This window comes from Methylocapsa sp. S129 (assembly GCF_009765995.1).
Classification (GTDB): Bacteria; Pseudomonadota; Alphaproteobacteria; order Rhizobiales; family Beijerinckiaceae; genus Roseiarcus.
Genome location: NZ_LMUI01000019.1, coordinates 130,982 through 187,619, shown reverse-complemented (window position 1 = coordinate 187,619; position 56,638 = coordinate 130,982). Strand labels below are relative to the sequence as shown.

Below are 56,638 nucleotides of genomic sequence, written 5' to 3'. Positions count from 1 at the left end.
TCGCGGACCTCCCCTTCGGATTTCCCAAGGTGTTGGTGTCGAGCGCACGTCCGCAGCTGCTTGCAAGTTTCGCGGAGACGACGGACATCGCACTGTTTCCAACGCTGGTCGATCTTTTCGGTGTCAACGATTTCACCGAGCGTGTGCTGCGAAATGCTGGTGCGGCGGTCGCGGCGATGGAATGGCGAAAGCCGCCCGACCATCGCCGGAAGGTGGTCGGCGTCACGGCGTTCGGGGTCACGACGGCGGCCGTCAGTCAATGCGTTGCCTTGCTTAAGGCCGCAGGCGTCGAACCCATCGCGTTTCCGGCGAATGGCGCCGGCGGCCGATTGATGGAGCGCCTGGTGCTGGCCGGCGAGATCGATGCGGTGCTTGATCTCACGATCACCGAACTCGCCGACGAGATTGCCGGCGGGAGCGCGTCAGCGGGTCCGGATCGGCTGACGGCGGCGGGCATGACAGGCGTCCCGCATCTGGTGGCTCCAGGGGCCGTCGACATGATCAACTTCGGACCGCGGACTCAAGTCCCACAGAAGTTCGAAGGACGACTATTCTATCAGCACACGCCCCACACAACTTTGGTGCGCACTGATGTCGACGAGAACCGGCGGATCGGGATGATGGCGGGCCGGCAACTTGCGATGGGGCGCGGCAAACTAACAGTGCTCTTTCCATCGGGCGGGTTCTCGGACTACGACCGGCCAGGACAGCCGTTCTTCGACCCGGCCGCGGACCAGGCCTTCCTCGACGGCTTGCGCGCAACACTGCCGAAGCGCGCCGACCTGCGCGTTGTCGACTGCCACATCAACGACCCACACTTCGCACGGGCGGCGGTCGATTGGATCCTTGCAACGCTGTCCATTTCCGAGAAAGCCGTCGATGGCCAAGAAGTTCTTTAAGCGGCACGAAATCCTCGCCCGCCTTCGCGCCCAGATCGCGGCTAGCGCTCCGATTCTCGCGGCAGGCAGTAGTTGCGGCCTCGTGGCAAAATGCGCAGCCATGGGAGGTGCCGATCTGCTCGTCGTGTATAGCACCGGGCGATCCCGATTGATGGGGCTGCCGACGAGTCGTATCGGCGATTCCAACGCCGCTACGATCGCGATCGCGGCCGAAATCCGAAACGTCGTCGCCGATGTCCCCATCATCGGAGGAATCGAGGCCTGGGACCCGACCCGCCTCGATCTCGACGACCTCCTCGAAGACTTTCAGACCGCGGGGTTCTCAGGAATCATCAACTATCCGACCATTTCGACCATGGGCAAAACCTGGCGCGAACGGCGCGGACGTGTCGGGCTCGGCTTCGAGCGCGAGGTGGAGCTTGTTCGCCGCGCCAACGCCGCCTCGATCTTCTCCATGGCCTATGTGGCGACGCCCGAGGACGCCCGGGCCATGGCGGAAGCCGGGGCCGACTGCATTGTGCCGCATGTCGGGGCGACGCGCGGCGGCCTGGTGGGTCACGACGCCGCGCAGACCGGCAAAGCCGACCTGGAGATGGTCAAGGCCATAGTCGCCGGCGCACGCGCCGTTGGAAGCGAAGCGATCTACCTCGCGCATGGAGGAGCGATCTCCGAGCCCGAGGATACTGAAAACGTCTACCGAGACACCGACTGCGTCGGCTTCGTGGCCGCATCGAGCATCGAGCGCATCCCGATCGAGCGTGCGGTGCTGGCCGCCGCCAAGGCCTTCAAGGCTGCTCGAATGGGCTGAGCGCGCGCGACCGAACCGCCCGATCGAAACATCGCAAACGTAAAGCTTGGAAAGAACCATGACCGACGTCTCGGCGCATCCCAAGAGCACACTTCAGCCGCGGCCGGAACAACTCGGCTCTGGCTCGGCCCCATGGGACTTCGAAACCGATCTCCTTGTGCTTGGAAGCGGGGCCGGCGGCCTCGCCGCGAGCCTCTATGGCGCCAAAGAGGGCCTCAGCGTGCTGCTGTGTGAAAAGTCGGCGACGTTGGGGGGAACCACGGCGCGCTCCGCCGGTATGGTCTGGATCCCTTGCAGCCAACAAGCGCAGAAGGCCGGAATTGAGGATTCGATCGATCGCGCCCGCCAATATCTGCGTCATGAACTTGGAAACCATTATCGGGCCGATCTTGTCGATGCTTTACTCACAAGCGGCGCGGAAGCGTTGGCGACGCTTGAAGACGGAACGGAGGTAAAATTCGATCTCGCGTCGGCGCCGGACTATCATCCTGATCAGGTCGGCGGACTCGACAAAGGGCGCGCGCTCAATATCCGACCCTTCGACGGACGTCGACTCGGCTCCGACTTGGGCCTCGTCTGCCCACCGCTCCCGCGTATGTTGGTGTTGGGCGGCATGATGATCTCGTCGAGCGAAATCCAAGCCTTCCTCAAGCCGTTTTCGTCGAAGGCTAATTTCAAGCACGTCCTCCGCCGCCTCGCGCGCTACGCCAAGGATCGGCTGCGCTTTCCGCGCGGAACCGAACTCGGCAACGGCAACGCACTTGTGGGCCGCTTGGTGTACAGTCTGAAGCAGACCAACGCGGACATCTGGATCGAAGCATCTCTGACCGAACTCATTCGCGAGGAGGGTTGTGTGCTCGGGGCCGTCATCAAACGGCATGGCAAGGCTGTTCGCGTGCGGGCCCGCAAAGGCGTCGTGCTCGCGACCGGCGGCTTCGCGCACAGCCCCGAACTGCGGCATCGCCTGTCAGCGAACTATCCGCACTCTCACTCGCTGGTCTACGAATCGAACACGGGGGACGGCCTCACGGCCGCCATGGCCATCGGGGCGGCGATCGATACTGATTTGGCGAGCCCGGGGCTTTGGGCGCCTGCGTCTATCTACACGCGCGCGGATGGCGCCGAGAAACTGAACCCGTATGGCTGGCTCGATCGTGGGCGACCCGGCCTTATCGCCGTCAATTCCCACGGCAAGAGGTTCGTGAACGAGTCGAACTCCTATCACGACATTATCGCGGCGATGTTCGACAGCGGCGGCGGCAGCGACAATCGCTTCTTTTTCATCTGCGATGGCGCGTTCATGCGCAAGCGCGGCCTCGGCATGCTGCTGCCCTACCCATGGACCCGAAACCTCACCCGCTACGTCAAGCGGGAATACATCTACGAGGGCAAGACCATCCAGGAGTTGGCGCTTCGGATTGGCATCGATCCAGAGGCTCTGGCTCAGACCGTGCGATTGCACAACGAAAACTCCAAAACAGGAGTCGATCCGGAATTCAACCGAGGGAAGAATTACTACAATCGCCTTCTCGGCGATGCCGCGGTGAAGCCGAATCCCAATCTTGGGCCGATCGAGAAGGCGCCGTTTTACGCACTCCGGATCATCCCATCTACGCTCGGTACGGCCTGCGGCCTGAAAACCGACCGTGACGCTCGGGTACTTGACGACATAGATAACCCCATTCCGGGCCTCTATGCCTGCGGCAGCGATCTGGCGTCGCCCATGCGAGGCTACTACCCCGGTCCCGGCATCGCCCTTGGCCCCGCCATCGTATTCGCATTCAGAGCGGTTAGGCATGTTGCCATACCCGTCCGAGCATAATGACTTGTTACTCAGAGGTAAACGGGCGATTTTTTCGCTGGAGTAATTCCGACGCGTGCCAAAGGCGAGGTCCTACCGGATGTGGAAGCTCATATTTGACTGATCTCTTATTGGTGCGTTGGAGATCCTGAAGAGCAATCTCGAGGCCTGATCCTCAAACTGAATCGATCGTTCCATGGTTAGCCCGTACGCCAATGCGAGATTTCCGTCCTCCCCGAAGCTCGCATGCGCGGGGGCCGCGGAGGGAGTCGCGCGCTACTCCCTCCGCGTCTCCAGACGTGGGGTTCGAAGTGAATTCATTTGAGAGGTAACACCCGCTGACATTGTGACACACCAGACTTTTGTCCTCGGTTTGCCCGCCATTGGCGCTTGATTCGCGCGCCGCATCTTCGCGAATGTCCGATCCGTCGCCATGAACCGCGCCAGCATCGGGGCGATCAGCTTTGCGGGTTCAGTGGGGGAGGGCGGCGGTTTGAAATCTTATGCGGGACGATTGTTGACGCCGGCCTCGGAGAGCGAGTCGGCGCAATGGGTGTCGGAAGCGCGCGGCAGGGGGCAAAAGCTTGATATCGTCGGTGGCGGCACGCGCCAGGGCCTCGGGCGTCCGGCGCGCGGCGACGCCGCGCTGAGCTCGGCGCAAATGTCGGGCGTGGTTTTCTACGAACCCGCCGAGATGGTCATCTGCGCCAAAGCCGGAACGAGCATCCGCGAAGTCGAGGCGCTGATCGCGCAACACGGCCAGACCCTGCCCTTCGAGCCGATGGACCATCGCGGCCTCTATGCGAGCACCGGCGAGCCGACGATCGGCGGCTTGGCGGCGGCGAATATTTCTGGCCCGCGCCGGATCAGCGCTGGCGCGGCGCGCGATGCGCTGATTGGCCTGCGTCTTATCAACGGACGCGGCGAAATCATCAAGAGCGGCGGCCGCGTCATGAAGAACGTCACCGGCCTCGATCTCGTCAAGCTTAATTGCGGCGCGCATGGAACGCTTGGATTCCTGATCGAGGCGACTTTCAAGCTACTGCCGAAACCCGAATGCGAATCCAGCATCGTAATCCGGCGGCTCGACGACAAGCGCGCGATCGAAGCCTTGTCAATCGCCTTGGGTTCGCCGTTCGGCGTGAGCGGCGCGGCGCATATTTCGGCCGGCATGGGCTGCGAATTTCCGAAAACGTTCCTGCGTATCGAGGGCTTTCGCGCCTCGGTCGACTATCGCATCGCCTCACTACTGGCGGTGCTCGCGCCGTTCGGCGCCAAACATGTGCTAGAAAACAAATATTCCGAGCGGATATGGCGCGCTATCGGCGATGCGGCCTTCCTCGCAGAGCCGCGCCAACAAGCCGTCTGGCGCGTCAGCCTCGCCCCCTCCAAAGCCGCCGAATTCGTCGCGAAGGTCGGGAACCGCGCACATGCGCGTTTCTACGATTGGGGCGGCGGTCTCGTCTGGCTGAGCAGCGAGGCTTCGCAGGGCTCCGCCGCCGCGATACGCGTCACGTTGGCGCCGTTTGGCGGACACGCGACGCTTGTTCGCGCGCCCGACGAACTGCGCGAGGCCGTCGATGTTTTCGAACCGCTGTCGGCGCCGCTAGCGCAGATCACCAGAGGTGTCAAAGCGAGTTTCGACCCCGACGGCGTGTTCAATACGGGTCGCATGCACCAGGGAATATGAGATTCTGTGCGAACGAATTTCTCCACCACTCTTCTCGCCGATCCGCATATGCAGGCGTCGGAGAAAGTCATACGCTCCTGCGTTCATTGTGGCTTCTGCACGGCGACGTGCCCGACCTATCTGTTGCTCGGCGACGAACTCGATAGTCCGCGCGGGCGCATCTACCTCATCAAGGACATGCTGGAGAACAACCGGGCGGCGTCGAAGGACGTTGTCAAACACGTCGATCGCTGTCTTTCGTGCCTCGCCTGCATGACGACCTGTCCGTCGGGCGTGCACTACATGCACTTAGTCGATCACGCCCGCGCCTATATCCAGGCGACCTACAGGCGCCCGCTCGGCGACAGGCTGTTGCGTATGCTGCTGGCGCGCGTGCTGCCCTCGCGCAATCTGTTTCGCGCCGCGCTCCTGTTTGCGAGGGTCGGCCGGCCGCTGGCTCCCGTCCTCGCACGCATCCCTAGGGTCGGCGCCAGGCTCACCGCGATGATGACGCTCGCGCCTGCGCAATTGCCCGCCCGCGTTTCGACCGAAGGACCGGGCGCCTTCAATGCGGCCAACGGCGTGGATAGACGCCAGCGCGTCGCTCTGCTCACCGGCTGCGCCCAGGCGGTGCTGGCGCCGCAAATCAACGCTGCCACGATCCGGCTGCTGAACCGCGCTGGCGTCGACATCGTGTTGCCGACCGGCGAAGGCTGCTGCGGCTCGCTGGTCCATCATATGGGGCTCGAGGAGCGTGCGCTCGTGCAAGCGCGCGCCAATATCGACGTCTGGATGCGCGAGATCGACGACGGCGGCCTGGAGGCAATCCTCGTGACGGCGTCGGGCTGCGGCACGACGATCAAGGACTATGGCTTCATGTTGCGCGACGATCCGCGCTATGCGGAGAAGGCGGCCCGCGTTTCCGCGCTGGCCAAAGACGTGACGGAATATCTTAACGGGCTCGATCTGCCCTTCGGCGATCCTAGCGGGCTCGTCGTAGCATATCACTCAGCCTGCTCGATGCAGCATGGTCAGAAAATCACGACCAAGCCGAAAGCGCTGTTGCGTCGCGCGGGCTTCGTCGTGCGCGACGTGCCCGAAGGCCATATCTGCTGTGGCTCCGCGGGCACATACAACATCCTGCAGCCGGAAATCGCTGGGCGCTTACGAGACCGGAAAGTCGCCAATATTGAACGTGTGAAGCCGGATTTAATCGCCACCGGCAATATTGGCTGTATCACACAAATTGCCGCTGGAACGTCGATCCCGATCGTTCACACTGCAGAGCTTCTTGATTGGGCTTGCGGCGGCCCCACCCCGCAAGGCACCCCGGAGCCGCGGCGCGCAAAAACCTCAAAGGTTTTGACTAGTACTGGGTCGCGAACCGGTCACGCCTACGACGCAGCGGGTCGTCGATGAACTGTATGAACTCTACAGTCGGCGGGCGTCGAAGTCCCACGGGGACCTAGGAGCCGAGCCTCACCCTGGAAGCGTGAAGCGTACCTCGCCTGCCGGCGGGCCAGATCGATGAAGGCGCGCAACCGGGCGGGAATGTTGCGGCGGCTCGGATAGTAGAGACAAAGACCCGGGAATTCTGGCGACCAGTCTTCGAGCACCGGCAACAAGAGGCCGGGTTCGATCGACGCCGCGGTCGCGATGTCAGAGAGATAGGCCAGACCCTCCCCAGCCAGGGCGGCCTGCAGCATTAGGTCGCCGTCGTCGAGGATCAACTGGCCCTGGACGTCTACCGCGACGGCTTCACCGCGTTTTTCAAATTCCCAGCGATAGATCGTCCCGTTCCCCGTGCGTCGGCGAATGCAGCGGTGCTGCGCCAGCTCAGCCGGAGTCTTTGGCCTCCTGCGCGCCGAAAAATAGGCGGGGGAGCCGACGACGATAGAGCGTATCGGACGGGTGATCGGTACGGCGATCATGTCGGGCGGGACAAACTCTTCGAGCCGCACGCCGACGTCGAAGCCGTGCCTCACGATGTCCACCATCGCCCCTTCGGTCACCATGTCCACCGCCACCCGCGGATAGTGGCGCATGTACTCGAACACCAGCGGCGCGAGGATCATCCGCCCTGCGCCGAGCGGCAGATTCAGACGCAAGACGCCTGCCGGTTCGGCGCGATATTCATCGATGTGTTCCATGGCAGTGCGGATCGCAGCCAAAGCCGGGGCGACTTCCGCGACGAACCGCTCGCCTTCGGCGGACAAGGCGACGCTGCGCGTGGTGCGGTTGAATAGGCGAACGCCCAGGCGCGCCTCCAGCGCCGCCACCGCGTGGCTGAGCGCCGAGGACGACATATCGAGTTCGCGCGCCGCAATCCGGAAGCCGCCGTGCCGGGCGACAGCCACCACGGCTTCGAGCTCAAGTTGGCTCGCCTCATTGCGCGATTTTTTACATCAGCTTGCGTCATTTTGATCGACTTATCAGATCAGTGCTGCCGTGTCACATCTGCCGCACCAACCCAATGGAGGCACGAATGTCCAGGACATGGCTCATAACCGGAAGTTCGCGCGGCCTCGGCCGCGCACTCGCCGAAGCGGGTGCTCGACGCCGGCGACAATCTCGTCGCCACAGCCCGAAACACCCACGGCCTTGAGGACCTGTCCGATCGGTACACCGCCCAGGTGATCCTGCGGCCACTCGATGTGACCGACTTTGGCGCGGCGCAAGCCGCGGTGGACGCCGCGGTCGAACGCTTCGGCCGGCTGGACGTGGTGGCGAATGTGGCCGGCTACGGGAACCTCGGCCCAATCGAAGACACCAGCATCGAGGACTTCCGCGCGCAGACCGACACCAATCTTTTCGGGCCGATTCACTTGTCGAAGGCCGCGATCCCGATCATGCGCGCCCAGGGCTCAGGCCACATCCTGAACTTCTCGTCTGTCGGAGGACGGATCGGGTCGACGGGCCGGGCCCCCTATTCGGCCGCGAAGTTTGGGGTCGAGGGGTTTTCGGAAGCGATGGTGACCGAGTTGGCGCCGCTGGGCGTCAAGGTGACCATCTTCGAGCCCGGCGGTTTTCGTACCGACTTCGCTGGCTCGTCCCAGACAATCCACATGATCCGCCCGTAATACGACGCCACCGTGGGCCAAGCGGCGCGGTTCCAGCGTGACTACGACGGCAAGCAACCCGGCGACCCAGCCAGGGCGGCCCAGGCGATCCTCAAGGTCGTCGGCATGGACGATCCGCCGCTCCGTCTACTGCTCGGCAGCGATGCGCTCAGGATCGTCGGGAGCGCCGACGCCCGAAAGGCCGAGGCCGACCGCAAATGGAGCGACCTCAGTGCTTCGACGGACTTCGCGGTCGCATCCTGAGGGAGTCGCCGCGACCATCACGCCACTAGATCGCAGAGCCGCAAGTGCACCTCCGCCGTTCGAGCGGTTGCGTCCAGACCCTAGGCGGCTCGAAGAATAGGTGGCCGCTCTCTGCCGGAAGTAGAGCCCTGGCTCTCGGTATCGAAAACCGCTCGCCGGGCCGCGCCCCGACCCAGCCAACCATCAAGGGCTCGATTTTCGGCAAGTGTGGAACCTTGCGCCGCAAGCGCCGTGCTGCTGATCGCTTGCTGCTGGCGGCGCAGATGATCTTCGAGAAGCTTATGCCGAGTGATGTAGCCGGCGTTCACGCCAGGAATGGAGTGGTTCATCAGGAGCTTGGCGTCGATCTCCGAAACACCTGCAGCCGTCGCGATGGTTCTGAAGGTTTGCCGAAGATCATTGCCCCACTTGGAGAGCTCACTTCGATCTTCTTTTGTTTCGGCGAGATGCCCTGATTCGCTGTCGGCTGGGAATACCCATTCTCTCGCCTGCAATGGGTACATTTCCCTGCCGAACCGAATGGCCCGCGCGAGACACAGAATCATCTCGCGCGACAACGGGATATCAAATGCGCGCTTGCTGCCGCCCTTAGGCTTGGCCACGTGCAATGTGCGCCTTCGGAAGTCTATGTGATCAGGCTTGATCCCCTGCAGAGCGGTCGGCCGCGAACCGGACAACAACATGAATAGATGAAATTCACGACGCACTGGGTTCTCCAGCAACGCCAACTCCGAGAACCATCCTTTCAGGTCACGCGCGCCCATTCCGGTGTCGCGGCGCTTCTCCTCGTTCCAATCGACCGCGTCCGCGGGATTGTCGGAGGGAAGCTTTTTGTTCGTCTTCCGCGCATGATTGTAAATCGCCCGCAAGGTGCGCATCGCCCCGTTCGCGAGATAGGGTCCGTTCTCCTTCGTGACATCGTCGTGCTTTTTCGCCACGCGAGCCGGATCGGCGCCAAGCTCGTGCAAAGGGGTGTCAAGCCATTCCGCGAAAATGCGCTCCACATGATCGCGATAGCCGGCGATGATCTTCTCGCTGCGGTTTTTCCGAACCAGATGGGCTTCCAAATACCGCTGCCACGCTTGCCTGAGCGTGACGTCTGCTGATGGCGCCTTGTTATCAGTGCCCCCACTTGAACCGCTGAGCCCGTTTTTCACTGGCTTCGGGTGCTGCCCTCGACTGATCTGAGCCAAATATTCCTTTGCGGTGGCGCGGGCGGTTCGCGTCGAGATTTCACTCGTGTCGCCAATCGAGACCCGGATCGACGACACCCGCTTGCCACCTTTTCTGAGGTCGCCTTGGATCGTGAACGTCCGCTTACGTTTTCCGACGACGACGAAGAAGCCCTTCAACTCGGTGTCGCGAGCCAAATACCAACCATCGTCTGGCGCGGATAACTGAGCGATCGTTTTATCCGTCAGCAGAATTCGGACGTCAGCCATATTTGAAGCCCAGGCGAGCTAAAACGGTTTTCAAACGGTTTTGTCGAACCGGGAGGTTTGAGGGTTTCGGCTCGACAGACCGCGACGCTACGCGATAAGCCGCTATGATCAAAAGAGCTTTTTGCCGACGTCGGGGTGTAGCGTGCAATTAGAAACGACAGCGAGGAGCCCGTTTCGAACTTTTAATCAGAGGGTCGTGGGTTCGAGTCCCACCGCGCTCACCAATGATATCCGGGCTTCAAGTGAAGCCTCATTGCTGGGAACGCCCGTCGGGCCGACACGCGCGGACTGTCAGCCGGGTCCACAAATGAATATCGCCGCGTGCTGAGCCGACCGCGCCGTCCGTTCAACGGAAACTAAGGCGAGACAGCAGCGTATAGACTACGGACAACGACCGGGGTCTGTTATGAAAAACCGCCTTCTCAAATCTTGCGCTTTGATCATCGCGCTGTCGGCGCCGCTCGGCGGATGCATGCCCGCCGGACCGTCGAACCCGTATCAGGCCCAATATCTGTCCGAGCGCCGGATATGCCCGCCGGGTCTGCATTCGCAGACGTCAGCCGTTTCGGCCAATGGATATTGGTGTGTGCTGAATCAATGATTTTTTCGGCCGGCGCGTAGCCGGGGCGGGGCGACAATAGCGCCGCCCCTTTGGCTGAGGCCTTGAGCCTCTGCCAAAAGGGCGGCGGCGCAGAATGTTCTTTCTGAAAATACAAATTTATGATAGTCTTATGGCCCTTTTTCCAAAAAGAACATCCCGAGGGAAACCGCCTTGAACGCGCCCGCTCTCTGCGCCCGAAAGCCCAATCGATTGAGTCAAGACGCCCGGCCAGCCCGCCCGCTTCGCCGTCAACCGCAAGGCGCGCAGGCGCCATTTTGCGTCCCGAAATTTCGATGTGGAAGGTCGAAGGGGGTCAAGTCATTGATATTGCTCATTGCGCGGAAGCTCGCGCCCTTCCGGGCGGGCGAGAATCAAGGACTTAGCGAGCGTTTTGACGGACCCTATCGGACCATTCGGGCGCTCCGGCTATTCCGGAGCGCTTCCATCTGCGGTTCCTGTCGCCCTCGCGTGCGGCGCGAGACGAAGCGCAAAGCGCATTTTCCGTCGGCCAAGCCGCGTCGGCGCGGGCCGCCAATCCATTCATCGAAATTATTCGCCGACTGAGAGAATTTGTAATCCATACCCGCGGGGTTTTTTCTAATTAACGGGCGCGGAACGCGGATTCACTCCTGACAGAGCGCCGCTTTAGCAAAGCCTAAACCCTTTGCCAGTCTATTCGGCCAAATTCGACCAAAGGTCCGCAGATGCTTTCCCGCCTTATCGCCGGACTCAAAAGAGCGTTGCCGTTCGCGCGTTTCAAAGAGGATGCGCGCGGCAATATTGCGACTGTCTTTGCGTTTTCCATTGTGGCGATCACGATCGCGGCCGGCGGCGCCGTGGATTTGGGGCGCGCCTATAATGCCCAACAGAAGCTCAACGCAGTCGCGACGCTCGCCTGTCAATACGCCAGCCGCAACGCCCTTCTTGCGACCGATGCCACGAGCTACACCGGCTCAAATACCTACGCATCGAAAGTCGCCAGCTTCATCACGACGAACCTGCAAAGCCAGAATTTCCAATACACCCAGACGACCGCGACGCCCTTCACATCGACGCAAAACGGGCCGGCGAATGTAAGTTTGACGGCGAATGTTCCGACAACATTCATGCAGATCGCCCAGATCACGCAAATGCCGGTCTCGGCGTCGGTGCATTGCTACGACACGCCCTCGAGCGTCACGGCGAGCGCCACTTCGGGCTCCTATCTCGTTCAGGAGACATTTGGAACCTCCGGATGCACCGGCGCTTGTTGGTGGTACTACCCGGCGCCCGGGTCCACAACCAACACGGGAAACGGAAAGACGCTCACGACTCCCAATTCGACCCCGACCTCGACGATCGGCTATACCGGCACGACGGGCACGCAATGGGTCGTCATGGGCTATTGCGTCGAGATTGACACCGTGGGCATTCTCTGGCCGACGGTGCCGGTCGGCACGCATAGCGCCGAACTCGACTGCGAAAACGGCTCTGGCACGGCTGGCAATTCGTCGATCTCGACTGAGCAATATCTGCCGGCCGGCAATTATGAAGTGCGCTGGTTTTACAATTCGCGCGTCAACTATCCCGACTATAATCCGGCTTATATTTGCGGCTCCGCGGCGAGCGATCTTTCCTGGGCGAATGATACGAACTCATCCGGCGGGCCGGTCCCCGGCGCCCTGAGAGACAATCAAATCAACGTCTATCTCGATCTCAATACAACCGGCGTGCCGCCCACGCATAAGACAATCGATGGAACCCAGTCGCTCGGCGGCTCCAATTTGGTCGACATGTGCGTCTATACAGCCAATCAGAATTGGATCGAGCGGAGCATCCGCATCGATATTACGACGGCCGGCTGGTATTGGCTGAGCTTCGCGGCGGATGGCCAAAACGATTCCTATGGCGGGTCGATCGCCGACCTTCGCCTCTGCGCCGGCACATGCGTGAATACGGTGCAGGACAATTTCCCGTCCGCATGGCTGACCTCGACGAACCTGTTCGAGGACACGTTCGAGAGCCCGACCTATTCCTATTCAACGACCGGTTCGAGCGCTTATGTCAACGCCAACGGCAATATGAACAATAGCGTCGGGACCAGCGGCGCGTCGAACGACGGCTGGCCGAATCTGGCGGCGAGCGGCTGGGCGGCGGCGCCTTACAACCAAATCGACTACGTCATGAAAAGCGCGGCTCAAGGCTCGCAGGCGGTTGAGGTCGACGGAACCAAGTCGGGTTCGATGACCACCTCCAATCGCCTGATCAGCCGCGGTTTCCTGCTCGACCCGGGATATTATCAGGTAAGCTACGATTACATCTCCGATGGGCAATTCTCGTCCTTGTCGGGCGTCTATTGCGGGGCGACGCCTTCGGCGGCCAATGTCGCGTCGCTGACAGGGACCGCCACCGCCAAATCGCGGCCGACCGGCGTTTCGGCCACCGAGAATCTCAACAGCAACATCGTCGGCCTCTTCATGTCGCATGCGTTGGAGGCGAGCACGCCGATCGGCGGAGGAGCGCTCAACTCCACGACCTCCTACACCAATCCGGACGGCACCACGTCGACGACTCCGACCGTCGCGCCCAACGGCATCAGCCTCACCAGCTATAATTCATCGCAGGTCAATCCGCTCCTCGACATCTGCGGTTATGCAACAACCTGGCAAGCCCGCACGGCCAGCATCCTGATCACCAAGCCGGCCTATTACTGGCTGACGGCCTCCGCGCTTGGCGCGCCGGCGGCGACTTATGGCGGGACCATCGACGATGTGAAGCTGACCGCGCTCGGCAGCCCCTATATGACTTCGCCGCCAGCGAGCTATGTGACGATCCCCGCGCCAAGCCCGACGCATGACACGCTGACCAGCTATACCGGCTTCTCGATCGTCGCGGACCCCATGACCCCTCCGGCAGCGGAACAGTGAGCTGCGCCGCGCGTCAGCGCCGGCCGGCGCAAAGAGGGCTTTCGCCGTTTCTGCACGACGGGCGGGGCGCCGCCGCCATCGAATTTGCGATCGTGTCCTCGCCCTTCATTTTGCTCCTGGTCGCGCTCCTGCAGATGTGCCTCTATTTCATGGCGCAATCCGCTCTCGACAGCGGCGTATTGCGCACAGCGGAAACGCTCCGCAACAATTTCACAACAGGCGCGACGCCGACGTTGCCGAACGCCGCTGCCCTGAAGGCTGCTGTCGTGGCGAGCGCCGGCGGACTCATCAATAATGACTCGACCTCCGCGGTCGAGATCAGGGAATTGATCTTGCTCGACAGCGCGGCTGTGCCCATCGTGGACGGCACGAACGATTATGGCTCGACCACGAGCGTTCTTGTGTTGCGGGCGCAGGCGAGCGTGCTAATTTTCGCGCCAGGATTCAGTTCGCTTGCGAAGGTCCAATCGGCCGCGCTCGTCCGTCGTCAAGGCACGTAAGCCATGCCACATGCGCCAAGCAAATTCTGGACGTCGAAGCGAGCGGCCGCAGCGTCGGAGTTTGCCCTTGTCCTGCCTATCATTCTCTTCATGTTCGCCGCGATCGTCGAATTCGGGCGCATTTTTCAAGTCTATGTCGCGACCAACCGTTTGGCGACGCAATTTGCGATCGCCTGGGCGGATTGCGCGACGGCCTGCCAGACGGAACTTAACGAATATTCATCCTCCTACACGATCGCCAATATCGCGCCGCAGCTCACCACGACCAGCCCACCGCTGACGCTGACCATGTTCGAAGTCACAATGTCAGGGACGACGCCGACCGTCGTCTATTCCTATCCCGCCAGCGCGACGATGACGGCGGCGCAGACAACCGTGGCGCAAGCCAATTTCTCTTCCGGCCAGACAGGCGTCATCGTCACCGCGTCCTACGCCCATACTTTGGATTTTTTCAATAGTTTGATGGCGCCAATTCTCGGGCCCTATCTGAATCCAACCTACACTGTCGCCCAACTGAAAAACTATACATGAAGGCCCTCGGGAGCGAGCAGACCCTGTCGCGATTCGGTCGTCGGCTGCCGCATGGATTTCCGACGAACTTTGCGCGGAAATCCCGACCGAGTTGCCGCGCGCGCGCGGTGCTGCTAATTTGTCATATTAGTTTCGCCATGGCCCACAGGATACGTTAGGGCTTTGGAAAGGAAGCGGGGGCAAAAGTGACCGTTGGAATGAAGTTGTCATGCGGTCGTCGCCCGCCGGGCTTCCGCTTATCCGATTGTTCTTGCGTTGACGCCGTCGCGTCGCCGTCCCGAGTTCGTATCCATGATTAACGTCTCCCGCCTGTTCGTGGACGCAATTTCAAGACGGCAGGTAGCGCAAATTGCGGTGCTGACGATCGCGGCAGGCGTCACGGGCTGCGCGCAACCGCCGCAAGTCAGGCACTCGTCCAATGGGCGAGAGTATTTCTCACAGGCAAAATACGGCCACGCCAGTCCGCGCGTGATTGGCGACGGACAAGCCGTTCCGCACGGCGGCGGCCAATATCTCGTCGGACACGCCTATACGATCGCCGGCCATACCTATTATCCCTCGGAAAATGAATCCTATACGGCCGTCGGCATGGCGTCTTGGTACGGCGACGCCTTCCAGGGACGTCGTACGGCCAATGGCGAAATCTACGACAAGGAATCCATTTCCGCGGCCCATCCGACCATGCCCTTGCCGAGCTACGCCAGGGTCACCAATCTGGGCAACGGCCATTCGATCATCGTGCGCGTCAACGATCGCGGTCCTTACCACGGCGGGCGCGTCATGGACGTTTCTTCGCGCGTCGCCGACGCGCTCGACTTCAAGGGCGCCGGCACGGCTCACGTCAAAGTCGAATATATCGGCCGCGCCGCGCTTGAAGGCTCCGACGATTCAAAGCTTTTGGCGACGCTGCGTCTTGACGGCGCCCCGGCGACGCTGGATGGCGCGCCGGACGGCAGCCCGGTGATGATGGCCAGCAACAGCAATCCGGTCGCGAGTCTGGCGAAAGCTCTGACCCCCGCTCCGGCGCGTCCACAACCTCCGGCGCCTCCGGCGCCCGAACCCGCGCCCGCCGCCCCGATGGAAGCTCTCGCGGAGCCGGCGAAACCGTTGCCGATCCACGCGCCGACCCCGCCCGCGCGCCCCTTCGATCTCGGCACGATCCCGGACGCGGCGGTCCCCGTGACGGCCGTCAGGTCATCGGAAATGACGCCGCCTCCTCGTCCCAAACTGCAGACGGCCGCGACCGACAACGCTCTCTATTTCGCCGACAGCGCCAGTGTGCGAATGTTCATGCGACACGGGGGGCCGTTCGATCGGCTTAAGGCGCAGGGCTTCGTTCCGTTGAGCAAACAGCCCTAAACACTCCGGGACGGCGCGCTATCTCGGCCGTTGATTTGCCGGCTTTGCAATGCAAATAGGAGGGAACCGCGCTGGCGATGTCGTCCGCGCAGCTCGAGGGGCGCCCTTGTTGAGTTTGCGCGCGACCATGGTTCCGGTTGTCGTGGCTATCGCCGCCGGATGGAGTCTCGTCCAGGCTCAGGCGCAGAGCTTTCAAACCAACGCGCCATTCGCCTTGCTCATGGATTATGAGAGCGGCGCGGTTCTGTTCGAAAAGAACGCCGACGAGCTGATGTCGCCGGCGTCAACGTCAAAGCTGATGACGGCCGAGATCGTGTTCCACGAAATCAAAGAAGGCCGCCTCAAACTTGACGATGAATTTGAAGTCTCGGAAAATGCGTGGCGGACGGGAGGAGCGCCCTCCCATGGTTCAGCGATGTTCTTGTCCGTCCATAGCAGGGCGCGGATCGAAGATCTCCTGCGCGGCCTGCTGATCGAATCCGGCAATGACGCGGCGATTACGCTGGCCGAGGGCGTCTCCGGCACCGAAGAGAATTTCGTCGCCCTCATGAACAAGCGCGCCGCCGCGCTCGGCATGACGCATTCCACATTCGCCAATGTCTGGGGCAAGGGCGATCCGCACGAACGGGTGACGCCGCGCGAAATGGCGCAATTGGCCGCTCATATCATTACGGACTATCCCGATTTTTATCACTATTTCGGCGAGCGCGAGTTCACCTGGAACAAGATCCGCCAGCTCAACCGCAATCCCTTGCTGACGATGGATCTGGGCGCGGACGGCCTGAAGACCGGCGATATCGCCGAGAGCGGTTTTGGCCTGGTTGGATCGGCCGTCCAAAACGGGCAACGATTGATCGTCGTCGTCAACGGCCTGAAGACGGCGGCCGAGCGGGCCGAGGAATCGCGCAAGCTCCTGGACTGGGGCTTTCGATCTTTCGACGCCAGGACGCTGTTCCAGCCGGGCGATGTTGTCGGCCAGGCTGAAGTATACGGCGGCGCGCAGGGGGAGGTGGCGTTGGTGGCCGAAAAGCCGGTCAAAGTTTTCGCCGCGCATGGATCGGGAGAGAGGCTTTCGGCGAAGATCGTCTATCAAGGCCCGCTCATCGCGCCGGTGGCGGAAGGCGTTGAGGTCGGCCAGCTCAAAATATGGCGCGGCCAGACGCAGGTGCTCGAAATTCCGATCAGAACCGGCGGATCGGTCGCGACGGGAACGCTGACGCAACGCGCGCTTGACGCTGGGCTTGAATTAGCCGGCGGATTCTTGCGCAAGACTTTTGCGAAGAACTGACGATGAGCGCGCCAGCCAAAGGCCGGTTTATCACGCTGGAAGGCGGGGAGGGGGCGGGGAAGTCGACCCAGGCTCAATTATTGGCGCAAAGGCTCGAACCCATGGGGATTTCCGTCGTCGTCACCCGTGAGCCCGGCGGGTCGCCGGGCGCCGAGGCGTTGCGCGATGTCATTCTGTCGGGAAAGGCCGCGCCGTTTGGCCCCGCCGGCGAGGCCATTCTGTTCAGCGCCGCGCGCATCGATCACATCGATCACACGATTGCGCCCGCCCTCCATCGCGGCGCCTGGGTGATCTCAGACCGTTTCGCCGATTCGACCAGGGCCTATCAGGGCGCGGCCGGCAAACTCGATCCGGCCTTGATCGCCAGCCTTGAACGCGTCGCCGTCGGCGATGTCAGACCCGACCTGACGCTCATCCTCGATCTGCCGACCGAAACAGGGCTCGCACGCGCGGCGGCCAGACGCGGCAAAAAGGAAATGGCGGACCGGTTCGAGCGCGAGGACGCCGCTTTCCATGAAACCCTGCGCCAGGCGTTTCTGGATATTGCGCGGAGCGAGCCGGAACGCTGCGCCGTCATCGACGCCGACAAGTCGCCGCAAGAAGTCGCAGAGGCGATCTGGGCCTGCGTGCGCGACCGGCTAGCGAGCGCCCTCCAGACGGAAAGCGCCCCCCCATGAGCCGAGCTCCCGAAAGCGCCACGCAGGAAAGCGACCTTTACGCCGGCGCGCCGCATCCGCGCTTTACGAAGACATTGGTCGGCCATGCTGTCGGCGAGAGCGAGCTGCTCAACGCCTATCGTTCGGAGAAGCTCGCCCATGCCTGGCTGATCGGCGGCCCGGAGGGCGTCGGCAAGGCGACGCTCGCCTGGCGCTTTGCGCGTTTCGTTCTCGCCCAGCCCGATCCGACCAGCGCGCAGGTGCGCGCCGCCCAGGACATGAGCGTCGATTTGGAAGCGCCGGCCGTGCGGCAAGTCCTGGCGCTGGCCCACCCCGACCTCGCCGCATTGCGCCGAAACTGGAATGCGCAATCGAAGAATTTCTATTCGGAAATTCGCGTCGAGGACGTGCGCAACGCCCTGCAATTGTTTCAGAAGTCGGCGGGCGCCGGCGGTTGGCGCATTTGCATCGTCGACAGCGCCGAGGACCTCAATCGCGCCGGCGCCAACGCGCTGCTCAAGATGATCGAGGAGCCGCCGCCGCGCTCCCTGTTCCTGATTGTCGCCCATAGGCCGGGCCAAGTTCTCGCCACGATCCGATCGCGCTGCCGGCGCCTCACTCTGGACGGCCTTGCGCCTTCCGACATCACGCAAATAATCGGGGGACTTGGCGAACCCTGGGCGGCGATCCCGCAAGCGGAAGCAAACCGCGCCGCGGCGCGCGCCAACGGGTCGGTGCGCGAGGCTCTCAAGCGCCTCGATCCGGCCGCCGGCGAGGTCGGCGCCCTGATCGAGGCGGCGATCGCGCGATTGCCGGACGCTGACTTTCGCGAAATCCATAAACTCGCGGACGCCGTCAGCGCGCGCGGCGCGGGCGACGCCTTCGACGGGTTGATGAACGCGCTCTATGATTGGCTCGCCGCGCGCGCAAAGAGCGGCGAACAGGGAGCGCGTCTTGCGTCAATTGCCGAGGTATGGGACAAGATTCGCGCCGCGACGCGTGAGACCGAGAGCTATAATCTCGACAAGAAATTGCATGTCCTGTCGGTTTTCGCCGAACTTTCCGCCGTCGCGCGCCGCCTGTAAAAGTCGAAGCTCCTAGAGCATTTTCGAGATACGGGAAACTCTAGGACCATCATTGATGACCCAGCGCCAACGTTTCTATATCACCACCGCGATTCCCTACGCCAACGGGGCGCCTCATATCGGCCATGCCTATGAGCGCATCGCGACGGACGCAATCGCCCGATTCATGCGGTTGGATGGACGCGACGTCCTGTTCGTCACCGGCATGGACGAACATGGCCTCAAAGTGCAGCAAACGGCGGCCCGCGAAGGCCTGACGCCGCAGGAATTCGTCGACAGCGTCGCCGCTGAGTTCGAGGCGATGGGCGAGGCGCTCAATGCGCGCGCCGACGACATCGTGCGCACGACGCAGGATCGTCACAGGCGCGCGAGCCAGGCGATCTGGGAGCGGATGAAGGCCAACGGCGACGTCTATCTGTCGAAATACGCAGGCTGGTATTCGGTGCGCGACGAAGCCTATGTCGACGAAAGCGAACTCATCGATGGACCCAACGGCGCCAAACTCGCGCCGAGCGGGGCGCCGGCGCAATGGGTGGAGGGGGAGGAGAATTATTTCTTCCGCCTCTCAGACTTTCGCGACAGACTGCTTGCGCATTACGAAGCGAACCCGGACTTCGTCACGCCGGAAAAATACCGCAACGAGATCGTCGCTTTTGTGAAGCGCGGCCTCAAAGACCTTTCGATCAGCCGCACTGCTTTCGATTGGGGCGTGCCGGTCCCCGGCGATCCCAAGCATGTGATGTATGTTTGGGTGGACGCGCTGACGAACTACATCACCGCGACCGGCTTTCCCGACGACGGCCCGCGCGCGAAATTCTGGCCGGCGGACGCGCATGTCATCGGCAAGGACATTTCTCGCTTTCATGCGATCTACTGGCCGGCGTTCCTGATGTCGGCGAAATTGCCGTTGCCCCGACAGGTCGTGGTGCATGGGTTTCTCTTCAACCGCGGCGAGAAAATGTCGAAGTCGACGGGCAATGTGATCAGCCCCGCGACCCTTGTCGCCGACTACGGCCTCGACCAATTGCGCTATTTCTTCCTGCGCGAAGTGCCGTTTGGGCAGGACGGCAATTATTCGCATGAGGCGATCGTTCAGCGCATCAACGCCGATCTCGCCAATGATCTTGGCAATCTCGCGCAACGCTCGCTGTCGATGATCGCCAAGAATTGCGCGAGCGCCGCGCCCGATTGGCGCGAAAGCGCGCCAACAAGCGACGACCTCGAATTACTCGCCGAGGCCGACGCCCTGCTGGCGACCGCCCGCGACCATATGAAGAGTTACGCGATCCACCAATATCTCGGCGCGATATTCGATGTCGTCGCCAAGGCGAACCGCTATTTCGCCAATAACGAACCCTGGAAGCTCGCCAAAACCGATCCCGCCCGGATGCGGATGGTGCTTTACGTGACGATCGAGACGTTGCGCATCGCGGCAATTCTGCTGCAGCCGGTGCTTCCGGGCGCGATGGGCAAGCTGCTCGATCTTCTGGCGGTTCCAATGGAGGCGCGCGATTTTGCGGCGCTCGTTGACGAGCGCGGAGCTGGGCGCCTGGAGGCGAGCCACCGGCTCAAATCGGGGGCGCCCCTGCCTGCGCCCGCCCCCATTTTTCCGCGCTACGTCGAACCCGGGGTCGAGGCGCCATGAGGCTCATCGACAGCCATTGCCATCTCGATTTTCCCGACTTCGCGGAGGAGATCGAGGCCGTCGTCGCGCGCGCCGGCGCGGCGGGCGTCGAGAGGCTCGTCACGATCTCGACGCGCGTCGCGCATGGCGCGCGGCTCGTCGCGCTCGCCGAGCGGTTCGCCCAGATCTATTTCACTATCGGCACCCACCCGCATCAGGCGAGCGAGGAGGCGGAAACCGACGCCGCCGCGATAAGGGCGTTCGCCGCTCATCCCAAATGCGTGGGGATCGGGGAGGCGGGGCTCGATTATCACTATGATTATGCGCCGCGCGATGTCGCGGCCAAGGTGTTCCGCGCGCAAATCGGCCTTGCTCGCGCGCTTGATTTGCCGCTCGTCATCCATGCGCGAGACGCCGACGACGATGTCGCCGCGATTCTTGCGGAGGAAATGGGGAAGGGCGCCTTCAAGGCGGTTTTGCATTGCTTCACGTCCTCGCGCGCCCTGGCGCAAACCGGGCTTGCGCTCGGCCTCTACGTGTCCTTCTCGGGCGTGCTGACTTTCAAGAATTCGCAGGATCTGCGCGACATCGCGCGCGATGTGCCCATCGATCGAGTACTAGTCGAAACCGACGCGCCATTTCTGGCGCCCGCTCCCTATCGGGGCAAACGCAACGAACCGTCTTTTGTGACCGAAACCGCGCGTATGCTGGCGCAGGTCAAAGGCGTTGACGAGGAGGCGATCGCCGCTGCAACGCGCGCCAATACGCTGCGGCTGTTTTCCAAAATGCCGCCGATGGATGAAGCCGCTTGAGCGTCGCGCTGACCATTTTGGGATGCGGCTCGTCCGGAGGCGTGCCGCGCGTCGCGCAAGGCTGGGGCGATTGCGATCCCAACAATCCGCGCAATCGACGACGGCGCTGTTCGGTCCTGCTGGAACGCAGCGGGGGCGCCGGAAGCAGCGGTAAGACGAGCGTGCTTGTCGATACATCGCCCGATCTGCGCGAGCAATTGCTGAGCGCCGCGGTAGAGCGTCTCGACGGCGTGCTCATGACCCATTCGCACGCCGATCATACGCATGGCATGGATGACCTGCGCCCGCTCGTGATCGCGATGCGCAAGCGGATCGACATCCATATGGACGAGGCGACGTCGCGCGCGGTCCTGCAGGCCTTCGACTATCTCTTCGAATCGCCGGCGGGGAGCCTTTATCCCCCGCTCGCCAATGAAAAGCGCCTCGTAAACGGGCAGGCGGTTCGGATCGAGGGGCAGGGCGGCCCGATCGAAGCGCTGCCCTTCCTGCTCGAACATGGGGAAATCCCCGCCCTAGGCCTCCGATTTGGCGCCCTCGCCTATACGCCGGACCTCAACGGCATTCCCGCGGCAAGTCTACCCTTCCTCGAAGGGCTCGATACGTGGATCATCGACGGCTTGCGCTATAAGCCGCATCCAACCCATCTGTCGGTCGACGAAGCGCTCGCCTGGATCGAAAAAATGCAGCCGCGCCGCGCCATCATCACCAATCTTCACACCGACCTCGACTATGAAGAACTCAAGCGGCGCTTGCCGGAGAAAGTCACGCCGGCCTATGACGGCATGCGGATCGACGTGCCGGATATCTGAGCGACGCTTGAAATTTGCGAAAGTCTTTGCGTTTCGTTCGGGCTTGACGCGGCTATGGGTCAAGCTCGACAAGAATGCGTCTGAAACGAGATATCGCTCATGAAACCCGCCATTCGCAACGCTATTCACGCCTTCATCGAGGCGAACCGCGACGCCGAGACACGTTTTCTCGCGCAAATCGTCAAAGTTCCCTCCGATAATCCGCCCGGCGATTGCGATCCGGCGGCGGCGCTGACCGCCAAGCTTCTCGAAGGCCTCGGCTTCACCGTCGAGAGCCATAAGGTTTCCACCGATCTCGTGCGCGCCAACGGCATGATCTCGGCTTCCAACCTGATCGTGCGCCGGCGGTTCGGCGCGGGGCCGACGATCGCGCTGAACGCACATGGCGATGTCGTGCCGCCAGGCGCAGGCTGGACGAAGGATCCATATGGCGCTGAGATCGTCGACGGGTGGATGTATGGACGCGGCGTCGCGGTGTCGAAATCCGATATCGCGACTTATGCGTTCGCCTTGCTGGCGCTTGAAAAGAGCGGCGCCAAGCTCAGCGGCGCGATCGAACTGCACATCACCTATGACGAGGAGGCGGGCGGCGAAATCGGGCCGCGCCTGCTGCTGGAGAGCGGCCTTTCGCACCCCGATCTCGCACTGGGCGCCGGCTTTTCCTATGGCGTAGTGACAGCCCACAATGGCGCGCTCCACCTTGAGGTGGAGGTACTCGGTCGCTCGGCCCATGCGGCCAAGCCTTTCACCGGGGTCGATGCGCTGGAGGCGGCGAACGCTGTTCTGAGCGCGCTCTATCTTTGGCGCCGCGGCCTCGCGGCCAAAGTCTCAGCCGTTCCCGGCATCGGCTCTCCGCAAATGACCGTCGGGCTGATTTCGGGCGGCATCAACACCAATGTCGTGCCCGATCGCGTGGTCTTTCGCCTCGACCGTCGCATGATCCCTGAAGAAAATCCCGTCGAGGTTGAGGCGGAACTGCGCGAAGTCATTGCTCATGCCGCCAAAGCCTATCCTGAAGCGAAAGTCGACGTGCGGCGCATTCTGCTTGCCGAGCCGCTGATGCCGACGCCAGCCGGCGAAAAACTGACCCGGACTCTATGCGTCTTCGCCAGCGAAATCATAGGCGAAGAAATCAAGGCCGGCGGCGTGCCGCTCTACACGGACGCGCGTCACTACGCCAAGGCCGGCGTGCCCATCGTCCTTTATGGCGCTGGGCCGCGCACGATCGAAGAAGCCAACGCACATCGCGCCGACGAGCGTCTGCCGTTGGCCGATCTCTACAAGGCGACCGAAATCGTCGCTTTGACGTTGGCCGAGATGCTTGGCGCTGACTGAAATCGCGGGGCCCGCATTCGCAGCTTGGCTGATAGGACGTGTGAGAATAAGTCGACAAGCGACTGAACATGAATATCTATGATCGTTTGTCAGATGCTGCGCCCAGCTCGTTCTGATGTGCCATCAGGTTCCATAATATACATTATGCGAATCGCGGATGGTTTCTTATCGCCCTGGCCGCCGGTTGGATTCAAGCGCTCAGTGAAAACTGATCCGGGCTCGATTCAAACCGTTCAACGTCGTCCCCGTCGCGAAGCGCATCAACCCCGTCAGACAATCGGACGCGATTTCGACCGGAGGCCTTTGCCGCGTAAAGGGCGCGGTCGGCTGCCGAGTAGAGCTGATCGAATGTCTCACTCTTCCGGCGCAGCGCGATCCCGGCTGAAATCGTCACACGGACCGCCAGGCCATTAATAAGGACCGGCGTCGAGCCCACCCTTTCGCAAAACGCCATCAGCTTGGCGGTCAGAGATTCAGCCGAGACGCCCGATGATAGCAGCGCGAATTCTTCGCCGCCGACCCGCGCGACATGGCCGATTTCGCTAAAGTCCGCCGCCATCATTTGGCCTACCGATCGTATGACGGCATCGCCAGCAAGATGGCCGTGCGTATCGTTGACGCGCTTGAACCGATCGATATCGATAATCACCAGGGCCAGCGTTTTCAACTTTGCGGTATAGACGACCTCCATCAGCGCGCGGCGATTGGGAAGCCCGGTGAGTTGGTCCGTGCGACTAAGCTTTTCGGCCAATAATTTGGGCCCGATAGAGTTCGAGATGAGCGTTGCCGATCGTGCGGGAGATCGGAATCGCGAGGGCCAAAACCAATATGACCGTGATCGCCCAGGAGCGCAGGCACGTCGCCCAGTCGACAAAGAAAGCCAACTGGTTGGTGACGTCGACCGCCAGAGCGACCGCGACGCAGACGCCGGTGATGCAACCGACATAATTGAAGAGTTCGCGCTTGTTCGTAATCGAAGCGCGAAATATGCGCATGATGAAATTCGGCCGCAAAGCCATAACGTGCCGCCCGAAGGTTTCCACGATCCAATGGCGTTTATGGGCTTAAACATCGTAAGGCCGACTTAACGACAATCGTATTTTCCTAACCTACATCGCGCGCCCGTCATGCGGATTGCATGTGCTGATTGGCTCCCCTATAAGGGCGGCCGTCGGAGTGTAGCGCAGCCCGGTTAGCGCACTTGTCTGGGGGACAAGGGGTCGTGGGTTCGAATCCCGCCACTCCGACCATTTTTCTGCGGCTTGGCCGACCCTCTTGCTAGCGCGCGAGCGCGAGAATGCGCTCACCCTCGCTGATATCGGCAAGTGCGGCCCGCAGCGCCTGTAAATCATCCAGGGAGAATCTCATCGACGCCGCCTTCCCGTCGACCGCCGTCGGCGCTTCAGTCTCTGGCGATCGGACAACGGGATCGTGCTGTTCGGGATGCGAGCGCTCAGCGGCGGCCCCGAAGGCGGCGTCGTCCGAAGCCTGGGGCAGTCTCGCTGAGGCGACAGCGCGCGCGCCCTGCTCTTTGAACAGCTTTTGGACGCCTTTGATCGTATATCCCTGTCCATAGAGGAGCTGCTTGATCGCGCGCAAAAGCTCGACATCGTCGGGGCGATAATATCGGCGCCCGCCTCCACGTTTGAGCGGCTTGATTTGCGGGAATCGCGTTTCCCAGAAGCGCAGCACGTGTTGCGGCAAATCCAGATCGTCGGCCGCTTCGCTGATGGTGCGGAATGCGTCAGGACTCTTGTCCATGGCTCCTCACATTGACGCGGACGTCAGAACCGCACGGCGGATCAATCCTTGTCGGAACCATTGGCGGCGCCGCCATTGATCCGTGATTTCAGAACGTTCGACGGCTTGAAGACCATCACCCGCCGCGGAAGAATCGGCACTTCAACCCCCGTCTTGGGATTGCGACCGATGCGCTGACCCTTCGAGCGCACCACAAAGGAACCGAATGAAGACAACTTCACCGTTTCTCCGCGCGCCGCCGCATCGCATATTTCGTCGAGGACCGTCTGCACCAGATCGGAAGACTCGGTGCGCGAAAGCCCTACGCGCTGATAAACCGCTTCCGACAAATCCGCGCGCGTTATGGTGCGCGCGGAATGGCGGCCAATCTTCTGCTCGGACATGCTAATCCCCAACTCAATTTCAGCCCGAAGAGCCTAGCCTTGCGCCATCTTGCCGTTTCGCCCATCAATTTGGCGACGGCAAACGATGTGTGGGCAATACCTTAGAGCATAACGAGACGGAATTGAAACCGGCTCGATAGGCTTGCAACCAAAATTTCTATAAAGCGAACGCCGTTTCGATGAAACGACGTTGCCGTTAAGGTCAATTGGCTCCCTGGAAAAACTGGACAGGCATCTAAGACATGAATGATGAAAGTCGGGTCGCCCTCGTCACCGGCGCTTCGCGCGGCATTGGCCGCGCGGTCGCCATCGCCCTCGCCCGATCAGGCGCGCATATCATCGCTTTGGCGCGCACGCAGGGCGCGCTCGAGGAGCTCGACGACGAAATTCGCGCGCTGCGCCCGGCCGAACAAAGTCCTGCGACGCTTGTTCCTTGCGATTTGCGCGATCATGCCGCCATCGACCGGCTCGGCGAGGCGATTTTCAAACGCTGGGGTCGTCTTGACGCGTTCGTTGGCAATGCCGGCCTGCTCGGCCCCCTTTCGCCTCTTCATCACGTCGACCCCAAGCCATGGGATGATGTTCTGGCTGTCAATGTGACCGCGAATTGGCGGCTCATCCGCGCGCTCGATCCTTTGCTGCGAGCTTCGAGCGCCGGTCGCGTCGTTTTCATTTCCTCCGGCACCGCTCATCGCAGCCAATTGCGCGCCTATTGGGGACCCTATGCCATTTCGAAAGCCGCCCTCGACGCCCTGGCCCGCACCTATGCGGCCGAAACCGTCAATACGTCGCGGATTCGCGTCATGCTGGTCAATCCAGGCCCGCTCCGCACCAGGATGCGCGCTGCCGCCATGCCGGGCGAGGATCCGCTGAGCCTGCGCGCGCCGGAAGAGCTCGCGCCGAAAATAGTCGAAATGTGTTCGCCTGAATGGCAGGAGACCGGCACGCTCTATGACTTCCCCCAGGACAAGGTCCTGTCGTTTCGGGGACCGGAATAGGACGATTATATCGAATTTCTCGTCGATTTTGCTTGCGCTGACGCCAGCCTGCCCTATAAGCGCGCCAGTCGATGCGTCCCGCTGGGGGCTGAACGGAAGACATGCGCTGGCGTTTTTCGCCAATTCATGGGGGCTTGAGAGCCCGACTTCCCGTGTTCCCGCCTTCGATCAGATCCGGTCGAGCCTTTCCACGGGGCTCGAAGGGCTCAGCGTGGGTCGCATAACGCAAAAGGAAAGAAAGGCTCATCATGGCTCTATACGAGCATGTCTATATGGCGCGTCAGGACGTGACCACCCAGCAAGTCGAAGCTTTGACCGAACAGCTCAAGGGCATTCTGGCCGCCCACGGCGGTTCGGTGACCAAGGTCGAATATTGGGGCGTGAAATCTCTCGCCTTCCGCGTCAAGAAAAACCGCAAGGCCCATTTCTCCCTGCTCAACATTGACGCGCCCTCGGCGGCTGTCGTCGAAATGGAGCGTCAGCTTGGCCTGAACGAAGATGTGATCCGGCATCTGACGTTGCGCGTCGATGAACACGAAGAAGGTCAGTCGGCGATGTTGCGCAAGCGCGACGACGCCGACCGCGACGATCGCGGCGAGCGCCGCGGCGCCCGCTTCGATCGCGGCGATCGGCCCGATCGCGGCGACCGCCCGGATCGTCCCCGCCGTCCCCGTGACGATTCAGCCGCAGGAGCTTTCTGATGGCAACCGCCCCTCGCCGCCCCTTCTTCCGTCGCCGCAAGACCTGCCCTTTCTCGGGTCCCAACGCGCCCAAGATCGACTACAAGGACACGCGCCTGCTCTCTCGTTATATTTCCGAGCGCGGCAAGATCGTGCCCTCGCGCATCACCGCGGTCTCAGCCAAAAAGCAGCGCGAACTCGCCCAGGCGATCAAGCGCGCGCGCTTCCTTGGCCTGCTGCCTTACGTGATCCGGTAAAATTCGGGTCGGGGCGCGTGCGTCCCCAAACGATGAACGATCAAGTCGATCGCGCCGGATAGACCGGCGCGGTTTGGCTGGGAGAGGCGGCGGCGAGCCGACCTTTTCCTAACCGCCATAAGGCGCGGGACAGCTCGACGATGATGCAACGCATTGGTATCGCCATTGGTGCGGGTCTGGCCGCCGCCCTACTTTTCGTCGTCACGGCGAAAGGCACGTTGCTGGCTATACTGCTCGCCTATCTCTCGCCGTTGCCAATCGTGATCGCCTCGCTCGGCTGGGGCCTGGATATGGGCGCGCTGGCGGCGGCGATCGCCAGCGTGGTCGCCGCGGCCTTGATCGATCCGCTCTCGGGCGGCGTGTTCGCCGCTTCGATCGCCCTTCCCCCTTGGCTTCTGAGCGCCGCGGCTTTGCTGCCGCGGCAAAAACTTTATCCGCGCGCCGCCGCCGCCAATGGCGAGAAGACGTGGTTTCCTGTTGGCGGAATCGTCGCCATCGCGGCATTGATGGGCGCCCTTGTCGGCGCTGGCATGCTGGCGTCGATGATATTGGACTATGGCGGCTACCAAAATGGCGTCGATGCGATGGCGGCCAAATTGATCCCCCGTCTCAGGGATGCGTTCGATGACGTGATGACATTGCCAAGCGACATCACCATCGAGGATTTCGCCGCGACGATCGTACGCCTTTTTCCGGCTGTGCTGGCGGCGTCGACCTGCCTGATGTTTTGCGCCAATTTCTACGCAGGCGCCCGCGCCGTGCAATTGTCGCATCGATTGAAGCGCCCGTGGCCGAACTTGCCCGAGGGACTGGTTCTGCCGCAGTTTTTGGGGATCGGTTTGATCGCATGCGCCGGGCTTGCTCTGTCGCTGCGCGGCTCTGGCGAATATGTCGCCTGGATCGGCGTTGGCGCTCTGGGTTGCGCTTATGTCATGCAAGGGCTCGCCGTCGTTCATTCGCTTTCGCGCGGCCTGCCCGTTCGAATCCCTGCGCTGATCGCTCTTTATCTCGGCTGCATGGTCACAGCGCGCTGGTCCTTGCCCGCGCTCGCGCTCGTCGGCCTCGTCGAAAGCTTGCTGTCGTTGCGCGCTAGGCGCGCCGCGGCGGCCAACGCCAAACCCTGAACACGAAATCAAAAGGAGAGAAAAATGGAAGTCATTCTGCTCGAACGCGTCGCCAAGCTTGGTCAAATGGGTGAGACGGTGCGCGTCAAGGACGGGTTCGCCCGTAATTTCCTTCTGCCGCGCGGCAAAGCCTTACGCGCCACGGAAGGCAACAAGAAAAAGTTCGAGGGCCAGCGCCACCAGCTTGAAGCGCGCAATCTCGAACTGAAGAACGAAGCGGCTGTGGTCTCCGAGAAGCTCGACGGCCAGAGCTTCATCATCATCCGTCAGGCGGGCGAAACCGGCCAGCTTTACGGATCGGTGTCGGCCCGAGACATTGCCGAGGCGATTACTGCCGCCGGCGTCTCGGTCCACCGCAATCAAGTCACCCTGCTCCATCCGATCAAGACGCTGGGCCTTCATAAGACACCCGTGCATCTGCATCCCGAAGTGTTGGCCACTGTCACCATCAACGTCGCCCGGTCGCAGGAACAGGCGGAGCGCCAGTCAAAGGGCGAGGATCTTTCGGTGCGCGAAGAGACGTCGATGGACGATCTGGGGCTCGAAGTCGGGCAGGCGCTGGCCGAGGCGGGCCCTGGCGAGAGCCTCGGGAGAGAGTGAAGCCAGGGCTGACGGCTTTGACGGCCGGCCCTTTATTCGGCGATCAATTTGCGGTGAGCTGCGAACGATCGGCGCGGAACTTGTTGCATGCCGTCTCCAACCCTCGCACAGCGAAGCGATGGAACTGAAGGCGGCGCCTGGCGCCGAACCGCTGCGGCGTTATTCGCGAACGGCTATGATCCTTCACTGGATCATAGCCGTGTTGATCCTCGCGAACATAATACTCGTCTATATCGTCGATCACTTGCCCGACGATTATGTTCGTCCCGTCATCGACACGCATAAGTCGATCGGCATTACCGTTCTTGGCTTGGCGATTCTGCGCCTGTTGTGGCGATATGCGCATCGTCCGCCGCCCCTGCCGGCGTCCTATCGTCCTTGGGAGCGGATCAGCGCAAGCGCCGTGCATATCGTGCTCTATGTTCTAATCTTCGCCATTCCGATATCCGGCTGGATGCACGATTCCGCCTTCAAGGACGCGGCTCTTTATCCGATGCGGCTGTTTGGCCTGGTTTCGTGGCCGCGGATAAGCCTGATCGCCAATGTCGAGCCGCAAACAAAAGAATTCCTGCACAACCTGTTCGGCGCGGCTCACCGCTGGCTTGGCTATGGGCTTTTCGGCCTGTTCGCCCTGCATGTCATCGGCGCGATGAAGCATCAATTCTGGGATCGCGAGCCGGAACTGCAACGCATGGTTCCATGGGGCGCGTTGACCACGAAAGAGACGAAATAGCAGCGCAACGTCGGCCGCAAAAGTCGCGCGCCGAACGCCGCTCCGCAGCCGCGGGCGCGGTTTTTGCCTGATGAAATTGAGGAAAGCTGCGCAATGTCTTCCCTGACGACAGCTTTTTCCGTCGCATCGCCGCGCCCGATGCCTGTCGCCAGCCTGTTGATTCATGGCTTCGTCATCGTGCTTTGGGTCGCGCTGTTTACCCGGGCTTTCGCGTTCGACGGATTGTTCGCCTGGTCGATCGGCATCGCCTACGCTGGTTACGACACCTTTCTTCTAGCTTTCGTAGCGTGGCAGACCCTACCCCTGATCCGGCCGTCCCGAGCGATTGACGCCGCCGCGCGGCGCCCGACGCTCGGCGTCGTCATCGCCGCCCATAATGAGGCCCGGTCCCTGCCCGTCACCCTTGCCGCTTTGCTCGCCCAATCGGATCCGCCCGACGAAATTCTGATAGCCGACGACGGCTCAAGCGACGACACCGGGCAGGTTCTGACGAACGCGTTTCGATTAGCCACGCCCCCGTCAGGCGAAGTCAGCGCGCCCTCGCCTGGTCATCCCGGCTTGCGTTGGCTGCGGCTCCCGCATGGCGGCAAAGCACGGGCGCTGAACGCCGCGATTGTGCGGCTCGACACCGAGATTGTTCTGACCGTGGACGCCGACACCTTGCTCGCGCCCGACGCGATCGGCGCCATGCGAAGCGCGTTCGGCGCGGAGCCGGAACTCGTGGGCGCGACGGGTATTTTGATCCCGACGTGCCGCTCCGGCCGAGCGGCCCGGTTTTTTCAGTGGTTTCAGACTTACGAATATATAAGAAGCTTCGTGTCGCGCTACGCCTATATGCGCGCTGACAGTCTCCTGTTGGTCTCGGGCGCTTTTGCTGGCTTTCGGCGCGACGCCCTGCTTGCGGTTGGCGGGTTTGATCCGGAATGCCTCGTGGAGGATTACGAGCTGATCCACCGGCTGCACCGCACTTCCATCGACCACAATCTCCGCTGGCGCGTGCGGGTGGTTGGATCGGCGCGCGCCACCACGGACGCCCCTGGCGCAGTGGGCAGCTTTCTCAACCAGCGCAGGCGCTGGTTCGGCGGCTTTCTGCAAACGCAATATTGGAACCGGGATATGGTCGGCTCCAGCCGCTATGGTCTGTTGGGGACGCTGATGTTGCCGATCAAGGCGTTCGACACGATGCAGCCGATCTACGGATTGACGGCGTTCGGTCTTTTGCTGGTCTTCGCCGCCAGCGGCAAGGCGACGCTTGCCGGTTTGGCGTTGGCGGTGATTGGCGTGAAGATTGCGATTGATCTCATCGCCCACCTCTGGACAATCCATCTCTACAGGCGCTGGACCGGCGATCGCTCCGGCTCCAGCATCGGCTACGCCGTTCTTGCCGTCTTCATCGAACCGTTCAGCTTCCAATTGCTGCGCCATACCGGCGCCGCGTGGGCCTGGCTGTCCTTCCTGACGCGTCACCAAAGCTGGGGCGCCAATAGCCGCGCCGTCGAGGACCGCGGTTTGAAAACCTCCGATCCGATTTCCCGATGATCCAGCGCCGGTCACATAAAGCGAAATTCGCTGACGTGACGATATTCCTCGTCAGGCCGCAGGACGCAGGGCGAGAAATGGCGACGATTGGGGGAGTCGGGAAAAACCTGCGGCTCCAGGCAAAGCCCAGCATGAGCGCCGTAATGAGCGCCGTCGAGGCCCGGCACGGGACAATTCAGTTTGGCCGCGTCATAAAATTGCACCCCGGGTTCGCTCGTATGCAATTCCAACTGCAGGCCGTTTTTGGGGGAGCGCAAGGTCGCCATATGCGCCATGCCGTCCTCGCCGGGCTGGTCAACCGCAACGAAATTCGTATCGTACGTCACGCCTGAATCATTGCGCACGGTTCGCGCCTTGCGGAAATCATAGGGCGTGCCCGCGACGGCGCGAATTTCCCCTGTGGGGATCAACAAAGAATCGGTTGGCGTGAAAAAATCGCAATTCAGCATCAACTCGTGGTCGAGAATGTCGGCCGAGCCATCCAGGTTGAAATAGGCATGCTGCGTCAAATTGACGACCGTCGGCTGGTCGCACACCGCCGAGAGTTCGACGCGCAAAGTCGCGGGTTCGATCATCCGGTAGACGCAGGTCGCCGTGAGCGCGCCGGGAAAGCCCGCATCGCCATCGGGGGAATGCAGCGTCAGGGTCACGGATGAAGACGTGTGTTCGCCCAATTGCCATACGCGCTTGCCATAGCCATGCGGACCGCCGTGCAGCGTATGTTTTTCGCCGGGTTTCACATCGAGGATGTGGACGGTCCCATCCAGCGTGAAGCGCCCTTCGGCGATGCGGTTGGCGAAACGTCCCGGCACGGCGCCAAAGCTTGGCGAATGGGCCAAATAATCCGCGATTGAATTGAGGCCGAGCACAACGCGTTGCGGTCCTTTCGGGGTCGGGACGACGAGATCGCGCAATACGGCGCCCCAGCTCAGGATTTTTGCAACAGCGCCTGCGTTCGAGGCGATCGTCGCCTCGACGACGGGAACGCCATCGACCTCGCCGAACACGCGAATATTCATAGCGACTCCCCTGCTCCGATCATTTTTGCGAGATGGACGATGACGCAAGCGCGCGGCCGCGTCAAAGCCTTCGCGGAGCGGCGATTGGGCGGGCCAGCCGCTGCGGCCAGCCATTTCGCTTTCGACCTCCTCGAACAATCTGATGTAGCGTTCAGCGACATCTTCCCAAGCGAATTTCGCCGCGTGGACGAGCCCACCGACCGCGAAGCGTAACGATTTGGCTGCCGCAGAGGAGCGGCGCCATCGCGGTCTGCTCCCAGATACGGCCTTTGACGCCGCCGAGCGGTTTTGCGGGCGCAAGAATCGTCGCTTGCGATCTGCTTCGCGCTGCGGGTCAACACGCCAGACCTAGCGAGAATTGCTTGCGCGTTCGTTGCTGGGACAAGTTGAATTCGATTCCTCCCGCGACGTCTCGCATTGTCGCCATATCGATTTCGACATATTCGATCTGGTGCGCCATCGGAGGCGGCGTTCGGCTTTGCCGCCGGCTTCTCTGGCTGGTATGAGGAGGGACAGCGCGGATTCCTGTTGGCCTGTTCGGGCGCATGAAGCCGCCCAATCACGACAATCGCAGGCCCGATTTTTAGCGCCCGCCATGGGCGCGCCTAACTTATGGAATTTTCGTCAGCCCCATTGCCGCAAGAGTTTTTACCCGATTCCCCTGATCGGCGACATCGCGGCCGAAAGCCCTTTGCTTGGGTTTAGGCTTCACGTGTTTCTCGTTTGTTCTCATTCGGTATGCTACCCTCCGTCGACTGATTCGAAAGCAAAAACCTTATGGACGATGATCTGTTCGGCGCCTCGGGCGGCGCCCGTTTGAAGGCTGCGGCAAAGCCAAAGATATCAGCGCCTCGCGCCGCGACGCCGGGAGAGGTCGACTATAACGCCGCTTCGATCGAAGTGCTGGAAGGCCTGGAGCCCGTGCGCCGGCGTCCCGGCATGTATATCGGCGGCACCGACGCCAACGCCCTGCACCACCTCTTCGCCGAGGTGATCGACAATGCGATGGATGAGGCGGTGGCCGGCCACGCAACCTTCATCGAAGTATGGTTCGAGGACGGCGGCTGGGTCAGCGTGACCGATAACGGACGCGGCATGCCTGTCGACGCCCATCCCAAATTCCCCAAGAAGTCGGCGCTCGAAGTCATCATGACGATGCTGCATGCGGGCGGCAAATTCGATAGCGGCGCCTATCAGACTTCAGGCGGCCTGCATGGCGTCGGCGTTTCCGTCGTCAACGCCTTGTCGTCGCGTCTCGAAGTGGAAGTTGCGCGCGGTCAGACCCTCTACCGCCAGGTTTTCGAGCGCGGGCATCCTGTCACCAAGCTTGAGACCGTCGGCAAGGCGCCCAACCGGCGCGGCACCAAGGTGCGTTTCCTGCCTGACGAGCAGATATTCGGCAAAGGAGTGGGCTTCGACCCCGCCCGTATCTTCAAAATGGCGCGCGCCAAAGCCTATTTGTTCGGCGGCGTCGAAATCCGCTGGCGCTGCGCCGCCGCCTTCGTTGATTCCAAGATTCCGGCCGAAGCGACCTTCCGTTTCCCGGGCGGCCTGAAGGATTATCTGGCCGGCGACATCGAAGGACAGGAACTTGTCATCGACCAGCCGTTCTTCGGCAAAGTGAGCAAGCCCGGCGGCCATGGCTCGCTCGAATGGGCGATCGCCTGGATGGCGGGCGAGGATGGTTTCGTCCATTCCTATTGCAATACGATCCCGACGCCCGACGGGGGAACCCACGAGACCGGGCTGCGCACGGCGCTGCTGCGCGCGTTGAAAGACCATGCCGAGCGTATCGGCCAGACCAAGCGGGCGAGCGCCCTCACCACCGACGATGTGATGGCGACCTGCGCCGCGCTGATCTCGGTGTTCATTCGCGAGCCCGAATTCCAGGGCCAGAACAAGGGGCGGCTGCAAACCGTCGAAGCCGCCAGGATCGTCGAAAACACTATCCGCGACGCGTTCGATCACTGGCTCGCCGCTTCGCCAAGCCAGGCGACCAAGCTGCTCGACTGGTCGGTCGAGCGGGCCGAGGAGCGGCTTCGCCGCAGGGCCGAAAAAGACATCGCGCGTAAATCCGCGGTGCGCAAATTGCGGCTACCAGGAAAGCTCGCAGACTGCACGAACACTTCGGCGCAAGGTTCTGAACTTTTTATCGTTGAAGGCGATTCAGCCGGCGGCTCGGCCAAGCAGGCGCGAGATCGCGCCTCGCAGGCGATCCTGCCATTGCGCGGAAAAATCTTGAACGTCGCCTCCGCGACCCGCGACAAACTCGCCCAGAACCAGCAACTTGCCGATCTGATGCAGGCGCTCGGCTCAGGTTCCGGATCGAGCTATCGTTCCGCCGATCTGCGTTATGACAAAATCATCATCATGACCGACGCCGATGTCGACGGCGCCCATATCGCTTCGCTTCTCATCACCTTCTTTTACCGCCAGACGCCCAAATTGATCGAGGAAGGCCATCTCTATCTCGCCGTCCCCCCCCTCTATCGGCTGACGCAGGGCGCCAAATCGATATACGCGCGCGACGACGCCGACAAGGATCGATTGATGAAAGATGGGTTTTCCGGGCGTGGAGCGATTGAGATCAGTCGATTCAAAGGCCTTGGCGAAATGCCGATGCGGGATCTGCGCGATACGACGATGGACCCGGCCAAGCGCGCGCTGTTGCGCGTCGCGGTGGTCGACGCCGAGCGCGAGGCGACAGCCGACGCGGTCGAGCGGCTGATGGGCGTGAAGCCGGAGGCGCGCTTCGCCTTCATCCAGGAACGGGCGCCGCGCGCAGGCGAACTCGTCGATATCTAGCCGTCGCAGTCGTTTGCGCGACTTGGCAAGGCTTCGTTTACCATATTCGCCTAATGATATCCGCCAGCAAGCGGGGATCGGCGATGACGCCAAGCTTTTGGAAACACAGGACGGGTTCATCCGTCGAATATTTCGCCGTCGGCGCCGCGCTTGTCGCCGCCGGGGCGTTGTTTGTCGGATATTCCGCGCAACAGTTGGCGAGCGAAGGCGACCTGCCGACGATCGCTTTCCTCAGCCCCGACCAATATGTCGCTAAGAAATCCAAAGCGCCGAGTTTTAACTCGATCGATTATTCGGCGACCGGCTCAGTCAACGGACAAAAGATCGTGCTCGATCCATGCACCGGGCGTCAAAAGTCCGAGTGACGCTTCCAATCTCTGCCAAATCGCCGCCCGTCGATAAAATCGGCTTGATCGCCATCCTTGTGGGAACGGCGATCATCGCTTGGTCGGGCGTTCTGGTGCGCTTTCTCGATGTGGGACCATTGGCCGGCGCGGCTTGGCGAATGGGATTGGCGGTCCCCGCGCTCGCACTCTGGGCGAGGTTGGTTTCGGGACGCCGCGTTGGTTTGGCGGAGCCTGTCGCCTTTGCTTTTCCCCTTGTGCTGGCCGGCCTGGCCTTCGCCGCCGATGTCGGCTTCTTCCACATCGCGCTGACCGGAACAAAAGTCGCCAACGCCTCATTCATCGGCAATTTGGCGCCGATCCTGACGGTGGCGGGCGGCGCTCTGTTTTTTACGGAGCACCCGCCGCCGCGCGTCTGGTTCGCCCTGGCGCTTGCGCTTTGCGGCTCCTGGGTGATGGCGGGCATGGCCGCGCCTTCAAAGCTCGGCTATGGCGATATTTTCGCTTTATGCGCGGCCTTTTCCTACGCCGCCTACTTGCTGGTCATCAAGCGCGTACGCACCACGCTCGACGGGCCGACCGCGACGCTCTGGTCGGCCGCCGTATCGGCGATTGCGCTCGCCATCGCGGCCGTGCTGCGCGGCGAAATCTTATGGCCCCACAGCGCGCTCGGCTGGACGATCGTGGTCTTGCTTGGCGTGGTTTCGCATGCGATGGGGCAAGGATTGACCTCGGTCGCGATCGGCCGGGTGCCGGTTGGATTGGTCGCGCTAGTGATTCTCGCGCAGCCGCCTTTTTCGGCCCTGCTGGCGTGGCTGGTCCTTGGCGAAACGATGATTCCGCTGCAAATGGCCGGCGGCGCCGTGATATTGGCGGCGGTGTTTTTAGCGCGCCCAAAGTGAAGTAAATTGCTCTGATTCGATTTGTGCGAATCATCTGGCCCTGCCTTAAAAAATACGTTATCTTAGGAGTTCGGTCGGCCGGTTTGATTTTCGCTGGGCGGCAAAGCAGGCTAGAGATGCGGTCATTTCCTCTTGTTCCGTCCCCAGCTTCGCGCCCGCGCGCGGCGGCGTCGGATGCGGCTCGCGCATGCTCGCCTTTTCACGGGTTCGCTTCATTCATCAGCGGATCGGCCCTGTGACTGGGGTTGCGGCGAGCAAATGATCAATCGGCAGGACAGTTTTCGGGACTATCGAGCGCAACGAATGCGCTTCGAACGGGTTTCGCTGCTTGTGCGGCGGGGCGGGCTGGAGTCGTTTCTGGGATGTGAAAGCGGCTCCTAATTTTGGAAAACGGCGGAGACTTAGGGATATCATGAGCAAGGGTAAGGATTTTCGGGCGCCAAGGAAGCGTGGTTTCGACGATGATGGGCCGATGCCCTATGAATCGCGCCCCCGCACCTCGCGCAGCTTCGATAGCGGCGCGGGCGGATTCGCCAGCAGCGCCCCGGGCGGGGCCGCCCCAGGAGCGCCTTCGTCGCCCGCGACCGGGCCGACGGTGGACGCGGTCGTCAAATGGTTCAAGGCGGATAAAGGCTACGGCTTTGTCGAACTAGCGAACGGTCAGGGCGACGCGTTTCTGCATGTGAACGCACTGCACGCTTCGGGGCACGATTCGGTGCCGCCGGGCGCGAAGTTGCGCGTTCAGGTGGGCGCCGGCGCGAAGGGCGCGCAGGTGACGCGCGTGCTGGAGGTCGATACCGCCGGCGCGGTGGAGCGCGCCCCGCAGCGGTCGTTCGGGGACGCGCCCCGCCCGCCGCGACGGGCTGCGCCAGATCCGTCGACCGCGGTCAGCGTCGCGGGCAAGGTCAAATGGTTCGACGACGCCAAGGGCTTCGGTTTTGTGGCGAGCGACGACGGCGGCAAGGACGTCTTCGTCCATATCTCGATCCTTGGGCCCGCTGGCGTTACGCATCTGGCCGAAGGCCAGAGCGTCAACATGCGCGTGGTCGATACGCCCAAGGGTCGTGAAGCGGTCTCGCTCTCTATATAGAAGCGTAGCGCTTTGGCGGAGGTCTTGGAGACCCTGTCTCGAAGAGTGAGCGCGCGGCCGCATGAGCGGCCGCGTTTTTTTTGATCGAAGGCACGCCAGGAATCGGCCAGCAGCAGGAACGCCGCCCATGAAGCCTTCGCGCGATATCGCTTCGCTGCTGGATATTATGGCGGCCTTGCGTACGCCGGTCACCGGCTGTCCCTGGGATCTCGAGCAGAGCTTCTCGACCATCGCGCCTTATACGCTCGAGGAGGCGTATGAAGTTGTCGACGCCATCGAACGCGGCGATATCGCCGACTTGCGCGACGAACTCGGCGACCTGTTGCTCCAGGTTGCCTTCCATGCGCGCATGGCGCAGGAAGCCGGACATTTCGACTTTGGCGGCGTGGTCGAGGCGATCACGACGAAGCTGATCCGCCGGCATCCCCATGTCTTCACTAACGCGCGCGACTTGTCGCCCGCGGAGGTCAAAGCGCTTTGGGGGCGGATCAAGGCGCAGGAGAAGCTCGATCGCGCGCAGGCGCGGCGCGAGGCCGGCGCACCAGAAGAGCCGCCGGTCGGCGCTCTTGCTGGAGCGCCGCTCGCCCTGCCCGCCCTGACGCGCGCGGTGAAGCTGCAAGAGAAGGCGAGCAAGGTCGGTTTCGATTGGAATGATCCCCGTGCGGTCCTCGCCAAATTGCGCGAGGAAACAGCGGAGATTGAAGGAGCGCTGGCGGCGGGCGATTCCGAGGGGGTAAAGGGCGAAGTTGGCGATCTTCTCTTTGTCGTCGCCAATCTCGCGCGCCACCTGAGCGTCGACCCGGAGGCCGCCCTGCGGGGAGCCAATGCGAAATTCGAGCGAAGATTCGCGCATATCGAGGCTCGGCTCGGCCAGCAGGGCCGTCATCCCAGCGAAGCGAGCCTTGAAGAAATGGACGCGCTTTGGGACGAAGCCAAGCTCGGCGAGCGCGAGCAGGCATGACCGCCGATCCCGCGCGGACGAAAAGAGCGGATGTCCATGTCGCCCTTCTGCGCGGCGTCAATGTCGGGGGCGCCAACAAGCTGGCGATGAGCGATCTCAAGACGATTTTTGAGAGCGCCGGCTGTTCGCAGGTTCAAACAATCATTCAGAGCGGCAATGTTGTGTTTGCGGCGCCGGCGGCGGTCGCGAGCGGCCTGGCGCCCATTGTCGCCGCCCAAATTCGCCGGCGTGTTGGAATCGACGCGCCGGTCATTCTCAGGAGCAGCGCCGAATTGCGCGCGATCGTCAACGGCAATCCTTTCCTTCGCGCTGGCGCCGATCCAGCCATGCTTCATGTGATGTGCTTGGCCGCCCGGCCGAGCGCGGACCTTATCACCGCGCTCGACCCGCATCGCTCCTCGCCGGATGAATTCATCGTGCGCGACAGGGAAGTCTACCTGCGCTTGCCCAATGGCGTCGCGCGCAGCAAATTGACGAACGCCTATTTTGACAAAATGCTGCAAACGATTGGGACGTCGCGAAATTGGCGCACGATGCTCCGGCTTTGTGAAGCGACGGAAAGTTGAACCGGCCGCCGGAATGCCCAGGTTGGACATCACGGTCGTTTCAATGAATTGATGCGCAGCCTCTCCGATAGGCTTGCGCCCCATCAATTCCCGAAACGCCGCCTCGCGTCTAAGGCAGGGAATGACCAATCCAGAACTCGCCGGTCGTCTCGCCAACTGGAGCCTGGTCCCGGATGGCGACCTGATGGAGACGCGGTCGAGCTGGCTCATGCCGGTGCGGCAGGGCGCCATTTTGGCGATGCTCAAGATATTCAAGCCGGCAAGCGACGAGCGAGATGGAACGGACCTACTCAGATATCTTGATGGCGAGGCCGCCGTTCGCATCATCGAGGCGGACAATGATGCGATCCTGATGGAGCGTGTGAACGGCCCGTTGTCGCTCGTCAATATGGCGACTTCCGGCGCGGACATCCAAGCAGCCGAAATCCTTGCTGACACGGTCTTGAGACTTCACGCGCCGCGGCCGCGGCCGGTCCCGACCAGCCTGACGCCGCTCGAACATCAATTCGCCTCGCTATTCGGGCGAGCGGAAGATCAGCCGCTACTATCCCGCTGCGCCGCAATCGCCCGCCGTCTGCTCGCCAGCCAACGCGACATCGTTCCATTGCATGGCGATTTGCATCATTCCAATGTGCTCGACGGCGGGGCGCGCGGCTGGCTTGCCATAGATCCCAAAGCGCTCATCGGGGAGCGTACCTATGAAACCGCCAACCTATTGGCCAATCCGTGGCCTCACGCCGAGATTGTTCACGACACCGGCCGGATGAAGCGCTTGGCGCGGCTTTATTCAGCGCGGCTTTCTCTGGACGTCTCGCGGGTGCTTGAGTTTTCGCTGGCCCATGCGGGGCTTTCCGCGAGCTGGGACATGGACGATGGGGTCGATCCCAGCTATCGGCTGGAATGCATCGAGGCGCTCGGCCCATTGGTTGATTGAAGATCTGGCGTGCTGGGCGGCTACTTGTCGGGCTGGTTATGGGCGAAGAAGTCAACCAAGCTTTGAGGCGCGTTGGGGCCGAGACATAATTTGAGGATCTCTTCCGCCGCCGCCGCCTCGGACGCGCTACGGGGAAAGAGGTCCTTTTCATACGCGATCAACGCGGTTTCAACGTCACCCGGGTTGGCGGCGATGGCCTTGCCGAGCTCCGCGCCGTCGAACATGGCGAGATTGGCGCCTTCGCCAGATGGCACCATCAGGTGCGCCGCATCGCCGAGCAGCGTCACCCCGCGTACGCGGTCCCATCTGTGCTCGACCGGAAGCGCATGAATGGGACGCGGCACAGGGTCCGTTTCACCGTCGGTGATGAGCGCCGTCAGCGCCGGAGCCCAGCCGTCGAATTCCTCGGCGACGCCGGCCAAGGCCGTCGCCGGGTCGGAAAAGTCGATGCGGGCGATCCAGTCCTCCGGCTTATTCAACGCCACATAGGTGTGCAGCACGCCATTGGGCTCGCGGTGCGCCATAATGGCTTTTCCCGGCGCCAGCGCAAACAGCGCGCCCCCGCCAACCGCTTCCGCGCTCGCCTTATGACGGGTGTCGCCGTCAAACAAGTACGTCTCGATGAATGAGGCGCCGACATAGGTTGGTTTCGCTGGGGAAAGAAGCGGACGAACTTTCGACCAGGCGCCGTCGGCGCCCACGAGGAGGTCGGTCGTCGCCGTCGAGCCGTCGGCAAAGGTCAATACGTGCCGCCCGCCGCTGAGCGGAGCCGCCGCTGTGAGTTTGTGTCCCCAGCGGACTGTGCCGGCGGGAAGCGAGCCCAGCAGAATCCGCCGAAGCTCGCCTCGGGGCGCCTCAGGTCGACCGCCTGCGCTGTCGTCGGGTTCATCAAGCAGGACTGCGCCTTTCTTGTCGAGCACCCGCGTCGCCTGCCCCCCGGCGTGGATGATCGCGAGAAACTCTTCGAAGAGCCCCGCCGCCTTGAGTGCGAGCTGTCCATTGTTTTCGTGGATATCGAGCATGCCCCCCTGCGCCCGTGCGTCTGCTGAGGCTTCCGCTTCGTAGACCGTCGCGGCGATACCGTGCACGTGAAGGACGCGGGCAAGCATCAGGCCGCCGAGCCCGGCGCCGATGATCGCAACTGGAGTATTCATCATAATTCTTTCGTGATTTTAGGCCGCCGCCGGGGAACGGCGGACGGCTATGGAACGTTATTCCATAATTGTGGAACGACATTCCATATGTCAAGATGGGGCATGGTCAAAAAAACACGCAGCAGCCAGAGACGGGAAGAAGCGCTCTCGCGGGATCGCATCATTGAGGCGTCGATCGCGCTCCTGGACCACAGCGGAGAAAGCGGTCTGACATTTCGCACGCTGTCCGAACGGCTCGCCACCGGTCCTGGCGCGCTTTATTGGCACATCGTCAATAAGAGCGATCTCACGACCGCCGCCTGCGACGCGATCGTCGCCCGCACGCTGGAGGCGCCCCAGGTCGGCGCGACGCCGAAGGCGGCCATTCGCACCCTCGCGCTGGGCATGTTCGACGCGATCGACGCGCATCCATGGGTCGGCTCGGCGCTCACACGCGCTCCGGGGCAGGCGCCCATGGTGCGCATTCTCGAAGGCATAGGTCAGCAGGTTCGCGCTCTTGGCGTACCGGGCGACGCACAATGGGCCGCGGCGTCCGCGTTGTTGAATTACATCCTTGGCGTCAGCGGGCAGAACGCGGCCAACGCGCAGTTCGCACGGGCGCACGACCTCGACAGATCCAACTTCCTGGAATCGGTGTCGACCGCCTGGTCTCAGCTCGATCCGGATGAATACCCGTTCACCCGCAGCGTAGCCGGACAGTTGCGCGCGCACGACGACCGTGCGGATTTTCTCGCGGGAATCGATCTGATCCTCAGCGGCATTGGCTCACCATTGGCGCAATAGAAGCCTACGCGAACGATTTTTGACGTTTGGCGCCGTGCTCTCCCTATTGCGCCGCCGTCACCCCGCCAAAACGCCGCGTCACACGCGCGAGCTTATCCGGCGCGACGCGGACTTTTAGCTGGACGCGGCCGTCGTCCGAAGTCTCACGGCCCATCACTTCGGTGTTTTCGTAGAGCCAGTGAAGGCCCTGCCCGTCGGCGCCCTCTAATTCAATTTCGAGAAGGCTGCGCCCTTGAGCGAGCCGGACCTCGATGGCGTCGAGAAGCCGCTCGGTCCCCTCCCCGGTCAATGCGGACACAGCCAGCGGCTGGGCTTCATCGGCCTCGCCCCCATCCAGCATCGCCATCCGCTGTTCGGGGTCGAGCTTGTCGAGCTTGTTCCAGACTTCGATCACGCGCTCGGCGCCGACCGCCACGCCAAGCTCCCCAAGAATCGCCTCGACGTCTTTGCTCTGGGCGTCGCTATCCTCATGCGAAATATCGCGCACGTGCAAAATGACATCCGCTGCGAGAACTTCTTCCAAAGTCGCGCGAAAAGCCGAAATCAGCATGGTGGGCAAATCGGAGATGAAGCCGACAGTATCGGACAGAATGGCGGCGCCGCCATGGGGCAGCTTCAATAGCCGCATGGTTGGATCAAGCGTCGCAAACAACATATCCGCGGCGACGACTTCGGCCTTCGTCAGCCGATTGAACAAGGTCGACTTGCCGGCATTGGTGTAGCCCACCAGCGCGACGATTGGATAGGGAACATCGCTGCGGCTGGCGCGGTGCAGCGCCCGTGTCTTCTTGACGCCTTCGAGGTCGCGTTCGATGCGGATCATCCGCTCCTGAATGAGGCGCCGATCGGTCTCGATCTGGGTTTCGCCGGGGCCGCCGAGAAAGCCGAAGCCGCCGCGTTGACGTTCAAGATGGGTCCAGGAACGGACAAGGCGCGATTTCTGGTAGGCCAGATGGGCGAGCTCGACTTGCAGCACGCCCTCGCTGGTGCGGGCCCGGCGCCCGAAAATCTCGAGAATCAAGCCAGTACGATCGATGACCTTGGCCTTGAACGCCTTTTCAAGATTGCGTTGCTGCACCGGCGAAAGTGCGCAATCCATCACCACAAGGGCGATTTCATCCGCCTTGACCAGTTCCGCGATCTCTTCGACCTTGCCCTTGCCCAGATAGGTCGCCGGCCGGATAACGTTCAAAGTGACGCGTTCGGACGCGACGAGGTTGAGATCGATCGCCCGGGCAAGACCGCACGCTTCCTCAAAACGCGCCTCGGGCGATCGGGCGGAAGCCGCGCGATCGGCGCCGGGGCGATGAATTGACGGATAAGGGCCGACAACCAGCGTACGCGTATCAAGCGCCGCCGACAGTTCCGGCTCGCGCAGGCGATCATTCAGGGTAAGTTTGCTCAATGAGGCGCTATGTCTCTGTTTTGACGCATCTAACTCTTGTCCGCGACCGCGCCCTCTTCGCCGGCCTCAAACATCTGGATCGGGCTGGCGGGCATAATCGTCGAGATCGCGTGTTTGTAGACCAGTTGCGAATGGCCGTCGCGGCGCAGGAGTAAGCAAAAATTATCGAACCAGGTCACAAACCCCTGCAACTTGACGCCATTGACCAAGAAGATGGTCACCGAGGTCTTCGTCTTGCGGACGTGATTCAGGAACGTGTCTTGAAGGTTTTGTGCTTTTTCGCCCGCCATGAGCTTATCCTATTGGTTTTGGGCCGCCGAGGACGGCCGTAACATCATCTGGTTTCGCCGGCGCCCCTCGTTGCATCGCGCCGCTTGCTTATATTTAGCAGTTAGAAGCAGTCTTGCCACAGGCGCAAGGCAAAGTTTAGAGCCTGATGCAAATTTCACACGTGTCGCAGTGGATAGCGTTCGCCCGTATTTTGATCGCGTCAGGCGCTGGAGACCTCGGCGAAGCCGTGGAACTTGCCGCGCAAAGACAGAGCGAGAGGTCCCGGCCGGCCATCCCCGATCAATTTATCGTCGATCGCCACGACCGGCATGACGATATTGACGGCGCTTGTCAGGAAAGCTTCGCGGGCCCCATAGGCTTCGTCAAGCGAGAAGGCGCGTTCTTCAAAACGTAGCCCTTCGCCGGCTAACAGGGCGAGCAAGGTAGTCCGCGTAACGCCGCGCAGGATCGCTTGATCCGCCTGGCGCGTCACCAGCACGCCGGCCGCGGTAAGGATCCACGCGTTGGTCGAAGCCCCCTCTGTGATATCGCCATTCGCATCCAACAGCCACGCCTCATAAGCGCCGCGCTCGCGCGCGGCCTGCTTGGCGAGGACATTGGGCAGGAGTTGCAGGCTCTTTATGTCGGGCCGCGCCCATCGCAAATCTTTCGTCACGATCACCCGCACGCCCATAGCCGCGCGCGCATCGCCGATGCGCCGGTCGATCGCCTTGGCCGTGACGACGAGCCCGGGCGTCGTTCCAGGATCGGGGAATCCATGATCGCGGCGGGCGACGCCGCGCGTCGCTTGAATATAGACCATGCCGTCGCGGACACGATTTCGCGCCGCCACCTCGCGCATGATGAACCGCAAGGCCGTGAGGGACCTTGGCGCCTTTATTTCCAGGGCGGCGAGCGAGCGTTCCAGTCTGGCCAGATGCCGGGTCTCGTCGATCAGCGCGCCGTCGCGGATTTCGCAAACCTCGTAGACGCCATCGCCAAATTGATAGCCGCGATCGTCAATGTGAACGCCAGCCTCCGCATAAGGGAGATAGCGACCATTGACATAGGCGATGCGGCTCATTCTCGGCTCGGCGGTTTGGCTTGATTGTCAGTCGACGTTAAGCGACTTCAACTTGCGATGCAGCGCCGAACGCTCCATGCCGATGAATTCGGCTGTGCGCGATATGTTGCCGCCGAACCGGCTGATCTGCGCGACAAGATATTCCCGCTCGAACACTTCGCGCGCCTCGCGCAACGGCAGGCTCATCAGCTTCTCGCCGCCGACCCCGGTCGGGATCGAGGGGACCAGGGCGCCGACTTCCGAGGGCAGCATCGCGGCGGTGATTTCGGCTTCTGAATCGCCCGCCGCCAGAATCATCAACCGCTCGACGTTATTGCGTAGCTGCCGGATATTGCCCGGCCAATCATGCGATTGCAGAACCGCCATCGCATCGGCGCCAATGCGGCGGCGCGCAATGCCCATGGTTGTCGAAACCTGGTCCATGAAGAACTCGATGAGTTCGGGAATGTCTTCACGCCGCTCTGACAGCGAGGGCGCGCGGATCGGCACGACTGAAAGGCGATGGAACAGATCTTCACGAAAACCGCCATCCGTGATGGCTTCGGCCAAATCGCGGCTGGTCGAGGAAATAATGCGAACGTCGACATGGACGCGCGCCGAACCGCCCACCCGCTGAAAATTCTGATCGACCAGGACGCGCAGGATCTTGGCCTGGGTCTCCAACGGCATGTCGGCCACTTCGTCGAGATAGAGCGTCCCGCCATGGGCTTCCTCAAGCGCTCCGACTTGCCGAGCCCGATCGGGCCCCGCTTCGACGCCGAACAATTCGCTTTCCATCCGATCGGGCGTCATCGTCGGCGCATTGATAACGAGGAATGGCCCGTCCGCGCGGCCTGAATGTTCGTGAATGAGTCTGGCCGTCAATTCCTTGCCGGCGCCCGCCGGCCCGGAAATGAGAATCCGCGAATTGGCCGGGCCGACCCGCTCGATGACGCGCCGAAGATTATTGATTGCGGCGGAGGAGCCGACCAGCCGATTGATCGCCCCCGAACGGACGCGCAGATCGCTGACCTCGCGTTTGAGACGCGAGGTTTCAAGCGCCCGATCGGCGATCAGAATAAGCCGGTCGGCTTTGAACGGCTTTTCAATGAAATCATAGGCGCCCAGCTTGATCGCCGATACCGCCGTCTCGATGTTGCCATGACCGGAAATCATCACGACGGGAACGTTGGGATGTTGCTGCTTAATGATCTCGAGCAATTGCAGGCCGTCCAGACGCGACCCCTGAAGCCATATGTCGAGCAGAACCAGTTGCGGACGCCGCGCCTCTATGGCGCCAAGCGCTTCGTCGGAATTGCGCGCCAGACGGGTTCCGTGGCCCTCGTCCGAGAGAATCCCCGACACGATCTCGCGAATGTCGTCTTCATCGTCAACGATAAGAATGTCAGTGGCCATTTCTACAGCAGCTCTCGCTCGTTCGCACCTGGCGCAGGGGAAGATTGGGATGGCGCCGCATCCCCGACGATCGGCAGTCTCAACCGGACCTGAGCGCCGCGACCGCCATCGTCGCGCAGCAATCCATCGAGCAATTCGACGCCGCCGCCGTGATCTTCAAGGATTTTGATGACGATCGGCAGACCAAGTCCGGTGCCTTCGGCGCGCGTCGTCACGTAAGGCTCAGTGAGCTTATCGCGATCTTCGCTGGGAAAGCCCTTGCCGTTGTCGCTGACCGAGATGCTGAGAATGGAGTCGCGGCCGATCTCCATCTCGACAAGGATGCGCCCCTTCCCTTTGCCGCCCCCCTCAAGCGCGTCTATTCCCTCGGAGGCGTTCTTGACGACATTGGTGAGGGCTTGCGAAATCAGCCGCCGATCGAATTTGGCGAATAAAGGCTCGGCGGGCAGCTTGTCTTCGATCGTGATGTCGGCGCGCCCGACGCGCATCAGAAACAGCACCTGGCGCACGCAATCGACGAGATCGTCGCGCGCCGGCCTTGCCTTGGGCATGCGCGCAAAAGAAGAGAACTCGTCGACCATCCGCTTGATGTCGTCGACCTGACGGATAATCGTGTCGGTGCATTGATCGAAGACGTCCCGCCCCTCGACGATCAGTTTCCCATAGCGGCGCTTGAGGCGTTCGGCGGAGAGCTGGATCGGCGTCAACGGGTTCTTGATTTCGTGGGCGATGCGGCGGGCCACATCGGCCCATGCCGCGGTGCGCTGGGCGGTGACCAGATCGCTGATGTCGTCGAGCGTGATCACGCTGCCCTGGTCAGCGCGCTGCGGATTGCTGGTCACCCGCACATTGAGGATGCGCTCTCGCCCGTCGCGTTGCAATTTTGCCTGGCCCTGATGAAGCCGAAGCCGCGCCGAGCGCGCTTCTTGCAAGATGGTCGCCAGTCCCGGCAAGACGCTTTCGATCGGCGCGCCGACAAGGCCCTGCCCGGATTCGCCAGGGCCGAGCAGCCGTTCGGCGGCGGTGTTGCTGACGGTCACGATTCCCTGCGTATCGACGCCGATGACGCCTGCTGGAACGCCTGACAAGACCGCCTCGGTGAACGCGCGCCGCTCGTCGTTGAGCGTGTTGGCGGCGACCAGCCGATTCTGCTGCTGGCTCAGTTCGAGCGTCATCTTGTTGAAGGTGTCGCCCAGATGTCCCAGATCGCCTTCGGAACGGCGCGTCGGCACCTGGACATAAAGATTGCCCGAGGCGACTTCATCGGTCGCCCGGATAAGCCGACGAATGGGCGCGACCAATTGATTGGCGAAAGTCAGGCCGAGCCAGACGGCGGAGAAGACCATCGTCAGCGCAAGCAGGACGAACATCACGCCAAAGCCAATCTCGATGTTGCGGCGGGCGCCTTCAAACGCGACATAGGTCGTCCCGACATCAGCGGCGTCGCGCGAGAAGCGCTCGGAGAAAGGGTCGATCGGCCGGCCGGCGTAAACAAACCTGTCGTCGAGACCCTGAATGGGGCGCAGCGCCACAAAGACCTTGCCGTCGGCAAGCAGCAGACACAGCGGCTCGTCCTTTTTGGCGTCGCTGAAATCAGCGGCCTCAGGAGTCGCGACCTGGGCCGGATCGGAGCCGGTCGCGCGATCGTCGATCGACCCGTCGCCCTTCATGATGAGCGCCACGCTGAGTCCGAGCACCTGGGCGCGCGACGTCAGATAATCATGCAGCAATCCCCGATCGGACTGGAGAAGCCGCGCGCTTTGCGCGAGATCGGAAGCGGTCAGGGCGGTGTCGCGCAACAAAGAGCGGCATTGGGACTCGCGATAGAGATGGCTGGCCTCCGTCGTCTCGTTGATGAAGGTTTTGATATCCTTCATAAATACAGGGTTCAAAGTCCGCTCGAGGGAAACCGTTGCGACGACGGCCGTCAGCAAGGCCGGAATCGCGGCGACGAGCGAAAACAGCGCCACCACTCTGATGTGGAGTCTCGCGCCGGCGCGCCCCGCGCGTCCCGCCGCGATCAGATTGCGCGCCTCAAGTCCAATCAGCACCAGCAGGATAAAGATGATGAGCGCGTTGCCGCAAAATATGCACAGCACGACGAACGGCGTCGGGATGACGGGCGTAAACCCGGCGAAGACCACAAAGGTCGCGACAGCGAGAAGCAACGCGGCGGCGACAGCCACGGGGCCGAAACGGCCCGCTGTTTCACCTTCTTCAAAGCGACGCGCGCTTTCTGCGTTTTCTCGGAGGCCTCGGCCGTTCACGTGCTGGGATATTCCTTTGTCAGGACAAGGCGGCGTCATAGACGCGCAAAGTTGCAACTCTGCAACGATGTTGCAGAATTGCGACAAATTGGCGGCAGGCCGGACAAAGAACAGAATTTGATCCGCCGGATTAGCGGATCGTGCGGATCGTTCTCAAATCGAGGTCGCGAATTTTCTTGCGCAAGGTGTTTCGATTGAGCCCCAGCACTTCGGCGGCTTTGATCTGGTTGCCGCGCGTCGTCGCCAGCGTCGCGGCGATCAACGGCGCCTCCAGCTCCCGCAGCAGGCGATGGTAAAGTCCAACCGGCGGCAGATCGGCGCCGAACGAACGGAACAGTTCCGAAATATGCCTCTCCATCCCCGAAGAGAAGGTTTCATTGGCGCCGGCGCCCGATTGAGCGCGGGCGCCGCTAGCGAGATTGCCCGACGCTAAAGGCCCCAGCGACTGCAGAGGCGCGTTGAGGCCGAGTTCGGTCTCGATCAGTGCTTCAGTGATCGTATCTTGCGGGTAGAGCGCCGCGAGGCGGCGCGCGAGATTCTCCAGCTCTCTGATATTGCCGGGCCACGGATATCGGCGCAGACGCTCCAGCGCCGGGGGATCCAGATGTTTGGGCGGCAGGCCGTCCGCGACGCCCTGGGCGAAGAAATGGCGCGCGAGATCGGCAATGTCCTCCGTCCGTTCCCGCAGCGGCGGCAACCGGAGCGGCACGACGTTGAGGCGAAAAAACAGATCCTCGCGAAACGAACCCTGCTGGATCGAATAACGCAAATCCTTGTTGGTGGCCGCCACGATGCGCACGTCGGTCTTGATCGGCGTGCGGCCGCCGACCGTCGTATATTCGCCCTGTTGCAGCACGCGCAGCAGCCGGGTCTGCGCCTCCATCGGCATGTCGCCGATTTCGTCGAGAAACAGCGTGCCGCCGTCCGCCTGCTCAAATCGGCCCACCGAGCGCGCGTTGGCGCCGGTAAAGGCGCCCTTCTCATGCCCGAACAATTCGCTCTCGATCAGATCGCGCGGGATGGCGGCCATGTTAATGGCGACGAATGGGCCGGTTTTCCGCTTGCCGTAATCGTGCAACGCACGAGCGACAAGCTCCTTGCCGGTGCCCGATTCGCCAGTGACCATCACCGTAAGATCGGTCTGCATGAGGCGCGCCAGCGAGCGATAGATGTCCTGCATCGCCGGCGAACGGCCGATCAGCGGCATGGAATCGGTGGGCGCGGTCGCGTCAACTTCGCCCGCCTTGCGCCGCTTGGGCTCCGCAAGCGCGCGACCGACAATGCCGACCAGCTCCTTCAGATCGAACGGCTTGGGCAAATATTCATAGGCGCCGCGCTCCGACGCCTTGATCGCCGTCATGAACGTGTTCTGGGCGCTCATCACGATGATCGGTAGATCGGGCCGCAATCTCTTGATGCGGGGCAGCAGTTCGAAAGCGTTGTCGTCGGGCATCACCACATCGGTGATGACGAGGTCGCCCTCGCCCGCCGCGACCCAACGCCATAGGCCGGCCACGGTGCCCGTCGCGCGGACATCGTAACCGGCACGCGAGAGGGCCTGATTGAGGACGGTTCGAATCGCCGCGTCGTCATCGGCTACGAGAATATGCCCTGACGGCATTAATTGTGCTCCACTAGCCAGATCCGCACGAGATGACCGGATCGAAGCTCCCATTTTGGTTTTGCCGCATCCTCTTCACGCCAAGCGGCGCCCGCTTGGCTCGAAAATGCGCAAACACATTGATCTCACGACGCCCCTCGTCGGGACGCTCCCACGGCTCCTCTCGACAATCGCCTATGCCGGCGCACTCAGGCGAGCCAGGCGGGGCGAATCCAGGGGCATCAGCACCCGAAAAGTCGTGAGGCGCGGATGGGACTCGAATTCGATGATACCGCCGTGTTCGCCTATTACTTTGGCGACAAGTGCAAGACCGAGGCCAGAGCCGGAAGACTTGGTCGTTACAAACGGGTCGAACAGATTCCCGGCAATGTCGGTCGGCACGCCGGGGCCGTTGTCGCGAATGCAGATCTCGAGCGGCAAGCCGACCGGTTCGACAGAGCCGGAAATCCGCAACCTGACGCCCGGACGATAGGCCGTCGACAGAATGATTTCTCCATCAAATCCTTCATTGCCAATAGCTTCCGCCGCGTTCTTAACGAGATTCAGGAACACTTGAATCAATTGGTCGCGCGAGGCCAGAACGTGAGGCAAGGAGGGATCATAGACTTCCCGGAATCGGATGTGACGCGCAAAGCCGGCAAGCGCCAGGCGCTTAACATGATCGAGCACGGCATGGATGTTCAGACTTTCACGTTGAACCGGACGCTCGTCGGAAAAGGATTCCATGCGATCGACCAGTTTGACGATCCGGTCGGTCTCCTCGCAAATGAGCTGCGTGAGCGCGCGATCCTCATCGCCGACCGAGCTTTCGAGCAATTGAGCCGCCCCGCGGATGCCCGAAAGCGGGTTTTTGATCTCATGGGCGAGCATGGCGCCGAGCGCCGTGACCGATCGCGCCGCCCCGCGATGGATCATCTGCCTGTCCATTTTTTCAGCAATTGATCGTTCTTGAAGCAGAAGCACCACGCCGCCGTCGCTTTCAGGCAAAGGCGAGACGAAAGCGTCGACCAGTCGCCCCAGTCCCGTGCGAGGCGTGCTGATGTCGAGTTTGTAGCCGCTGATCGGCGCTTGCGCGGCGATCGCTTCCTCGACAAGATCGAGCACGGGCGAGCCAAACGGCATGATATCGTCGAGGCGGGAGCGCTGCAGCATGGCCCGCCCCATATCGAAGAAATGTTCGGCGGCGTTGTTCACGTCGCGGATGTGTCCGGCGGAGTCGAGCGCGAGAATCGGTTGGGACAAGGCGTTGAGCAGCCGGACGGCGTCGGCATAGGCCTCTTGATGGGTCTGCTGAACTTCCGGACGCGAGTTCACGCCGCCACCCTGGGCTCGGATTCAAGGAACGCCCTGGCCAACAATTGGCGGGCCGCGCCGGCTTCGTCGCAGGTGACCAGCGCCAGCCGATGGGCTGGCGAAGCGCCAGCCTTTTCGGCATAGGCCGAAAGATGCTTGCGCGCATGGCGCAGGCCGGCATGCGCGCCAAACAAGCCAAGCAGCGTATCGAAATGCTCCAGAGCGGCTTCCTGGCGCGCTTGCAGCGCCGGCTGTCCAAGCGGCCCCTCCGCCTCAATGGCGCGGGAGATTTCTCCCGCCAGCCAGGGCGCGCCGATCGCCGCGCGGCCGACCATCAGGGCTTTTGCGCCGGAAAGCGCCAGCATGGCTCGCGCGTCGCTGACATCAGCGCAATCGCCGTTGACGACGACGGGTATGGCGACGGCTTCGACCACCACGCGCACCGCCGCCCAATCGGCCCGTCCCTGATAGAACTGGCAGCGCGTGCGCCCATGCACGCTGACGAGGGCGACGCCCGCCGCCTCGGCCCGCCGCGCGAGTTCGGCGGCGTTCAAGCTGTTCTCGTCCCAGCCGAGGCGCATTTTCAATGTGACGGGGACGGCGACCGCGCCGACGACCATCTCGACGATGCGCAAAGCGTGATCGAGATCGCGCATCAGCGCGCTGCCGGCAAGGCCGCCCGCCACGCGTTTGGCCGGGCAACCCATATTGATGTCGATGATGTCGGCGCCGGCATGCTCGGCCCGCCGCGCTGCAAGGCCCATCGCTTTTGGATCGCGTCCGACGATCTGGACGACATGGGGCGCGACCCCTTCCCCCTCGGCTCGGATCGTGCTTTCGCTTTCACCGGACAGATAGGTCTCGCAAGCGACCATTTCGGTGACGACAAGGGTCGCGCCAAAACGCCGCGCGATCCGCCGCATTCCCACATCCGTGACGCCGGACATCGGCGCCAGCATCACGCGGCCGTCGAGAAGCAAGGGACCGACGCGCAAAGGGGCGCCTTTATCTTTGCCTAATTTTTGTGCGATTTCCATTATGCCCACATTCTAATCAAATCCGCCGCGACGGCAAGTCTGCAATGATAGCGGTCGCACACATAAAGCGTCGCGCCGATGTTCCAAAGACGCTCAAAACCGGTCAAGCGACCGAAAAAAGCTTCCAAACGCCGCGCCGAATCCGGGCTAAGTCCTTGATATTTTGCATGCCGGGAAACGCAAAAGCATCCGCGAAACATGAAATATCAAGGTCTTAATGCGTGTTTTCCTTCCAAACCGATTTTTTCATTCCTCTGTCGTCCGGACCGCGCCGAAACGAGGACCGACCTTTGCGCAAGCACGAAGGCTGGGTTTCGGGTTCGGACCGGATTCCATCATGGCGATCTCCTGTGACGGGGCGCTGGCGGCGTCCGTTCCACCAAGAATAACATGGATTTTGAATTTCAGAAAGAAATCGCGCTGCGAAGGTTCCTGATCCGCAGCGGCGTAGAAATCAGCCGCGCAAGTTTCGCCTTGATCGGAACGCCCGCAACAATAAGATGGATCGCCCCTCCACCCCTCCGAAAAGGCGCGTCATGAGCGGACCCTCCTGGTGCGAATTGGTGGAAAGCAATGTCGAGAGGTTCGGCGACCTGGTTGCCGGAATCGATCCGCATCTGCCCGATCTTCCCGCATTCTTCGATTCGAATGACGATGGCGCCTGGATCGGACGGTTTGCCGACTTTGTCATCGATACGATCGAGGGGCGCATCGGTTTCGTAAAATTCCAATCGGCCTATTTCGAAGCCTGTGGTCTGGCGGGTCTGGGGCGCTCGCCTCCGGGATCAAAAGGGCCAGGGCGGCGGGCATTGGCGTCATTCTCGACGGCAAACGCGGCGATATCGGCGCCACCGCCGCGGCCTACGCCCGCGCTTACCTGACCCCGGCCTCGGCGGGCGGCAGCGGCGATTTCGAGGCCGATTGCCTGACCGTGAACCCTTTGATGGGACCCGACACGCTCGAACCTTTCGTCGAATGCGCCACTCGCTTCGGCAAGGGCCTCTTCGTATTGTGCCGCACGTCAAATCCTGGCGCTGGCTGGCTGCAGGACAAGATGACCGGCAACCGTCTCGTTTCAGATCGTGTGGCGGACCTGATTGGAAGCCTGGCCGGCAGACCCGACCCGTCCTCTCGTCTGAGGCCGATCGGCGCGGTCGGCGGCGCGACAGCGCCCCATGAAGGACGGCGGCTGCGGCAATTGCTGCCTCATTCCATCATTCTGGCGCCGGGTCTGGGCGCCCAGGGCGGAGATCCCGCGGCCATCCATTCCTTGCGCGGCGACATTCCCGGCGATCTCCTGATTCCGGTCTCGCGCGGCCTGACGCGCATCGAGGATCGCAGCATTTCCGCGGACAACTATCGCCAGCTCATCATCGACAGAATCGCCGGCTTCAAAACGGCTGTCGCCTATGACGATCGCGGCGGGAATCGCGCGCGCGCCCGGGGGTAACGCCGCCGCAAATCATTGCGACGAGATCGAGCCCGCGCTCCACTCTGATCGGAAGTTGCAGTTGACGTGGGGCGACCAAAACGCGACAGAGCACCGGTCTCCTGGAGCCGCCCTTTGCCGCAGCCGCCCAAAGTCTCTCTGATCGTCGTCGCCGCGGGGCGCGGCGCGCGCCTTGGCGGCGATGAGCCCAAGCAATACAGGCTCTGCGCCGGGCGCCCCCTGCTCTGCCACACGCTGGAGGCGCTCGCGGCGGCGCATGATTTTTGCGCGACGACGATTGTGATTCATTCCGATGATCGCGCGCGTTATGACAAAGTCCTCGCCGCCCTTTCCCCTGCCTGCGCCGCGTCATTAGGGCCGCCGGCGCTCGGCGGGGCGACGCGTCAGGCCAGCGTTCTGGCCGGCCTCGAGGCGCAGGCGGCGCAGGCGCCCGATCTGGTGCTGATCCACGACGGCGCGCGCGCTTTCCCGTCAAAACCGCTGGTCGAGCGCGCCATCGCCGCCGCCGCGCATTACGGCGCGGCCGCGCCCGGCGTGCGGCTCAGCGATACAATCAAGGAGGTCGACGACGCCGATCTCGTTGTCGCCACCCCGTCCCGCGCGGCTTTGCGCGCCGTGCAAACCCCGCAGAGTTTTCGTTTCGATCTGATCCTGGCGGCGCATCGGCGCGCCGCGCTGGAAAACGTCGAAGGCCTTACCGACGATGCGGCCGTCGCCGAATGGGCGGGTCGCCGATCCCATATATTCGATGGCGATCCTGACAATGTGAAAGTCACCACTTTGCAAGATCTCATTCGCGCCGAAGCGCGACTTTTCAATCAAGCCGCCGATGTCCGCGTCGGCCAAGGCTTCGACGTCCATGCCTTCGTCGCGGGCGATCGTGTCTGGCTGGGCGGCGTGAGAATTCCCCATTCGCAGGCTTTATCAGGGCATTCCGACGCCGACGTGGCGCTGCACGCCATTACCGACGCCTTGCTCGGCGCGATCGGCGACGGCGATATCGGCGCGCATTTTCCTCCCAGCGATCCCCAGTGGAAGGGCGCGGATTCCAGGGTCTTTCTCGAAGACGCGATCCGGCGGGTGCGGGCGCTGAACGGAATAGTCGCGCATATCGATGCGACGCTCGTCTGCGAGGCGCCCAAGATCGGGCCATTTCGCGAAGCGATGCGGACGCGCATCGCTGAAATCGTGGGCATCGACGTCAGCCGGGTCGGCGTGAAAGCCACGACATCGGAGCGCCTGGGTTTCACCGGCCGCGGCGAAGGCATCGCCTGCATGGCGAGCGCGACGGTGCGGCTGCCGTGGCGCGGCGAGGCCTGAACTGGCGTTTGCAGGAGTTGGACCATGTTCACGCCTGAACTCCTTGAACGCGCCGCGGCCCTCATCGCGCTTTGCCGCGCGCGCGGCGTCAAAGTGGCGACCGCCGAATCTTGCACCGGCGGCCTTGTCGCTGGGCTGCTGACGGAGATTCCGGGCTCCTCCGCGGCGGTCGAGCGGGGCTTTGTCGTCTATTCCAATCAGGCCAAGCAGGAGCTTCTAGACGTGCCGGCGCAAACGCTCGCCGCCTTTGGCGCTGTCAGCCAGGAGACCGCCCGCGCCATGGCGCAGGGCGCCATCGCCCATTCGCACGCCGATTTCGCGGTCGCCATCACCGGCGTCGCCGGACCCGACGGCGGCACGCTCGAAAAGCCCGTCGGTCTCGTCCATTTCGCCTGCGCCGGCGCCGATGGAAGCGTCGTTGCGCTGGAAAAGCGCTACGGCGCGCTGAGCAGGACGGCGATAAGATTGGCGTCGGTCGGCGCAGCGCTCGATCTGTTCGAACAGGCGGCCCGACGCGGCGCAGTCGATCAGGCCGGCTTGCGCCCATAAACCGTGTCAGCCCTCGCCTCAAAGGCCTGCGCGAATTTGCGGAAGGCGACATCGAACATCGAGCCCATCAGGGCGGCGAGGATGCGGCTGCGAAACTCGTAGGATATGAAAAACTCAATCCTTGAATCCGGCTTTTCCGCCTCATCGCGAAAATTCCAGGTATTTTCGAGATAGCTGAACGGCCCTTCGACATATTCGACCAGCACTTTGAGCTGGGGGCGATCAAGCGTGACGCGGCTGGTGAACTTTTCCCGAATGGCGCGATAACCCACCGCCATGTCGCAGAGAAGCACTTCGACTCCATTTTCGCCGCTTGTCTTGCGGCGCACGCGCAGCGTCTGACAGAGCGGCACAAATTCAGGATACTTCTCGACATCGGCGACGAGATCGAACATGTCGCCAGCCGAATGGCGCACCCGACGCGTTGTTTTGAAGAAAGGCATAAGCGACCTGAAAATCTCGCGCCCCCAATATCGGCGCGGCGGCGGAAAAACGAGAGGTCAGCCAGCCCAGAACATATAGGCGTCTAGCGCCGCGAAAAGCAGCGCCGAAACAAAGGTCGTCCACAGCGCCTTGCGCACCAGCATCGGCGCGACGGGCGCCCCAGCATCAGCGCCGGGCGGCAGATCCGTGGCGCCTGCCTCAAATTGCGATTTCACGCCGAATGGCAGGATCGCAAACAGGACGATCCACCACATCGTGAAATAAACCGCAATCGACATCGGGGTCGACATAATGGCTCCCAGTCGTCAGCGGCGACCCGCCGCCGACGGGTCGCCGTTCCGACGCAATCTTGCCCGAACGGGCGAAAGACTATTTCGGCGGCTCTTGCGCCGGCGCTGGCGCGGCCGGAGCCGGTTCAGCGG

53 protein-coding genes, 1 tRNA gene and 2 pseudogenes (1 of these 56 only partly in view) are annotated in these 56,638 nt (G+C 62.2%); 37 read left to right on the top strand and 19 right to left on the bottom strand.

The window, feature by feature from the left end:
* The 3 genes in view from GSQ90_RS12465 to GSQ90_RS12455 are tightly spaced (at most 58 nt apart) and all read left to right on the top strand, a layout consistent with a single transcriptional unit that may run on beyond the window.
* A protein-coding gene (locus GSQ90_RS12465) for a Tm-1-like ATP-binding domain-containing protein (protein ID WP_246731561.1) crosses the window boundary here: on the top strand, positions 1–899 show its 3' portion. 364 nt of this gene lie to the left of the window's left edge; the window shows 899 of its 1,263 coding nt (coding positions 365–1,263); its start codon lies off the left edge, out of view; the stop codon is at positions 897–899.
* Complete coding sequence (locus GSQ90_RS12460; protein ID WP_158815152.1) at positions 880–1,707, top strand: phosphoenolpyruvate hydrolase family protein; 828 nt, start codon at positions 880–882, stop codon at positions 1,705–1,707. The genes GSQ90_RS12465 and GSQ90_RS12460 overlap by 20 nt, the downstream gene beginning before the upstream one ends.
* Before the next feature lie 58 nt (positions 1,708–1,765).
* Positions 1,766–3,529, top strand: coding sequence for an FAD-dependent oxidoreductase (locus GSQ90_RS12455; RefSeq protein ID WP_158815151.1), 1,764 nt, complete (start codon positions 1,766–1,768; stop codon positions 3,527–3,529).
* Positions 3,530–3,883: 354 nt separating this feature from the next.
* On the opposite strand, the pseudogene GSQ90_RS32380 reads toward GSQ90_RS12455, so the two are convergent.
* A pseudogene (locus tag GSQ90_RS32380) lies at positions 3,884–3,982 on the bottom strand (DUF2274 domain-containing protein); the annotation flags it as partial.
* A gap of 19 nt (positions 3,983–4,001) precedes the next feature.
* Here GSQ90_RS32380 and GSQ90_RS12445 point away from each other — a divergent pair.
* On the top strand, positions 4,002–5,198 hold the full coding sequence (locus GSQ90_RS12445; RefSeq protein WP_371418362.1) for an FAD-binding protein: 1,197 nt from the start codon (positions 4,002–4,004) through the stop codon (positions 5,196–5,198).
* Between the two features lie 6 nt (positions 5,199–5,204).
* Complete coding sequence (gene glcF, locus GSQ90_RS12440; protein WP_158815149.1) at positions 5,205–6,596, top strand: glycolate oxidase subunit GlcF; 1,392 nt, start codon at positions 5,205–5,207, stop codon at positions 6,594–6,596.
* Here glcF and GSQ90_RS12435 read toward each other — a convergent pair.
* Entirely contained in the window at positions 6,572–7,537 is a 966-nt protein-coding gene (locus GSQ90_RS12435) for a LysR family transcriptional regulator (protein ID WP_246731560.1), read from the bottom strand. The genes glcF and GSQ90_RS12435 overlap by 25 nt on opposite strands.
* 125 nt (positions 7,538–7,662) lie before the next feature.
* Between GSQ90_RS12435 and GSQ90_RS12430 the strand changes: the two are divergent.
* Positions 7,663–8,500 (top strand): annotated as a pseudogene (locus GSQ90_RS12430) (oxidoreductase).
* 80 nt (positions 8,501–8,580) lie between these two features.
* Here the strand turns inward: GSQ90_RS12430 and GSQ90_RS12425 are convergent.
* Positions 8,581–9,942 (bottom strand): integrase arm-type DNA-binding domain-containing protein, encoded by a 1,362-nt coding sequence (locus GSQ90_RS12425; RefSeq protein ID WP_158815148.1) that lies wholly within the window; start codon positions 9,940–9,942, stop codon positions 8,581–8,583.
* A gap of 1,305 nt (positions 9,943–11,247) precedes the next feature.
* On the opposite strand from GSQ90_RS12425, the gene GSQ90_RS12420 reads away from it, so the two are divergent.
* The 11 genes from GSQ90_RS12420 to GSQ90_RS12370 all read left to right on the top strand — a co-directional run bounded on the left by GSQ90_RS12420 (position 11,248) and on the right by GSQ90_RS12370 (position 23,448).
* The gene (locus GSQ90_RS12420; RefSeq protein WP_158815147.1) at positions 11,248–13,449 is read left to right on the top strand and encodes a TadE/TadG family type IV pilus assembly protein; all 2,202 of its coding nucleotides are present in this window, start codon (positions 11,248–11,250) and stop codon (positions 13,447–13,449) included.
* The gene (locus tag GSQ90_RS12415) at positions 13,446–13,949 is read left to right on the top strand and encodes a TadE/TadG family type IV pilus assembly protein (RefSeq protein WP_158815146.1); all 504 of its coding nucleotides are present in this window, start codon (positions 13,446–13,448) and stop codon (positions 13,947–13,949) included. The genes GSQ90_RS12420 and GSQ90_RS12415 overlap by 4 nt, the downstream gene beginning before the upstream one ends.
* A gap of 3 nt (positions 13,950–13,952) precedes the next feature.
* Complete coding sequence (locus GSQ90_RS12410) at positions 13,953–14,480, top strand: TadE family protein (protein WP_158815145.1); 528 nt, start codon at positions 13,953–13,955, stop codon at positions 14,478–14,480.
* 291 nt (positions 14,481–14,771) lie between these two features.
* Positions 14,772–15,839, top strand: coding sequence for a septal ring lytic transglycosylase RlpA family protein (locus GSQ90_RS12405; RefSeq protein ID WP_158815144.1), 1,068 nt, complete (start codon positions 14,772–14,774; stop codon positions 15,837–15,839).
* Positions 15,840–15,966: 127 nt separating this feature from the next.
* A complete protein-coding gene (locus tag GSQ90_RS12400; RefSeq protein ID WP_174247475.1) occupies positions 15,967–17,127 on the top strand; it encodes a D-alanyl-D-alanine carboxypeptidase family protein in 1,161 nt (386 codons plus the stop codon).
* Between the two features lie 2 nt (positions 17,128–17,129).
* Positions 17,130–17,804: a dTMP kinase gene (tmk, locus tag GSQ90_RS12395; protein ID WP_174247470.1), complete on the top strand. Its 675-nt coding sequence runs from the start codon at positions 17,130–17,132 to the stop codon at positions 17,802–17,804.
* Positions 17,801–18,868: a DNA polymerase III subunit delta' gene (locus tag GSQ90_RS12390; protein WP_158815142.1), complete on the top strand. Its 1,068-nt coding sequence runs from the start codon at positions 17,801–17,803 to the stop codon at positions 18,866–18,868. Before tmk ends, GSQ90_RS12390 begins: the two co-directional genes overlap by 4 nt.
* A gap of 55 nt (positions 18,869–18,923) precedes the next feature.
* A complete protein-coding gene (gene metG / locus GSQ90_RS12385) occupies positions 18,924–20,513 on the top strand; it encodes a methionine--tRNA ligase (protein ID WP_158815141.1) in 1,590 nt (529 codons plus the stop codon).
* Positions 20,510–21,304, top strand: a complete 795-nt coding sequence (locus GSQ90_RS12380) for a TatD family hydrolase (protein ID WP_158815140.1) — start codon at positions 20,510–20,512, stop codon at positions 21,302–21,304. The genes metG and GSQ90_RS12380 overlap by 4 nt, the downstream gene beginning before the upstream one ends.
* The gene (locus GSQ90_RS12375) at positions 21,301–22,113 is read left to right on the top strand and encodes an MBL fold metallo-hydrolase (RefSeq protein ID WP_158815139.1); all 813 of its coding nucleotides are present in this window, start codon (positions 21,301–21,303) and stop codon (positions 22,111–22,113) included. The genes GSQ90_RS12380 and GSQ90_RS12375 overlap by 4 nt, the downstream gene beginning before the upstream one ends.
* A gap of 99 nt (positions 22,114–22,212) precedes the next feature.
* Positions 22,213–23,448, top strand: coding sequence for a M20/M25/M40 family metallo-hydrolase (locus tag GSQ90_RS12370; RefSeq protein WP_158815138.1), 1,236 nt, complete (start codon positions 22,213–22,215; stop codon positions 23,446–23,448).
* A gap of 190 nt (positions 23,449–23,638) precedes the next feature.
* On the opposite strand, the gene GSQ90_RS12365 is transcribed toward GSQ90_RS12370, so the two are convergent.
* Together GSQ90_RS12365 and GSQ90_RS12360 are read right to left on the bottom strand one after the other, a co-directional pair.
* Positions 23,639–24,199, bottom strand: a complete 561-nt coding sequence (locus tag GSQ90_RS12365; protein ID WP_158815137.1) for a GGDEF domain-containing protein — start codon at positions 24,197–24,199, stop codon at positions 23,639–23,641.
* Complete coding sequence (locus tag GSQ90_RS12360; RefSeq protein WP_158815136.1) at positions 24,183–24,467, bottom strand: hypothetical protein; 285 nt, start codon at positions 24,465–24,467, stop codon at positions 24,183–24,185. Before GSQ90_RS12360 ends, GSQ90_RS12365 begins: the two co-directional genes overlap by 17 nt.
* A gap of 153 nt (positions 24,468–24,620) precedes the next feature.
* On the opposite strand from GSQ90_RS12360, the gene GSQ90_RS12355 reads away from it, so the two are divergent.
* Positions 24,621–24,698 (top strand) — tRNA-Pro (locus GSQ90_RS12355).
* Positions 24,699–24,726: 28 nt separating this feature from the next.
* On the opposite strand, the gene GSQ90_RS12350 is transcribed toward GSQ90_RS12355, so the two are convergent.
* Positions 24,727–25,209 carry a MerR family transcriptional regulator gene (locus GSQ90_RS12350; RefSeq protein WP_158815135.1) on the bottom strand — a complete coding sequence of 161 codons (483 nt, stop codon included), beginning with the start codon at positions 25,207–25,209 and terminating at the stop codon, positions 24,727–24,729.
* Positions 25,210–25,250: 41 nt separating this feature from the next.
* Positions 25,251–25,592, bottom strand: coding sequence for an integration host factor subunit alpha (locus GSQ90_RS12345; RefSeq protein ID WP_158815134.1), 342 nt, complete (start codon positions 25,590–25,592; stop codon positions 25,251–25,253).
* Between the two features lie 242 nt (positions 25,593–25,834).
* Here GSQ90_RS12345 and GSQ90_RS12340 point away from each other — a divergent pair, with 242 nt between their 5' ends.
* The 7 genes from GSQ90_RS12340 (at position 25,835) to GSQ90_RS12310 (ending at position 31,523) form a co-directional block, all read left to right on the top strand.
* Positions 25,835–26,590 (top strand): SDR family NAD(P)-dependent oxidoreductase, encoded by a 756-nt coding sequence (locus GSQ90_RS12340; RefSeq protein WP_158815133.1) that lies wholly within the window; start codon positions 25,835–25,837, stop codon positions 26,588–26,590.
* 248 nt (positions 26,591–26,838) lie between these two features.
* Positions 26,839–27,291 (top strand): 30S ribosomal protein S6, encoded by a 453-nt coding sequence (rpsF, locus tag GSQ90_RS12335; protein ID WP_158815132.1) that lies wholly within the window; start codon positions 26,839–26,841, stop codon positions 27,289–27,291.
* Positions 27,291–27,527: a 30S ribosomal protein S18 gene (rpsR, locus tag GSQ90_RS12330; protein ID WP_158815131.1), complete on the top strand. Its 237-nt coding sequence runs from the start codon at positions 27,291–27,293 to the stop codon at positions 27,525–27,527. The genes rpsF and rpsR overlap by 1 nt, the downstream gene beginning before the upstream one ends.
* A 140-nt stretch (positions 27,528–27,667) precedes the next feature.
* Positions 27,668–28,651 (top strand): DUF2232 domain-containing protein, encoded by a 984-nt coding sequence (locus GSQ90_RS12325; protein ID WP_158815130.1) that lies wholly within the window; start codon positions 27,668–27,670, stop codon positions 28,649–28,651.
* Positions 28,652–28,675: 24 nt separating this feature from the next.
* A complete protein-coding gene (gene rplI, locus GSQ90_RS12320) occupies positions 28,676–29,251 on the top strand; it encodes a 50S ribosomal protein L9 (protein ID WP_158815129.1) in 576 nt (191 codons plus the stop codon).
* 118 nt (positions 29,252–29,369) lie between these two features.
* Positions 29,370–29,984 carry a cytochrome b gene (locus tag GSQ90_RS12315; RefSeq protein ID WP_158815128.1) on the top strand — a complete coding sequence of 205 codons (615 nt, stop codon included), beginning with the start codon at positions 29,370–29,372 and terminating at the stop codon, positions 29,982–29,984.
* Positions 29,985–30,077: 93 nt separating this feature from the next.
* Complete coding sequence (locus tag GSQ90_RS12310) at positions 30,078–31,523, top strand: glycosyltransferase (protein ID WP_158815127.1); 1,446 nt, start codon at positions 30,078–30,080, stop codon at positions 31,521–31,523.
* Between the two features lie 11 nt (positions 31,524–31,534).
* On the opposite strand, the gene GSQ90_RS12305 is transcribed toward GSQ90_RS12310, so the two are convergent.
* Positions 31,535–32,542 carry an aldose epimerase family protein gene (locus GSQ90_RS12305; RefSeq protein WP_158815126.1) on the bottom strand — a complete coding sequence of 336 codons (1,008 nt, stop codon included), beginning with the start codon at positions 32,540–32,542 and terminating at the stop codon, positions 31,535–31,537.
* Positions 32,543–32,581: 39 nt separating this feature from the next.
* Here GSQ90_RS12305 and GSQ90_RS12300 point away from each other — a divergent pair, with 39 nt between their 5' ends.
* From GSQ90_RS12300 to GSQ90_RS12265, 8 genes are all read left to right on the top strand, one after another.
* Entirely contained in the window at positions 32,582–32,755 is a 174-nt protein-coding gene (locus tag GSQ90_RS12300) for a hypothetical protein (RefSeq protein ID WP_158815125.1), read from the top strand.
* Between the two features lie 564 nt (positions 32,756–33,319).
* Entirely contained in the window at positions 33,320–35,347 is a 2,028-nt protein-coding gene (gene parE, locus GSQ90_RS12295) for a DNA topoisomerase IV subunit B (protein WP_158815124.1), read from the top strand.
* 83 nt (positions 35,348–35,430) lie between these two features.
* Entirely contained in the window at positions 35,431–35,712 is a 282-nt protein-coding gene (locus tag GSQ90_RS12290; RefSeq protein WP_158815123.1) for a hypothetical protein, read from the top strand.
* Positions 35,713–35,756: 44 nt separating this feature from the next.
* Complete coding sequence (locus GSQ90_RS12285; protein ID WP_158815122.1) at positions 35,757–36,593, top strand: DMT family transporter; 837 nt, start codon at positions 35,757–35,759, stop codon at positions 36,591–36,593.
* A 412-nt stretch (positions 36,594–37,005) separates the two neighbouring features.
* Positions 37,006–37,683: a cold-shock protein gene (locus tag GSQ90_RS12280; RefSeq protein ID WP_158815121.1), complete on the top strand. Its 678-nt coding sequence runs from the start codon at positions 37,006–37,008 to the stop codon at positions 37,681–37,683.
* 127 nt (positions 37,684–37,810) lie between these two features.
* Positions 37,811–38,644, top strand: a complete 834-nt coding sequence (gene mazG / locus GSQ90_RS12275; protein WP_158815120.1) for a nucleoside triphosphate pyrophosphohydrolase — start codon at positions 37,811–37,813, stop codon at positions 38,642–38,644.
* Positions 38,641–39,210 carry a DUF1697 domain-containing protein gene (locus GSQ90_RS12270; RefSeq protein WP_158815119.1) on the top strand — a complete coding sequence of 190 codons (570 nt, stop codon included), beginning with the start codon at positions 38,641–38,643 and terminating at the stop codon, positions 39,208–39,210. Before mazG ends, GSQ90_RS12270 begins: the two co-directional genes overlap by 4 nt.
* Before the next feature lie 121 nt (positions 39,211–39,331).
* Entirely contained in the window at positions 39,332–40,144 is an 813-nt protein-coding gene (locus tag GSQ90_RS12265; RefSeq protein WP_158815118.1) for an aminoglycoside phosphotransferase family protein, read from the top strand.
* A 20-nt stretch (positions 40,145–40,164) separates the two neighbouring features.
* Here GSQ90_RS12265 and GSQ90_RS12260 read toward each other — a convergent pair whose 3' ends face one another.
* On the bottom strand, positions 40,165–41,298 hold the full coding sequence (locus GSQ90_RS12260; RefSeq protein ID WP_158815205.1) for an NAD(P)/FAD-dependent oxidoreductase: 1,134 nt from the start codon (positions 41,296–41,298) through the stop codon (positions 40,165–40,167).
* A 102-nt stretch (positions 41,299–41,400) separates the two neighbouring features.
* Between GSQ90_RS12260 and GSQ90_RS12255 the strand changes: the two genes are divergently transcribed.
* A complete protein-coding gene (locus tag GSQ90_RS12255; protein WP_158815117.1) occupies positions 41,401–42,081 on the top strand; it encodes a TetR/AcrR family transcriptional regulator in 681 nt (226 codons plus the stop codon).
* Between the two features lie 43 nt (positions 42,082–42,124).
* On the opposite strand, the gene hflX is transcribed toward GSQ90_RS12255, so the two are convergent.
* From hflX to dusB, 8 genes are all read right to left on the bottom strand, one after another.
* Positions 42,125–43,486 carry a GTPase HflX gene (gene hflX, locus GSQ90_RS12250; RefSeq protein WP_158815116.1) on the bottom strand — a complete coding sequence of 454 codons (1,362 nt, stop codon included), beginning with the start codon at positions 43,484–43,486 and terminating at the stop codon, positions 42,125–42,127.
* Between the two features lie 29 nt (positions 43,487–43,515).
* Entirely contained in the window at positions 43,516–43,776 is a 261-nt protein-coding gene (gene hfq, locus GSQ90_RS12245; RefSeq protein ID WP_158815115.1) for an RNA chaperone Hfq, read from the bottom strand.
* Between the two features lie 200 nt (positions 43,777–43,976).
* Positions 43,977–44,840: a D-amino-acid transaminase gene (locus tag GSQ90_RS12240; RefSeq protein ID WP_158815114.1), complete on the bottom strand. Its 864-nt coding sequence runs from the start codon at positions 44,838–44,840 to the stop codon at positions 43,977–43,979.
* Positions 44,841–44,867: 27 nt separating this feature from the next.
* On the bottom strand, positions 44,868–46,235 hold the full coding sequence (locus tag GSQ90_RS12235) for a sigma-54 dependent transcriptional regulator (protein ID WP_158815113.1): 1,368 nt from the start codon (positions 46,233–46,235) through the stop codon (positions 44,868–44,870).
* Between the two features lie 2 nt (positions 46,236–46,237).
* On the bottom strand, positions 46,238–48,421 hold the full coding sequence (locus GSQ90_RS12230) for a PAS domain-containing sensor histidine kinase (RefSeq protein WP_246731557.1): 2,184 nt from the start codon (positions 48,419–48,421) through the stop codon (positions 46,238–46,240).
* Positions 48,422–48,632: 211 nt separating this feature from the next.
* Positions 48,633–50,123: a nitrogen regulation protein NR(I) gene (ntrC, locus tag GSQ90_RS12225; protein WP_158815111.1), complete on the bottom strand. Its 1,491-nt coding sequence runs from the start codon at positions 50,121–50,123 to the stop codon at positions 48,633–48,635.
* A 174-nt stretch (positions 50,124–50,297) separates the two neighbouring features.
* On the bottom strand, positions 50,298–51,437 hold the full coding sequence (locus GSQ90_RS12220) for a nitrogen regulation protein NR(II) (RefSeq protein WP_210254884.1): 1,140 nt from the start codon (positions 51,435–51,437) through the stop codon (positions 50,298–50,300).
* Complete coding sequence (dusB, locus tag GSQ90_RS12215) at positions 51,434–52,453, bottom strand: tRNA dihydrouridine synthase DusB (protein ID WP_158815110.1); 1,020 nt, start codon at positions 52,451–52,453, stop codon at positions 51,434–51,436. The genes GSQ90_RS12220 and dusB overlap by 4 nt, the downstream gene beginning before the upstream one ends.
* A 661-nt stretch (positions 52,454–53,114) precedes the next feature.
* Here dusB and pyrF point away from each other — a divergent pair.
* From pyrF to GSQ90_RS12200, 3 genes are all read left to right on the top strand, one after another.
* Positions 53,115–53,903: an orotidine-5'-phosphate decarboxylase gene (pyrF, locus tag GSQ90_RS12210; RefSeq protein ID WP_371418361.1), complete on the top strand. Its 789-nt coding sequence runs from the start codon at positions 53,115–53,117 to the stop codon at positions 53,901–53,903.
* Between the two features lie 114 nt (positions 53,904–54,017).
* The gene (locus tag GSQ90_RS12205) at positions 54,018–55,223 is read left to right on the top strand and encodes a bifunctional 2-C-methyl-D-erythritol 4-phosphate cytidylyltransferase/2-C-methyl-D-erythritol 2,4-cyclodiphosphate synthase (RefSeq protein WP_158815109.1); all 1,206 of its coding nucleotides are present in this window, start codon (positions 54,018–54,020) and stop codon (positions 55,221–55,223) included.
* A gap of 24 nt (positions 55,224–55,247) precedes the next feature.
* Positions 55,248–55,772 carry a CinA family protein gene (locus GSQ90_RS12200; RefSeq protein WP_158815108.1) on the top strand — a complete coding sequence of 175 codons (525 nt, stop codon included), beginning with the start codon at positions 55,248–55,250 and terminating at the stop codon, positions 55,770–55,772.
* On the opposite strand, the gene GSQ90_RS12195 is transcribed toward GSQ90_RS12200, so the two are convergent.
* Complete coding sequence (locus GSQ90_RS12195; protein WP_158815107.1) at positions 55,751–56,215, bottom strand: type II toxin-antitoxin system RatA family toxin; 465 nt, start codon at positions 56,213–56,215, stop codon at positions 55,751–55,753. The genes GSQ90_RS12200 and GSQ90_RS12195 overlap by 22 nt on opposite strands.
* A 57-nt stretch (positions 56,216–56,272) precedes the next feature.
* The gene (locus GSQ90_RS12190; RefSeq protein WP_246731556.1) at positions 56,273–56,506 is read right to left on the bottom strand and encodes a DUF1467 family protein; all 234 of its coding nucleotides are present in this window, start codon (positions 56,504–56,506) and stop codon (positions 56,273–56,275) included.
* Positions 56,507–56,638 lie beyond the last annotated feature (132 nt).

What these genes read in the sequence shown, in the direction of transcription:
- GSQ90_RS12240 (WP_158815114.1), bottom strand. Translation starts at nt 44,840, where the DNA reads ATGAGCCGCATCGCCTATGTCAATGGTCGCTATCTCCCTTATGCGGAG.
- rpsR (WP_158815131.1), top strand. Translation starts at nt 27,291, where the DNA reads ATGGCAACCGCCCCTCGCCGCCCCTTCTTCCGTCGCCGCAAGACCTGC.
- rplI (WP_158815129.1), top strand. Translation starts at nt 28,676, where the DNA reads ATGGAAGTCATTCTGCTCGAACGCGTCGCCAAGCTTGGTCAAATGGGT.
- GSQ90_RS12410 (WP_158815145.1), top strand. Translation starts at nt 13,953, where the DNA reads ATGCCACATGCGCCAAGCAAATTCTGGACGTCGAAGCGAGCGGCCGCA.
- GSQ90_RS12255 (WP_158815117.1), top strand. Translation starts at nt 41,401, where the DNA reads ATGGTCAAAAAAACACGCAGCAGCCAGAGACGGGAAGAAGCGCTCTCG.
- mazG (WP_158815120.1), top strand. Translation starts at nt 37,811, where the DNA reads ATGAAGCCTTCGCGCGATATCGCTTCGCTGCTGGATATTATGGCGGCC.
- GSQ90_RS12380 (WP_158815140.1), top strand. Translation starts at nt 20,510, where the DNA reads ATGAGGCTCATCGACAGCCATTGCCATCTCGATTTTCCCGACTTCGCG.
- GSQ90_RS12370 (WP_158815138.1), top strand. Translation starts at nt 22,213, where the DNA reads ATGAAACCCGCCATTCGCAACGCTATTCACGCCTTCATCGAGGCGAAC.
- GSQ90_RS12400 (WP_174247475.1), top strand. Translation starts at nt 15,967, where the DNA reads ATGGTTCCGGTTGTCGTGGCTATCGCCGCCGGATGGAGTCTCGTCCAG.
- GSQ90_RS12195 (WP_158815107.1), bottom strand. Translation starts at nt 56,215, where the DNA reads ATGCCTTTCTTCAAAACAACGCGTCGGGTGCGCCATTCGGCTGGCGAC.
- GSQ90_RS12260 (WP_158815205.1), bottom strand. Translation starts at nt 41,298, where the DNA reads ATGAATACTCCAGTTGCGATCATCGGCGCCGGGCTCGGCGGCCTGATG.
- tmk (WP_174247470.1), top strand. Translation starts at nt 17,130, where the DNA reads ATGAGCGCGCCAGCCAAAGGCCGGTTTATCACGCTGGAAGGCGGGGAG.
- GSQ90_RS12300 (WP_158815125.1), top strand. Translation starts at nt 32,582, where the DNA reads ATGACGCAAGCGCGCGGCCGCGTCAAAGCCTTCGCGGAGCGGCGATTG.
- GSQ90_RS12425 (WP_158815148.1), bottom strand. Translation starts at nt 9,942, where the DNA reads ATGGCTGACGTCCGAATTCTGCTGACGGATAAAACGATCGCTCAGTTA.
- GSQ90_RS12420 (WP_158815147.1), top strand. Translation starts at nt 11,248, where the DNA reads ATGCTTTCCCGCCTTATCGCCGGACTCAAAAGAGCGTTGCCGTTCGCG.
- GSQ90_RS12350 (WP_158815135.1), bottom strand. Translation starts at nt 25,209, where the DNA reads ATGGACAAGAGTCCTGACGCATTCCGCACCATCAGCGAAGCGGCCGAC.
- GSQ90_RS12340 (WP_158815133.1), top strand. Translation starts at nt 25,835, where the DNA reads ATGAATGATGAAAGTCGGGTCGCCCTCGTCACCGGCGCTTCGCGCGGC.
- metG (WP_158815141.1), top strand. Translation starts at nt 18,924, where the DNA reads ATGACCCAGCGCCAACGTTTCTATATCACCACCGCGATTCCCTACGCC.
- GSQ90_RS12200 (WP_158815108.1), top strand. Translation starts at nt 55,248, where the DNA reads ATGTTCACGCCTGAACTCCTTGAACGCGCCGCGGCCCTCATCGCGCTT.
- GSQ90_RS12270 (WP_158815119.1), top strand. Translation starts at nt 38,641, where the DNA reads ATGACCGCCGATCCCGCGCGGACGAAAAGAGCGGATGTCCATGTCGCC.
- GSQ90_RS12455 (WP_158815151.1), top strand. Translation starts at nt 1,766, where the DNA reads ATGACCGACGTCTCGGCGCATCCCAAGAGCACACTTCAGCCGCGGCCG.
- GSQ90_RS12235 (WP_158815113.1), bottom strand. Translation starts at nt 46,235, where the DNA reads ATGGCCACTGACATTCTTATCGTTGACGATGAAGACGACATTCGCGAG.
- GSQ90_RS12315 (WP_158815128.1), top strand. Translation starts at nt 29,370, where the DNA reads ATGGAACTGAAGGCGGCGCCTGGCGCCGAACCGCTGCGGCGTTATTCG.
- GSQ90_RS12360 (WP_158815136.1), bottom strand. Translation starts at nt 24,467, where the DNA reads ATGGCTTTGCGGCCGAATTTCATCATGCGCATATTTCGCGCTTCGATT.
- GSQ90_RS12345 (WP_158815134.1), bottom strand. Translation starts at nt 25,592, where the DNA reads ATGTCCGAGCAGAAGATTGGCCGCCATTCCGCGCGCACCATAACGCGC.
- GSQ90_RS12305 (WP_158815126.1), bottom strand. Translation starts at nt 32,542, where the DNA reads ATGAATATTCGCGTGTTCGGCGAGGTCGATGGCGTTCCCGTCGTCGAG.
- GSQ90_RS12405 (WP_158815144.1), top strand. Translation starts at nt 14,772, where the DNA reads ATGATTAACGTCTCCCGCCTGTTCGTGGACGCAATTTCAAGACGGCAG.
- GSQ90_RS12310 (WP_158815127.1), top strand. Translation starts at nt 30,078, where the DNA reads ATGTCTTCCCTGACGACAGCTTTTTCCGTCGCATCGCCGCGCCCGATG.
- GSQ90_RS12265 (WP_158815118.1), top strand. Translation starts at nt 39,332, where the DNA reads ATGACCAATCCAGAACTCGCCGGTCGTCTCGCCAACTGGAGCCTGGTC.
- GSQ90_RS12290 (WP_158815123.1), top strand. Translation starts at nt 35,431, where the DNA reads ATGACGCCAAGCTTTTGGAAACACAGGACGGGTTCATCCGTCGAATAT.
- parE (WP_158815124.1), top strand. Translation starts at nt 33,320, where the DNA reads ATGGACGATGATCTGTTCGGCGCCTCGGGCGGCGCCCGTTTGAAGGCT.
- ntrC (WP_158815111.1), bottom strand. Translation starts at nt 50,123, where the DNA reads ATGCCGTCAGGGCATATTCTCGTAGCCGATGACGACGCGGCGATTCGA.
- GSQ90_RS12460 (WP_158815152.1), top strand. Translation starts at nt 880, where the DNA reads ATGGCCAAGAAGTTCTTTAAGCGGCACGAAATCCTCGCCCGCCTTCGC.
- dusB (WP_158815110.1), bottom strand. Translation starts at nt 52,453, where the DNA reads ATGGAAATCGCACAAAAATTAGGCAAAGATAAAGGCGCCCCTTTGCGC.
- rpsF (WP_158815132.1), top strand. Translation starts at nt 26,839, where the DNA reads ATGGCTCTATACGAGCATGTCTATATGGCGCGTCAGGACGTGACCACC.
- GSQ90_RS12280 (WP_158815121.1), top strand. Translation starts at nt 37,006, where the DNA reads ATGAGCAAGGGTAAGGATTTTCGGGCGCCAAGGAAGCGTGGTTTCGAC.
- GSQ90_RS12390 (WP_158815142.1), top strand. Translation starts at nt 17,801, where the DNA reads ATGAGCCGAGCTCCCGAAAGCGCCACGCAGGAAAGCGACCTTTACGCC.
- hfq (WP_158815115.1), bottom strand. Translation starts at nt 43,776, where the DNA reads ATGGCGGGCGAAAAAGCACAAAACCTTCAAGACACGTTCCTGAATCAC.
- GSQ90_RS12190 (WP_246731556.1), bottom strand. Translation starts at nt 56,506, where the DNA reads ATGTCGACCCCGATGTCGATTGCGGTTTATTTCACGATGTGGTGGATC.
- GSQ90_RS12325 (WP_158815130.1), top strand. Translation starts at nt 27,668, where the DNA reads ATGATGCAACGCATTGGTATCGCCATTGGTGCGGGTCTGGCCGCCGCC.